Annotated in this window: 58 protein-coding genes and 1 other RNA gene (2 of these 59 running past the window's edge); 39 read left to right on the top strand and 20 right to left on the bottom strand. The window is 51.5% G+C overall.

Annotated elements, in window-relative coordinates; genetic code table 11:
* The 3 genes from speA to speB all read left to right on the top strand — a co-directional run.
* On the top strand, positions 1-704 hold the final stretch of the coding sequence (gene speA, locus ACJHXB_RS01685) for a biosynthetic arginine decarboxylase (protein WP_001604835.1). Its footprint begins 1,273 nt before the window's first position; the window shows 704 of its 1,977 coding nt (coding positions 1,274-1,977); the start codon falls outside the window, past its left edge; the stop codon is at positions 702-704.
* Positions 705-849: 145 nt separating this feature from the next.
* Positions 850-1,581, top strand: coding sequence for a hypothetical protein (locus ACJHXB_RS01680; RefSeq protein ID WP_001604834.1), 732 nt, complete (start codon positions 850-852; stop codon positions 1,579-1,581).
* Positions 1,582-1,716: 135 nt separating this feature from the next.
* On the top strand, positions 1,717-2,637 hold the full coding sequence (speB, locus tag ACJHXB_RS01675) for an agmatinase (RefSeq protein ID WP_000105566.1): 921 nt from the start codon (positions 1,717-1,719) through the stop codon (positions 2,635-2,637).
* A 47-nt stretch (positions 2,638-2,684) separates the two neighbouring features.
* Here the strand turns inward: speB and loiP are convergent, their stop codons facing one another.
* Entirely contained in the window at positions 2,685-3,443 is a 759-nt protein-coding gene (loiP, locus tag ACJHXB_RS01670) for a metalloprotease LoiP (RefSeq protein WP_001297457.1), read from the bottom strand.
* A 277-nt stretch (positions 3,444-3,720) separates the two neighbouring features.
* Here loiP and tkt point away from each other — a divergent pair, with 277 nt between their 5' ends.
* Entirely contained in the window at positions 3,721-5,712 is a 1,992-nt protein-coding gene (gene tkt, locus ACJHXB_RS01665) for a transketolase (protein ID WP_000098633.1), read from the top strand.
* A 219-nt stretch (positions 5,713-5,931) separates the two neighbouring features.
* Here tkt and ACJHXB_RS01660 read toward each other — a convergent pair whose 3' ends face one another.
* Entirely contained in the window at positions 5,932-6,840 is a 909-nt protein-coding gene (locus tag ACJHXB_RS01660; protein WP_000646928.1) for a prohibitin family protein, read from the bottom strand.
* 377 nt (positions 6,841-7,217) lie between these two features.
* Between ACJHXB_RS01660 and cmtB the strand changes: the two genes are divergently transcribed.
* The 13 genes from cmtB (at position 7,218) to srsR (ending at position 20,105) form a co-directional block, all read left to right on the top strand.
* Entirely contained in the window at positions 7,218-7,661 is a 444-nt protein-coding gene (gene cmtB, locus ACJHXB_RS01655) for a PTS mannitol transporter subunit IIA (protein ID WP_410233454.1), read from the top strand.
* A 27-nt stretch (positions 7,662-7,688) separates the two neighbouring features.
* Positions 7,689-9,077: a PTS mannitol transporter subunit IICB gene (gene cmtA, locus ACJHXB_RS01650; protein ID WP_410233453.1), complete on the top strand. Its 1,389-nt coding sequence runs from the start codon at positions 7,689-7,691 to the stop codon at positions 9,075-9,077.
* 14 nt (positions 9,078-9,091) lie between these two features.
* Entirely contained in the window at positions 9,092-10,369 is a 1,278-nt protein-coding gene (locus tag ACJHXB_RS01645) for a zinc-binding dehydrogenase (protein WP_001604829.1), read from the top strand.
* Complete coding sequence (glpX, locus tag ACJHXB_RS01640; protein WP_001604827.1) at positions 10,366-11,331, top strand: class II fructose-bisphosphatase; 966 nt, start codon at positions 10,366-10,368, stop codon at positions 11,329-11,331. Before ACJHXB_RS01645 ends, glpX begins: the two co-directional genes overlap by 4 nt.
* 21 nt (positions 11,332-11,352) lie before the next feature.
* On the top strand, positions 11,353-11,862 hold the full coding sequence (gene fumE / locus ACJHXB_RS01635; protein ID WP_000224133.1) for a fumarase E: 510 nt from the start codon (positions 11,353-11,355) through the stop codon (positions 11,860-11,862).
* Positions 11,859-12,572 carry a nucleoside/nucleotide kinase family protein gene (locus tag ACJHXB_RS01630; protein ID WP_001604826.1) on the top strand — a complete coding sequence of 238 codons (714 nt, stop codon included), beginning with the start codon at positions 11,859-11,861 and terminating at the stop codon, positions 12,570-12,572. Before fumE ends, ACJHXB_RS01630 begins: the two co-directional genes overlap by 4 nt.
* 284 nt (positions 12,573-12,856) lie before the next feature.
* Positions 12,857-13,876 (top strand): erythrose-4-phosphate dehydrogenase, encoded by a 1,020-nt coding sequence (gene epd, locus ACJHXB_RS01625; protein WP_000218480.1) that lies wholly within the window; start codon positions 12,857-12,859, stop codon positions 13,874-13,876.
* 49 nt (positions 13,877-13,925) lie between these two features.
* Positions 13,926-15,089, top strand: coding sequence for a phosphoglycerate kinase (gene pgk / locus ACJHXB_RS01620; protein WP_000111269.1), 1,164 nt, complete (start codon positions 13,926-13,928; stop codon positions 15,087-15,089).
* A 214-nt stretch (positions 15,090-15,303) separates the two neighbouring features.
* Positions 15,304-16,383: a class II fructose-bisphosphate aldolase gene (gene fbaA / locus ACJHXB_RS01615; RefSeq protein ID WP_000034372.1), complete on the top strand. Its 1,080-nt coding sequence runs from the start codon at positions 15,304-15,306 to the stop codon at positions 16,381-16,383.
* 190 nt (positions 16,384-16,573) lie between these two features.
* A complete protein-coding gene (gene mscS, locus ACJHXB_RS01610; RefSeq protein ID WP_410233452.1) occupies positions 16,574-17,434 on the top strand; it encodes a small-conductance mechanosensitive channel MscS in 861 nt (286 codons plus the stop codon).
* 138 nt (positions 17,435-17,572) lie between these two features.
* Positions 17,573-18,208, top strand: coding sequence for an arginine exporter ArgO (gene argO / locus ACJHXB_RS01605; protein WP_001604824.1), 636 nt, complete (start codon positions 17,573-17,575; stop codon positions 18,206-18,208).
* A 92-nt stretch (positions 18,209-18,300) separates the two neighbouring features.
* Positions 18,301-19,041 (top strand): oxidative stress defense protein, encoded by a 741-nt coding sequence (locus ACJHXB_RS01600; protein ID WP_000669834.1) that lies wholly within the window; start codon positions 18,301-18,303, stop codon positions 19,039-19,041.
* 167 nt (positions 19,042-19,208) lie between these two features.
* A complete protein-coding gene (gene srsR / locus ACJHXB_RS01595) occupies positions 19,209-20,105 on the top strand; it encodes a LysR family transcriptional regulator SrsR (RefSeq protein ID WP_000350807.1) in 897 nt (298 codons plus the stop codon).
* Here srsR and scpC read toward each other — a convergent pair.
* From scpC to ACJHXB_RS01555, 8 genes are all read right to left on the bottom strand, one after another.
* On the bottom strand, positions 20,102-21,580 hold the full coding sequence (gene scpC, locus ACJHXB_RS01590) for a propionyl-CoA:succinate CoA transferase (RefSeq protein WP_001559765.1): 1,479 nt from the start codon (positions 21,578-21,580) through the stop codon (positions 20,102-20,104). The two genes, srsR and scpC, sit on opposite strands and share 4 nt — an antisense overlap.
* A 23-nt stretch (positions 21,581-21,603) precedes the next feature.
* On the bottom strand, positions 21,604-22,389 hold the full coding sequence (gene scpB, locus ACJHXB_RS01585) for a methylmalonyl-CoA decarboxylase (protein ID WP_001604823.1): 786 nt from the start codon (positions 22,387-22,389) through the stop codon (positions 21,604-21,606).
* 10 nt (positions 22,390-22,399) lie between these two features.
* The gene (gene meaB, locus ACJHXB_RS01580; RefSeq protein WP_001598603.1) at positions 22,400-23,395 is read right to left on the bottom strand and encodes a methylmalonyl Co-A mutase-associated GTPase MeaB; all 996 of its coding nucleotides are present in this window, start codon (positions 23,393-23,395) and stop codon (positions 22,400-22,402) included.
* Positions 23,388-25,532 carry a methylmalonyl-CoA mutase gene (gene scpA / locus ACJHXB_RS01575; protein WP_001604822.1) on the bottom strand — a complete coding sequence of 715 codons (2,145 nt, stop codon included), beginning with the start codon at positions 25,530-25,532 and terminating at the stop codon, positions 23,388-23,390. The genes meaB and scpA overlap by 8 nt, the downstream gene beginning before the upstream one ends.
* 203 nt (positions 25,533-25,735) lie before the next feature.
* Positions 25,736-26,629, bottom strand: a complete 894-nt coding sequence (argP, locus tag ACJHXB_RS01570) for a DNA-binding transcriptional regulator ArgP (RefSeq protein WP_000828351.1) — start codon at positions 26,627-26,629, stop codon at positions 25,736-25,738.
* A 70-nt stretch (positions 26,630-26,699) separates the two neighbouring features.
* Positions 26,700-28,025, bottom strand: coding sequence for a ferric reductase-like transmembrane domain-containing protein (locus ACJHXB_RS01565; RefSeq protein ID WP_001604821.1), 1,326 nt, complete (start codon positions 28,023-28,025; stop codon positions 26,700-26,702).
* A gap of 61 nt (positions 28,026-28,086) precedes the next feature.
* Entirely contained in the window at positions 28,087-28,347 is a 261-nt protein-coding gene (locus ACJHXB_RS01560) for a DUF1471 domain-containing protein (protein WP_001604819.1), read from the bottom strand.
* 16 nt (positions 28,348-28,363) lie between these two features.
* Positions 28,364-28,993 carry an FMN-dependent NADH-azoreductase gene (locus ACJHXB_RS01555; protein ID WP_000697439.1) on the bottom strand — a complete coding sequence of 210 codons (630 nt, stop codon included), beginning with the start codon at positions 28,991-28,993 and terminating at the stop codon, positions 28,364-28,366.
* Between the two features lie 100 nt (positions 28,994-29,093).
* Here ACJHXB_RS01555 and ACJHXB_RS01550 point away from each other — a divergent pair, with 100 nt between their 5' ends.
* The 4 genes from ACJHXB_RS01550 (at position 29,094) to ibsC (ending at position 32,481) form a co-directional block, all read left to right on the top strand.
* Positions 29,094-29,990 carry a LysR family transcriptional regulator gene (locus tag ACJHXB_RS01550; RefSeq protein WP_001604818.1) on the top strand — a complete coding sequence of 299 codons (897 nt, stop codon included), beginning with the start codon at positions 29,094-29,096 and terminating at the stop codon, positions 29,988-29,990.
* A gap of 55 nt (positions 29,991-30,045) precedes the next feature.
* Positions 30,046-30,705 carry a ribose-5-phosphate isomerase RpiA gene (gene rpiA / locus ACJHXB_RS01545; protein ID WP_000189743.1) on the top strand — a complete coding sequence of 220 codons (660 nt, stop codon included), beginning with the start codon at positions 30,046-30,048 and terminating at the stop codon, positions 30,703-30,705.
* Positions 30,706-30,960: 255 nt separating this feature from the next.
* Positions 30,961-32,193, top strand: a complete 1,233-nt coding sequence (gene serA / locus ACJHXB_RS01540; RefSeq protein WP_001151604.1) for a phosphoglycerate dehydrogenase — start codon at positions 30,961-30,963, stop codon at positions 32,191-32,193.
* Between the two features lie 228 nt (positions 32,194-32,421).
* A complete protein-coding gene (ibsC, locus tag ACJHXB_RS01535) occupies positions 32,422-32,481 on the top strand; it encodes a type I toxin-antitoxin system toxin IbsC (protein WP_071525914.1) in 60 nt (19 codons plus the stop codon).
* Positions 32,482-32,581: 100 nt separating this feature from the next.
* Here ibsC and ACJHXB_RS01530 read toward each other — a convergent pair whose 3' ends face one another.
* The 3 genes from ACJHXB_RS01530 to zapA form a co-directional block, all read right to left on the bottom strand.
* On the bottom strand, positions 32,582-33,184 hold the full coding sequence (locus ACJHXB_RS01530) for a 5-formyltetrahydrofolate cyclo-ligase (protein ID WP_001604817.1): 603 nt from the start codon (positions 33,182-33,184) through the stop codon (positions 32,582-32,584).
* A 20-nt stretch (positions 33,185-33,204) separates the two neighbouring features.
* A non-coding RNA gene (ssrS, locus tag ACJHXB_RS01525) (6S RNA) lies at positions 33,205-33,388 on the bottom strand.
* Between the two features lie 41 nt (positions 33,389-33,429).
* Positions 33,430-33,759, bottom strand: coding sequence for a cell division protein ZapA (gene zapA / locus ACJHXB_RS01520; protein WP_001276008.1), 330 nt, complete (start codon positions 33,757-33,759; stop codon positions 33,430-33,432).
* Positions 33,760-33,926: 167 nt separating this feature from the next.
* Here zapA and ygfB point away from each other — a divergent pair, with 167 nt between their 5' ends.
* Genes ygfB through ubiI form a run of 4 tightly spaced genes read left to right on the top strand, consistent with a single transcriptional unit; the run spans position 33,927 to position 38,256 of the window.
* A complete protein-coding gene (gene ygfB, locus ACJHXB_RS01515) occupies positions 33,927-34,505 on the top strand; it encodes a UPF0149 family protein YgfB (RefSeq protein ID WP_001295378.1) in 579 nt (192 codons plus the stop codon).
* Between the two features lie 25 nt (positions 34,506-34,530).
* Entirely contained in the window at positions 34,531-35,856 is a 1,326-nt protein-coding gene (gene pepP, locus ACJHXB_RS01510) for a Xaa-Pro aminopeptidase (RefSeq protein WP_001290105.1), read from the top strand.
* Complete coding sequence (gene ubiH, locus ACJHXB_RS01505) at positions 35,853-37,031, top strand: 2-octaprenyl-6-methoxyphenyl hydroxylase (protein WP_000111168.1); 1,179 nt, start codon at positions 35,853-35,855, stop codon at positions 37,029-37,031. Before pepP ends, ubiH begins: the two co-directional genes overlap by 4 nt.
* Before the next feature lie 22 nt (positions 37,032-37,053).
* Positions 37,054-38,256 carry an FAD-dependent 2-octaprenylphenol hydroxylase gene (gene ubiI, locus ACJHXB_RS01500; RefSeq protein ID WP_001192188.1) on the top strand — a complete coding sequence of 401 codons (1,203 nt, stop codon included), beginning with the start codon at positions 37,054-37,056 and terminating at the stop codon, positions 38,254-38,256.
* Between the two features lie 73 nt (positions 38,257-38,329).
* Here the strand turns inward: ubiI and ACJHXB_RS01495 are convergent, their stop codons facing one another.
* Entirely contained in the window at positions 38,330-38,413 is an 84-nt protein-coding gene (locus ACJHXB_RS01495) for a hypothetical protein (protein ID WP_122545169.1), read from the bottom strand.
* A gap of 290 nt (positions 38,414-38,703) precedes the next feature.
* Here ACJHXB_RS01495 and gcvT point away from each other — a divergent pair, with 290 nt between their 5' ends.
* From gcvT to ACJHXB_RS01475, 4 genes are all read left to right on the top strand, one after another.
* On the top strand, positions 38,704-39,798 hold the full coding sequence (gene gcvT, locus ACJHXB_RS01490) for a glycine cleavage system aminomethyltransferase GcvT (protein ID WP_000068701.1): 1,095 nt from the start codon (positions 38,704-38,706) through the stop codon (positions 39,796-39,798).
* 23 nt (positions 39,799-39,821) lie between these two features.
* The gene (gene gcvH / locus ACJHXB_RS01485; protein ID WP_001295377.1) at positions 39,822-40,211 is read left to right on the top strand and encodes a glycine cleavage system protein GcvH; all 390 of its coding nucleotides are present in this window, start codon (positions 39,822-39,824) and stop codon (positions 40,209-40,211) included.
* 118 nt (positions 40,212-40,329) lie between these two features.
* Positions 40,330-43,203, top strand: a complete 2,874-nt coding sequence (gene gcvP / locus ACJHXB_RS01480) for an aminomethyl-transferring glycine dehydrogenase (RefSeq protein WP_000195038.1) — start codon at positions 40,330-40,332, stop codon at positions 43,201-43,203.
* Positions 43,204-43,469: 266 nt separating this feature from the next.
* On the top strand, positions 43,470-44,213 hold the full coding sequence (locus ACJHXB_RS01475) for an SDR family oxidoreductase (protein WP_001366570.1): 744 nt from the start codon (positions 43,470-43,472) through the stop codon (positions 44,211-44,213).
* A gap of 61 nt (positions 44,214-44,274) precedes the next feature.
* Here the strand turns inward: ACJHXB_RS01475 and bglA are convergent, their stop codons facing one another.
* A complete protein-coding gene (gene bglA / locus ACJHXB_RS01470; RefSeq protein WP_001604813.1) occupies positions 44,275-45,708 on the bottom strand; it encodes a 6-phospho-beta-glucosidase BglA in 1,434 nt (477 codons plus the stop codon).
* 44 nt (positions 45,709-45,752) lie between these two features.
* Here bglA and yqfB point away from each other — a divergent pair, with 44 nt between their 5' ends.
* Positions 45,753-46,064 carry a N(4)-acetylcytidine aminohydrolase gene (gene yqfB, locus ACJHXB_RS01465; protein ID WP_001604811.1) on the top strand — a complete coding sequence of 104 codons (312 nt, stop codon included), beginning with the start codon at positions 45,753-45,755 and terminating at the stop codon, positions 46,062-46,064.
* A gap of 163 nt (positions 46,065-46,227) precedes the next feature.
* A complete protein-coding gene (trhA, locus tag ACJHXB_RS01460; RefSeq protein WP_000250269.1) occupies positions 46,228-46,887 on the top strand; it encodes a PAQR family membrane homeostasis protein TrhA in 660 nt (219 codons plus the stop codon).
* Between the two features lie 76 nt (positions 46,888-46,963).
* On the opposite strand, the gene ygfZ is transcribed toward trhA, so the two are convergent.
* A complete protein-coding gene (ygfZ, locus tag ACJHXB_RS01455; RefSeq protein WP_001604809.1) occupies positions 46,964-47,944 on the bottom strand; it encodes a tRNA-modifying protein YgfZ in 981 nt (326 codons plus the stop codon).
* Between the two features lie 242 nt (positions 47,945-48,186).
* Between ygfZ and sdhE the strand changes: the two genes are divergently transcribed.
* Together sdhE and ACJHXB_RS01445 are read left to right on the top strand one after the other, a co-directional pair.
* Positions 48,187-48,453 (top strand): FAD assembly factor SdhE, encoded by a 267-nt coding sequence (gene sdhE, locus ACJHXB_RS01450; RefSeq protein ID WP_001604807.1) that lies wholly within the window; start codon positions 48,187-48,189, stop codon positions 48,451-48,453.
* Positions 48,434-48,841, top strand: a complete 408-nt coding sequence (locus ACJHXB_RS01445) for a protein YgfX (RefSeq protein WP_000244777.1) — start codon at positions 48,434-48,436, stop codon at positions 48,839-48,841. The genes sdhE and ACJHXB_RS01445 overlap by 20 nt, the downstream gene beginning before the upstream one ends.
* 39 nt (positions 48,842-48,880) lie before the next feature.
* Here the strand turns inward: ACJHXB_RS01445 and fldB are convergent, their stop codons facing one another.
* Positions 48,881-49,402 carry a flavodoxin FldB gene (fldB, locus tag ACJHXB_RS01440; RefSeq protein ID WP_001055874.1) on the bottom strand — a complete coding sequence of 174 codons (522 nt, stop codon included), beginning with the start codon at positions 49,400-49,402 and terminating at the stop codon, positions 48,881-48,883.
* 111 nt (positions 49,403-49,513) lie between these two features.
* Here fldB and xerD point away from each other — a divergent pair, with 111 nt between their 5' ends.
* The 5 genes from xerD to lysS all read left to right on the top strand — a co-directional run bounded on the left by xerD (position 49,514) and on the right by lysS (position 55,600).
* Positions 49,514-50,410 (top strand): site-specific tyrosine recombinase XerD, encoded by an 897-nt coding sequence (xerD, locus tag ACJHXB_RS01435; protein ID WP_000806650.1) that lies wholly within the window; start codon positions 49,514-49,516, stop codon positions 50,408-50,410.
* 24 nt (positions 50,411-50,434) lie between these two features.
* Positions 50,435-51,145: a bifunctional protein-disulfide isomerase/oxidoreductase DsbC gene (gene dsbC, locus ACJHXB_RS01430; protein ID WP_000715210.1), complete on the top strand. Its 711-nt coding sequence runs from the start codon at positions 50,435-50,437 to the stop codon at positions 51,143-51,145.
* A gap of 5 nt (positions 51,146-51,150) precedes the next feature.
* A complete protein-coding gene (gene recJ, locus ACJHXB_RS01425; RefSeq protein WP_000813188.1) occupies positions 51,151-52,884 on the top strand; it encodes a single-stranded-DNA-specific exonuclease RecJ in 1,734 nt (577 codons plus the stop codon).
* A 90-nt stretch (positions 52,885-52,974) separates the two neighbouring features.
* Positions 52,975-54,073, top strand: a protein-coding gene (prfB, locus tag ACJHXB_RS01420; RefSeq protein WP_001701073.1) for a peptide chain release factor 2 whose coding sequence is annotated in 2 segments (ribosomal slippage) — positions 52,975-53,049 and positions 53,051-54,073 — 1,098 coding nt in all. Because the reading frame shifts where the segments join, the coding sequence is not laid out codon by codon here.
* A 9-nt stretch (positions 54,074-54,082) separates the two neighbouring features.
* The gene (lysS, locus tag ACJHXB_RS01415; protein WP_000003071.1) at positions 54,083-55,600 is read left to right on the top strand and encodes a lysine--tRNA ligase; all 1,518 of its coding nucleotides are present in this window, start codon (positions 54,083-54,085) and stop codon (positions 55,598-55,600) included.
* A gap of 42 nt (positions 55,601-55,642) precedes the next feature.
* Here the strand turns inward: lysS and idi are convergent, their stop codons facing one another.
* Positions 55,643-56,191 carry an isopentenyl-diphosphate Delta-isomerase gene (idi, locus tag ACJHXB_RS01410; RefSeq protein ID WP_001192788.1) on the bottom strand — a complete coding sequence of 183 codons (549 nt, stop codon included), beginning with the start codon at positions 56,189-56,191 and terminating at the stop codon, positions 55,643-55,645.
* Between the two features lie 54 nt (positions 56,192-56,245).
* Here idi and ACJHXB_RS01405 point away from each other — a divergent pair, with 54 nt between their 5' ends.
* Complete coding sequence (locus tag ACJHXB_RS01405) at positions 56,246-56,338, top strand: hypothetical protein (RefSeq protein ID WP_223344823.1); 93 nt, start codon at positions 56,246-56,248, stop codon at positions 56,336-56,338.
* Here the strand turns inward: ACJHXB_RS01405 and yqfG are convergent.
* Positions 56,313-56,438 (bottom strand): protein YqfG, encoded by a 126-nt coding sequence (yqfG, locus tag ACJHXB_RS01400; protein ID WP_001050745.1) that lies wholly within the window; start codon positions 56,436-56,438, stop codon positions 56,313-56,315. The two genes, ACJHXB_RS01405 and yqfG, sit on opposite strands and share 26 nt — an antisense overlap.
* A gap of 1 nt (position 56,439) precedes the next feature.
* A protein-coding gene (gene uacT / locus ACJHXB_RS01395; RefSeq protein ID WP_001295374.1) for a urate/proton symporter UacT crosses the window boundary here: on the bottom strand, positions 56,440-57,671 show its 3' portion. The gene runs 217 nt beyond the window's last position; 1,232 of the gene's 1,449 nt are visible here — the last part of the coding sequence; its start codon lies beyond the right edge, outside the window — the gene reads right to left on this strand; its stop codon occupies positions 56,440-56,442.

The raw sequence follows: 57,671 nt of genomic DNA, 5'->3' as shown, positions 1-57,671 counted from the left end.
AGATGGATCTGCACGATATTCATATCGGCTACTCTTCCGGCACCTTTAGCCTGCAAGAACGTGCATGGGCAGAACAACTCTATCTGAGCATGTGCCATGAAGTGCAGAAGCAACTGGATCCGCAAAACCGTGCGCATCGTCCGATTATCGACGAACTGCAGGAACGTATGGCTGACAAAATGTACGTCAACTTCTCGCTGTTCCAGTCGATGCCGGACGCATGGGGGATCGACCAGTTGTTCCCGGTTCTGCCGCTGGAAGGGTTGGAGCAAGTGCCGGAACGCCGCGCTGTGCTGCTGGATATTACCTGTGACTCTGACGGTGCTATTGATCACTACATCGATGGTGATGGTATTGCCACGACAATGCCAATGCCGGAGTACGATCCAGAGAATCCGCCGATGCTCGGTTTCTTCATGGTCGGCGCATATCAGGAGATCCTCGGCAATATGCACAACCTGTTCGGTGATACCGAAGCGGTTGACGTGTTCGTCTTCCCTGACGGTAGCGTAGAAGTAGAACTGTCTGACGAAGGCGATACCGTGGCGGACATGCTGCAATATGTACAGCTCGATCCGAAAACGCTGTTAACCCAGTTCCGCGATCAAGTGAAGAAAACCGATCTTGATGCTGAACTGCAACAACAGTTCCTTGAAGAGTTCGAGGCAGGTTTGTACGGTTATACCTATCTTGAAGATGAATAATTAAGATTATTCCGCTGGCGGGTCGATTTATTTACGTAAATCGGCCCGCTTTCTTTTTATATATTCTTAAAAATAATTTAGTTGCTTTTCTTATTAAATAATCTCCCTACAATCGCTGCATTAATTAAATGCAGAGGGAACGGTTATGAAAAAATGGAAAGTACGTAGCGCGTTGATAGCATTAGCCGTGCTGCTGGCCGGTTGTTCCAGTAATGCGCAGTATAATAGCAGTGCATCAGGCAATGTCGGCACCGCCTGGGGTGGGGATGTACACTCATCGGTTCAGGGCGTATCTGCTGAACGAGTCTGGCGCGATCCGGCAGAGATGATCGTTATTAGTTATTCGACTAATGTTCCTTCCGGCTACGACCGCGTTTATAGCATTCGTATTAACGAACTGGAATATGCTATTCGCGATGGTAATTTTAATTCTCTACCTATTACGCGGGTTTATGATTCATCAAATAATGAACCACGCTATATTATCCATGCCAGAGTAGGAATGAATTATCAATTATATGTCCGCAATTACAGTCGTAACACCAACTACGAGATCGTTGCTACGGTTGATGGCCTGGATGTGCTGAACGGCAAGCAAGGTTCGCTGAATAACAAAGGCTATATTGTGAATGCCGGAGATTCGTTAGCGATTAAAGGATTCCGCAAAGATAAACATACTGAAGCGGCTTTTCAGTTCGCCAACGTTGCTGATTCCTACGCAGCCAATTCGGCGCAAGGGGATGTGCGTAATACCGGGGTAATCGGCTTTGCCGCCTTTGAATTACAAGGCCCGGCGCAAAACGCGATGCCGCCGTGCTCTGGACAAGCCTTTCCGGCAGATAACAATGGCTATGCGCCGCCACCGTGTCGGAAATAGCAACCTCGCTTGATGCCTCGTCCATTTAAGGCGATAATTAGCACAAACTTGTGTTTCGCAAATCCAACCCTTCCTCGTCGGGCCTAACGACGCGGAAGGGTTTTTTTATATCGACTTTGTAATAGGAGTCCATCCATGAGCACCTTAGGTCATCAATACGATAACTCACTGGTTTCCAACGCCTTTGGTTTTTTACGCCTGCCGATGAACTTCCAGCCATATGACAGCGATGCTGACTGGGTGATTACTGGCGTGCCGTTCGATATGGCCACTTCTGGTCGTGCGGGGGGACGCCACGGTCCGGCAGCGATCCGTCAGGTTTCGACGAATCTGGCCTGGGAACACAATCGCTTCCCGTGGAATTTCGACATGCGTGAGCGCCTGAACGTCGTGGACTGCGGCGATCTGGTATATGCCTTCGGAGATGCCCGTGAGATGAGCGAGAAGCTGCAGGCGCACGCCGAGAAGCTGCTGGCTGCCGGTAAGCGTATGCTCTCCTTCGGTGGTGACCACTTTGTTACGCTGCCGCTGCTGCGTGCTCATGCGAAGCATTTCGGTAAAATGGCGCTGGTACACTTTGACGCCCACACCGACACCTATGCGAACGGTTGTGAATTTGACCACGGCACCATGTTCTATACCGCGCCGAAAGAAGGTCTGATCGACCCGAATCATTCCGTGCAGATTGGTATTCGTACTGAGTTCGATAAAGACAACGGCTTTACCGTGCTGGACGCCTGCCAGGTGAACGATCGCAGCGTGGATGACGTTATCGCCCAAGTGAAACAGATTGTGGGTGATATGCCGGTTTACCTGACCTTTGATATCGACTGCCTGGATCCTGCTTTCGCGCCGGGAACCGGTACGCCAGTAATTGGCGGCCTGACCTCCGATCGCGCTATTAAACTGGTACGCGGCCTGAAAGATCTCAACATTGTTGGGATGGACGTAGTGGAAGTGGCTCCGGCATACGATCAGTCGGAAATCACCGCTCTGGCTGCGGCGACGCTGGCGCTGGAGATGCTGTATATCCAGGCGGCGAAAAAGGGCGAGTAAGCGCCGGATAAGATGCGTTATGCGTCAAATCCGGCGTAATAAAATGCTTACTTAACTCCATCCGCGCTCATACGATCGCGAATATGCTGGGCGCGTTCGGCGGATGCTGGATGGTCGTCAAACATTGAGCTTTGACGGCCTTCTTCCAGCTTCGCCAGTTTTTCAAAGCTGGTGGCAAGACCTGCCGGGCTGATGCCGCGTTGGCGCAGAAGATCGTAAGAATAATCATCGGCTTCTGCTTCCTGGCGCTGGGAGAATTGCGAATTAACTAATTTCTCGCCCAGATCACCGAGTTGTGATTGAGATAAACTGCCGACAATCCCGCCCGCAGAGGCCGCAGCTACTCGCACGGCATTTGTACCAAGTGCCACCTGCATCCCTTTCTTCACATGGCCTAACGCCACGTGCCCCATTTCGTGACCGATCACCGCTTCGACTTCGTTATCCGTCATCATATCCATCAGCCCGCTATAGACGCGGATACAGCCGTTAGCCATTGCAAAGGCGTTCACATCCTTCGCCATATACACTTTGTAATTCACCGGCTGACCGTTGATATTGTTGCCTAGCGCATTGGCAATAGTTGTCAGACGTTTAGCGTATTCGCTATTGGCTGGCGCAATCGTCGCCTTGCTGTCCATCTCCTGACATGCCTGATCGCTCAGGGTTTTCACCTGCGCATCACTCAAACTGTAAGCCTGAAAAGCTTCCGCTCCTGATGAGAGCAGTCCGTTGGAGTCCATATTCTGGCAACCGGTCAGTACCGTTGCCACGCTCATTGCTACCAATAAGGCGCGAATTTTCATGTTTTCTCTTCCGCACAAGGTCAGGATTATTCTAAAAATGCGCCGTTTGCAGGTGAATCGACGCTTAGTCTCAGTATAAGGAAAAGCGCAGCGGACGGGCGAGCAGATTGCGCAACATGCGAGCATGATCCAGAGATTTCTGAAGCGGCAAAAGGATGTTCCATGTACATGACGCGCGGCTTGCGGTAAATTGTTGGCAAATTTTCCGGCGTAGCCCAAAACGCGCTGTCGTCAAGTCGTTAAGGGCGTGCCCTTCATCATCCGATCTGGAGTCAAAATGTCCTCACGTAAAGAGCTTGCCAATGCTATTCGTGCGCTGAGCATGGACGCAGTACAGAAAGCCAAATCCGGTCACCCGGGTGCCCCTATGGGTATGGCTGACATTGCCGAAGTCCTGTGGCGTGATTTCCTGAAACACAACCCGCAGAATCCGTCCTGGGCTGACCGTGACCGCTTCGTGCTGTCCAACGGCCACGGCTCCATGCTGATCTACAGCCTGCTGCACCTCACCGGTTACGATCTGCCGATGGAAGAACTGAAAAACTTCCGTCAGCTGCACTCTAAAACTCCGGGCCACCCGGAAGTGGGTTACACCGCTGGCGTGGAAACCACTACAGGTCCGCTGGGTCAGGGTATTGCCAACGCAGTCGGTATGGCGATTGCAGAAAAAACGCTGGCGGCGCAGTTTAACCGTCCGGGCCACGACATCGTCGACCACTACACCTACGCCTTCATGGGCGACGGCTGCATGATGGAAGGCATCTCCCACGAAGTTTGTTCTCTGGCGGGTACGCTGAAGCTGGGTAAACTGATTGCGTTCTACGATGACAACGGTATCTCTATCGATGGTCACGTTGAAGGCTGGTTCACCGACGACACCGCAATGCGTTTCGAAGCCTACGGCTGGCACGTTATTCGCGGCATCGACGGTCATGACGCGGCATCCATCAAACGCGCAGTAGAAGAAGCGCGCGCAGTGACTGACAAACCGTCCCTGCTGATGTGCAAAACCATCATCGGTTTCGGTTCACCGAACAAAGCCGGTACGCACGACTCCCACGGTGCGCCGCTGGGCGACGCTGAAATCGCCCTGACCCGCGAACAGCTGGGCTGGAAATATGCACCGTTCGAAATCCCGTCTGAAATCTATGCTCAGTGGGATGCGAAAGAAGCAGGCCAGGCGAAAGAATCCGCATGGAACGAGAAATTCGCTGCTTACGCGAAAGCTTATCCGCAGGAAGCCGCTGAATTTACCCGCCGTATGAAAGGCGAAATGCCGTCTGACTTCGACGCCAAAGCGAAAGAGTTCATCGCTAAACTGCAGGCTAATCCGGCGAAAATCGCCAGCCGTAAAGCGTCTCAGAATGCGATTGAAGCTTTCGGTCCGCTGTTGCCGGAATTCCTCGGCGGCTCTGCTGACCTGGCACCGTCTAACCTGACCCTGTGGTCTGGTTCTAAAGCAATCAACGAAGATGCTGCGGGTAACTACATCCACTACGGTGTTCGCGAGTTCGGTATGACCGCGATTGCTAACGGTATCTCCCTGCACGGTGGTTTCCTGCCGTACACCTCCACCTTCCTGATGTTCGTGGAATACGCACGTAACGCCGTACGTATGGCTGCGCTGATGAAACAGCGTCAGGTGATGGTTTACACCCACGACTCCATCGGTCTGGGCGAAGATGGCCCGACTCACCAGCCGGTTGAGCAGGTCGCTTCACTGCGCGTGACCCCGAACATGTCCACATGGCGTCCGTGTGACCAGGTTGAATCCGCGGTCGCGTGGAAATACGGCGTTGAGCGTCAGGACGGCCCGACTGCGCTTATCCTCTCCCGTCAGAACCTGGCGCAGCAGGAGCGTACTGAAGAGCAGCTGGCAAACATCGCGCGCGGTGGTTATGTGCTGAAAGACTGTGCCGGTCAGCCGGAACTGATCTTCATCGCGACCGGTTCGGAAGTTGAACTGGCTGTTGCCGCCTACGAAAAACTGACAGCCGAAGGCGTGAAGGCGCGCGTGGTTTCCATGCCGTCTACCGACGCGTTCGACAAGCAGGATGCGGCTTACCGTGAATCCGTCCTGCCGAAAGCGGTTACTGCACGCGTTGCGGTAGAAGCGGGTATTGCTGACTACTGGTACAAGTATGTTGGCCTGAACGGTGCTATCGTCGGCATGACCACCTTCGGTGAATCTGCTCCGGCAGAGCAACTGTTTGAAGAGTTTGGTTTCACCGTTGACAACGTTGTTGCGAAAGCCAAAGCGCTGCTGTAATCAGTAAGACGTTTTGTGAGAAGGGCCGCGAAAGCGGCCCTTCAGATTATTGGCAAAGTGCGCGTTGTTCATGTCGGATGCGGCGTGAACGCCTTATCCGACCTACAAGATCGTGCAAATTCAATATATTGCAGGAAGTATGTAGGCCTGATAAGCGTAGCGCATCAGGCAGTTTTGCCTTTGCCATCAGTCTCAAGGGCCGCGAAAGCGGCCCTTTTTTTACTTAGTAGAGATAAACGGAACTGTACTGCCGGGGATCATGGTATCGGGTAGCTTACCGTCCCAACGCTCAGCAGTGGTGAGGGCAACAAGTCCGGGATTATCCCGCAGAGCTTCACCGCGCAGGCGGATCGCTTCTGCTTCAGCCGCACTTTTTAAACGAATAGTTTCAGCCTCTGCCGCGCCTCTTACGCGAATAGTCTCAGCTTCTGCTTTGGCTGCCGCCAGTTTACTATCTGCTTCTGCCTGGGCCTGAGTTACCGCTATTTGCGCCTGGATTTTCTCTGTTTCCAGATTTTGCTTACGTGTGGCAATGGCGACTTCTGCTTTCATTCGATCTTCAATCGATTTTTCATAAGCGTCAGAAAAATCAATATTTTCAATCTGAACACCATCAATCACCACCGGGCCAACAACGGCTTTACGCATCGCGTTTTGCAGATCCTGCACCAGTTTCGTACGATCTTGTACCGCGCTAATGGCGGTATATTGCCCGAAAACATTCTCCAGTTGGGTTGGCAGCTGGCGGACGATCAGACGCTCTTTTAAAGATTCAATGGTGTTGTAGGTTGTATAAACTGCGCCAGCTTCTGAAGGTTTAATGTGGAAGCTGACTGATACTGTCATTTGTGCCGGTTGCTGGTCGCGGCTGTAGGCCTGTAATCCCTGATAAACCACAGCCTGATTACGCGTGGAAATTTTCTCCACGCTTTCCATAAAAGGGATCTTAAAACCCAGACCCGGCTCGGCAACTTTTACGATTTTTCCGTAGCGCAGCAAAATGCCGCGTTCACCTTCATTAACGGTGTAATACGAGAGAAATGGCAGCACAACCACGGCAAGCACGCCAATGACGATAGCAATAGATTTTTGTGGGCGAAATGAGGTTATTGAAACAGGTGCTTTCATGACAATCTTCCTTGAGTTAAGTGTGGGAATATGTCACATGAGGTGAGGAGAAAACAGCCGACAGGTGAGAATTCAGAATCTATAAAGGGGTATAGCGAAAAAACATTGCATTAGAAAAGTATGCTTTCGGACATTCAATAAATAAATAGAGACATGCATCACAAATACAATAACAAACAAAATGTTGATTTTGTGATAAACATAACAAATACAAAGTTGACTTTGTAAGTATTTATTTCATGTTGTTGTTATTTAAAGTTTTATTATTTTTGTTCATGGGGTTTTTCTTCTCGCGTACCCAATTGCTTTCATTAAACTGCACGAGTATTTTATTTTTACCGCCGGACGGCACCCTAAAAATAAAATAAGGATAATTTATGCGGCTTATTAATTATTTTCCAGAATTATCAATTTCAGTTATACATTCAGCAAAAGACTGGCAGGAAGCTATCGATTTCTCGATGGCATCATTGCGGGATAAAAACTATATCAGCGAGAATTACATTCAGTCTATTAAAGACTCCACCATCAGCAATGGTCCTTATTATATTCTCGCACCAGGCGTGGCAATGCCTCATGCTCGACCGGAATGTGGGGCGCTTAAAACCGGGATGTCTTTAACGTTACTTAAACAAGGTGTTTATTTTCCGGGGAATGACGAACCGATAAAATTACTCATCGGCCTTTCTGCTGCCGATGCCGATTCGCACATTGGCGCTATTCAGGCGTTAAGTGAATTATTGTGTGAAGAAGAAATACTCAACCAATTATTAACAGCAGCATCAGAAAAACAATTAGCGGACATAATCAGCCGCGGATAATTACTCTCTCCTCTACAGGATAATATTATGGAAAACAAGTCTGCTCGTGCAAAGGTCCAGGCTTTTGGGGGCTTTTTGACTGCAATGGTCATCCCCAATATCGGCGCTTTTATAGCCTGGGGTTTTATAACGGCGTTATTTATTCCCACCGGCTGGCTGCCGAATGAGCATTTCGCCAAAATTGTCGGTCCGATGATTACCTATTTATTACCCGTGATGATTGGTTCTACTGGTGGTCATCTGATCGGCGGCAAACGCGGCGCGGTCATGGGCGGAATTGGTACGATTGGTGTGATCGTCGGCGCTGAAATCCCGATGTTCCTTGGCTCGATGATTATGGGGCCGCTCGGTGGTCTGGTGATTAAATATATCGATAAGGCACTGGAAAAACGCATACCTGCCGGTTTTGAGATGGTTATCAATAACTTCTCATTAGGTATCGCGGGGATGCTCCTTTGTCTGCTGGGTTTTGAAGTGATCGGCCCTGCGGTGTTAATTGCCAATACTTTCGTCAAAGAGTGTATTGAGGCGCTGGTACATGCGGGTTATCTGCCTTTGCTGTCAGTCATCAATGAACCGGCGAAAGTGCTTTTCCTTAATAATGCGATCGATCAGGGCGTCTATTATCCGCTGGGAATGCAACAGGCATCAGTTAACGGCAAATCCATCTTCTTTATGGTGGCATCCAATCCAGGGCCTGGCTTAGGACTGTTGCTGGCATTCACTCTGTTTGGTAAAGGGATGAGTAAGCGCTCTGCACCTGGTGCGATGATTATTCACTTCCTCGGCGGTATCCACGAACTGTATTTCCCATATGTGCTGATGAAGCCGCTGACCATTATTGCCATGATTGCGGGCGGTATGTCTGGCACCTGGATATTTAACTTACTGGACGGTGGTCTGGTGGCTGGCCCAAGTCCGGGGTCTATCTTTGCTTACCTGGCACTGACGCCGAAAGGCTCGTTCCTGGCGACAATTGCCGGTGTTACGGTAGGTACCCTGGTGTCCTTTGCTATCACTTCGCTGATACTGAAGATGGAAAAAACGGTGGAAACGGAGAGCGAAGATGAGTTTGCTCAGTCAGCCAATGCGGTTAAGGCGATGAAACAAGAGGGTGCATTCTCGTTAAGCCGGGTTAAGCGTATCGCCTTTGTTTGCGATGCGGGGATGGGCTCCAGCGCGATGGGCGCAACCACCTTCCGTAAATGTCTGGAAAAAGCGGGGGTGGCAATTGAAGTAAAACATTACGCGATAGAAAACGTGCCTGCGGATGCGGATATCGTTGTTACTCATTCCAGTCTGGAAGGGCGCGTGAAACATGTGACGGATAAACCGCTGATACTGATTAATAACTATATTGGCGATCCAAAACTCGACACTTTATTTAATCAATTAACCGCCGAACATAAACACTGATTACAGAGGTAAAAATGAAAACCAAAGTTGCTGCTATTTATGGCAAGCGGGATGTCCGTCTGCGCGAATTTGAACTGCCAGAAATTACCGATAATGAACTGTTAGTGAGTGTGATTTCTGACAGCGTCTGTTTATCGACCTGGAAAGCGGCGTTACTCGGTAGTGAACATAAACGCGTACCCGACGATTTAGAAAATCATCCGGTCATTACCGGGCATGAATGTGCCGGGGTTATTGTTGAAGTGGGTAAAAATCTCACCGACAAATATAAAAAAGGCCAGCGTTTTGTATTGCAACCGGCGATGGGGTTACCAAGCGGATATTCAGCGGGCTACAGCTACGAATATTTTGGCGGTAACGCCACCTATATGATTATTCCCGAAATCGCCATTAATTTGGGCTGCGTATTACCGTATCACGGCTCTTATTTTGCTGCGGCGTCGCTGGCAGAGCCTATGTGCTGCATTATTGGCGCTTATCATGCCAATTATCACACCACGCAATATGTTTATGAGCATCGCATGGGCGTTAAACCTGGCGGCAATATTGCGCTGCTGGCGTGTGCAGGTCCGATGGGCATTGGCGCTATCGATTATGCTATTAACGGCGGCATACAACCGTCGCGGGTGGTGGTGGTCGATATCGACGACAAACGCCTGGCGCAGGTACAAAAGCTGCTGCCGGTGGAACTGGCGGCCAGTAAAGGCATTGAGCTGGTGTATGTGAATACCAAAGGGATGAGCGATCCGGTCCAGACGCTGCGGGCGCTGACGGATGATGCCGGATTTGATGACGTATTTGTCTATGCAGCGGTGCCTTCAGTCGTCGAGATGGCTGATGAATTACTGGCGGAAGATGGCTGCCTGAACTTCTTTGCCGGGCCGACGGATAAAAACTTCAAAGTGCCGTTTAATTTCTACAACGTCCATTACAACAGCACGCATGTCGTCGGTACATCCGGCGGTTCAACGGACGACATGAAAGAGGCGATTGTGCTTAGCGCCACGGGGCAGTTACAGCCGTCGTTTATGGTGACCCATATCGGTGGCCTGGATACAGTGCCAGAAACCGTGCTCAATCTGCCGGATATCCCCGGCGGTAAAAAACTCATTTATAACGGCGTGACCATGCCGCTGACTGCCATTGCCGATTTTGCCGAAAAAGGCAAAACCGATCCGCTGTTTAAAGAACTGGCGCGGCTGGTTGAGGAAACGCATGGCATCTGGAATGAGCAGGCCGAGAAATATCTGCTGGCGCAATTTGGCGTTGATATTGGGGAGGCCGCGCAATGATGTCCCTGGCGTGGCCATTATTTCGCGTTACGGAACAGGCAGCGTTGGCTGCCTGGCCGCAAACCGGATGTGGCGACAAAAATAAAATTGATGGCCTGGCGGTCACCGCGATGCGCCAGGCATTAAACGACGTCGCTTTTCGTGGGCGAGTGGTTATCGGCGAGGGAGAGATTGACCATGCGCCGATGCTGTGGATTGGCGAAGAGGTGGGCAAAGGCGATGGGCCAGAAGTCGATATCGCGGTTGACCCGATTGAAGGCACCCGGATGGTGGCGATGGGGCAGAGCAATGCGCTGGCGGTCATGGCTTTCGCCCCTCGAGATAGCCTGTTACACGCGCCCGATATGTATATGAAAAAACTGGTTGTTAATCGGCTGGCGGCGGGCGCGATTGATCTGTCCATGCCTCTGGCGGACAACTTGCGCAACGTGGCGAAAGCGTTAGGCAAACCGCTGGACAAGCTGCGTATGGTTACGCTGGATAAACCGCGCCTGAGTGCCGCAATTGAGGAAGCAACACAGCTGGGCGTGAAGGTTTTTGCCCTGCCGGATGGCGATGTCGCCGCCAGCGTGCTGACCTGCTGGCAGGATAATCCTTTCGATGTGATGTACACCATCGGCGGTGCGCCAGAAGGCGTGATTTCTGCCTGTGCCGTTAAAGCATTAGGCGGGGATATGCAGGCCGAGCTGATTGACTTTTGTCAGGCTAAAGGGGATTACACGGAAAATCGGCAGATTGCAGAGCAGGAGCGCAAGCGTTGCAAGGAAATGGGCGTTGACGTTAACCGTGTGTACTCGCTCGATGAACTGGTGAGGGGGAACGATATCCTCTTTAGCGCTACGGGCGTGACGGGCGGCGAGTTGGTGAACGGAATCCAACAGACGGCGAATGGGGTGCGGACGCAGACATTACTGATCGGCGGCGCGGACCAAACGTGTAATATAATAGACTCCCTGCATTGATGGTGATCTATCGGAAGACCAATGGCGACGCTGACAGAAGATGATGTGCTTGAGCAACTGGATGCACAGGACAATTTATTTTCATTTATGAAAACTGCGCATTCTATTTTGCTCCAGGGGATACGCCAGTTTCTGCCGTCGCTGTTTGTCGATAATGATGAAGAGATCGTCGAATATGCAGTGAAGCCGTTACTCGCCCAAAGCGGCCCGCTTGACGATATTGATGTTGCACTGCGTTTGATTTATGCGCTGGGGAAAATGGATAAATGGCTGTACGCCGATATCACGCATTTTTCCCAGTTCTGGCATTACCTGAACGAACAGAATGAAATGCCCGGATTTGCCGATGACATGACCTGGGATTTTATTAGCAACGTCAATAGCATAACCCGCAATGCGACGCTCTATGACGCGTTGAAAGCGATGAAGTTCGCCGATTTCGCCGTCTGGTCAGAGGCGCGTTTTAGCGGGATGGTCAAAACGGCGCTGACGCTGGCAGTAACGACCACCTTAAAGGAATTAACGCCGTGAAAATTGAATTAACGGTGAATGGTCTGAAGGTATCAGCACAGTACCATGTTGATGAGATAGAAAATGTACATAAACCGTTGCTGCGCATGTTGGCGGCCTTACAGACGGTAAATCCGCAGCGGCGTACGGTGGTTTTTCTTTGCGCTCCGCCGGGGACGGGTAAATCTACCCTAACCACCTTCTGGGAATATCTCGCGCAACAAGACCCGGAACTGCCCGCTATTCAGACGCTGCCGATGGATGGTTTTCATCATTACAATAGCTGGCTGGATGCGCATCAATTGCGCCCCTTCAAAGGCGCACCAGAGACATTTGACGTTGCGAAACTGGCGGAAAATCTGCGCCAGGTCGTGGAAGGGGATTGTACGTGGCCGCAGTACGATCGACAAAAGCATGATCCTGTTGAAGATGCGTTGCACGTTACCGCACCACTCGTCATCGTCGAAGGAAACTGGCTATTACTGGATGATGAAAAGTGGCAGGAGTTGGCATCTTTCTGCGATTTTTCTATTTTTATTCATGCACCTGCTCAAATTCTGCGGGAGCGCTTGATTAGTCGTAAAATTGCGGGAGGATTATCGCGGCAAGAAGCCGAAGCTTTTTATGCCCGAACCGATGGTCCCAATGTCGAGCGTGTGCTGGTGAATAGTCGTCAGGCCAATCTGATAGTAGAGATGACCGAAGAAGGCAGATATCACTTCAAAAGCTGACAATTTATTCCAGTTATTGCAGGGGTATTATTACGCCAGCCTGGAATAAAGCCCCCTACAAAAGGGGATAAAAGTGTGATGTAAGTCAGATAAATGTCTTCTTCGGCTGGACAATCATTCCTTTTATTCCACGTTTCGCTTATCCTAGCTGAAGCGTTTCAGTCGATTAAATGTTCGACAATTAACCAATCAGTCGCAGTTTGCGACAGGTAAGGTTTCCCCGGACGATTTGCTGGATTACTCTGTCTGGCAAATTTGCTCAGGGAAAACCTTGCAGGAGATCTATGACCGTACGCGTAGCGATAAATGGCTTCGGTCGCATCGGGCGTAATGTGGTTCGTGCCTTGTATGAATCCGGACGCCGGGCGGAAATTACCGTGGTGGCAATCAACGAACTGGCGGATGCTGCGGGCATGGCGCATTTGTTGAAATATGACACCAGCCATGGCCGTTTTGCATGGGAAGTACGACAGGAACGTGATCAACTTTTTGTTGGTGATGACGCCATCCGCGTATTGCATGAACGTTCACTGCAATCGCTCCCCTGGCGTGAACTTGGCGTTGATGTAGTCCTCGACTGCACCGGCGTATATGGCTCCCGCGAGCATGGTGAAGCACACATTGCCGCCGGGGCTAAAAAAGTGCTCTTTTCACATCCTGGCAGTAACGATCTCGACGCGACCGTTGTTTATGGCGTCAATCAGGATCAACTTCGTGCGGAACACCGCATCGTTTCTAACGCTTCCTGTACCACGAATTGCATAATTCCCGTCATCAAATTGTTAGATGATGCGTACGGTATTGAGTCTGGCACTGTGACCACAATTCACTCCGCCATGCATGATCAACAGGTTATTGATGCATACCATCCTGACCTGCGTCGCACTCGGGCAGCCAGTCAGTCGATCATTCCGGTCGATACCAAACTGGCCGCCGGTATCACACGTTTTTTTCCGCAATTTAACGATCGCTTTGAAGCGATTGCGGTACGTGTACCAACCATAAATGTGACGGCAATCGATTTAAGCGTGACGGTGAAGAAACCTGTAAAAGCCAATGAAGTCAACCTGTTGCTGCAAAAAGCAGCACAAGGTGCATTTCATGGTATAGTTGACTATACGGAATTGCCGTTGGTCTCTGTAGATTTTAACCACGATCCGCACAGTGCCATTGTCGATGGCACCCAAACCCGGGTTAGTGGCGCACACCTGATCAAAACGTTGGTCTGGTGCGATAACGAATGGGGCTTTGCTAACCGAATGCTCGACACGACGTTAGCTATGGCTACTGTTGCTTTCAGGTAAGACGCAAGCAGCGTCTGCAAAACTTTTAGAATCAACGAGAGGATTCACCATGTCTGTAATTAAGATGACCGATCTGGATCTTGCTGGGAAACGTGTATTTATCCGTGCGGATCTGAACGTACCAGTAAAAGACGGGAAAGTAACCAGCGATGCGCGTATCCGTGCTTCTCTGCCGACCATCGAACTGGCCCTGAAACAAGGCGCAAAAGTGATGGTAACTTCCCACCTGGGTCGTCCTACCGAAGGCGAGTACAACGAAGAATTCTCTCTGCTGCCGGTTGTTAACTACCTGAAAGACAAACTGTCTAACCCGGTTCGTCTGGTTAAAGATTACCTCGACGGCGTTGACGTTGCTGAAGGTGAACTGGTTGTTCTGGAAAACGTTCGCTTCAACAAAGGCGAGAAGAAAGACGACGAAACCCTGTCCAAAAAATACGCTGCACTGTGTGACGTGTTCGTAATGGACGCATTCGGTACTGCTCACCGCGCGCAGGCTTCTACTCACGGTATCGGTAAATTCGCTGACGTTGCGTGCGCAGGCCCGCTGCTGGCAGCTGAACTGGACGCGCTGGGTAAAGCACTGAAAGAACCTGCTCGCCCGATGGTGGCTATCGTTGGTGGTTCTAAAGTATCTACCAAACTGACCGTTCTGGATTCCCTGTCTAAAATCGCTGACCAGCTGATTGTTGGCGGTGGTATCGCTAACACCTTTATCGCGGCACAAGGCCACGATGTGGGTAAATCCCTGTACGAAGCTGATCTGGTTGACGAAGCAAAACGTCTGCTGACCACCTGCAACATCCCGGTTCCGTCTGATGTTCGCGTAGCAACTGAGTTCTCTGAAACTGCACCGGCTACCCTGAAATCTGTTAACGATGTGAAAGCTGACGAGCAGATCCTGGATATCGGTGATGCTTCCGCTCAGGAACTGGCTGAAATCCTGAAGAATGCAAAAACCATTCTGTGGAACGGTCCGGTTGGCGTGTTCGAATTCCCGAACTTCCGCAAAGGTACTGAAATCGTGGCTAACGCTATCGCAGACAGCGAAGCGTTCTCCATCGCTGGCGGCGGCGACACTCTGGCAGCAATCGACCTGTTCGGCATTGCTGACAAAATCTCCTACATCTCCACTGGCGGCGGCGCATTCCTCGAATTCGTGGAAGGTAAAGTACTGCCTGCAGTAGCGATGCTCGAAGAGCGCGCTAAGAAGTAAAAAATCACAGGGCAGGGAAACCTGCCCTTGTTTCAGCGCGCTTTTAAAGCACGCACTTTTTCATACTCTAAATAATTCGAGTTGCAGGAAGGCGACAAGAGAGTGAATCCCCAGGAGCTTACATAAGTAAGTGACTGGGGTGAGCGAACGCAGACGCAGCACATGCAACTTGAAGTATGACGAGTATAAGGCCCGACGATACAGGACAAGAGACATGTCTAAGATTTTTGATTTCGTAAAACCTGGCGTAATCACTGGTGATGACGTACAGAAAGTTTTCCAGGTAGCAAAAGAAAACAACTTCGCACTGCCAGCAGTAAACTGCGTCGGTACTGACTCCATCAACGCCGTGCTGGAAACCGCTGCTAAAGTTAAAGCGCCGGTTATCGTTCAGTTCTCCAACGGTGGTGCTTCCTTTATCGCTGGTAAAGGCGTGAAATCTGACGTTCCGCAGGGTGCTGCTATCCTGGGCGCGATCTCTGGTGCGCATCACGTTCACCAGATGGCTGAACATTATGGTGTTCCGGTTATCCTGCATACCGACCACTGCGCGAAGAAACTGCTGCCGTGGATCGACGGTCTGCTGGACGCGGGTGAGAAACACTTCGCTGCTACCGGTAAGCCGCTATTCTCTTCTCACATGATCGACCTGTCAGAAGAATCTCTGCAAGAGAACATCGAAATCTGCTCTAAATACCTGGAGCGCATGTCCAAAATCGGCATGACTCTGGAAATCGAACTGGGTTGCACCGGTGGTGAAGAAGACGGCGTAGACAACAGCCACATGGACGCTTCTGCACTGTACACCCAGCCGGAAGACGTTGATTACGCATACACCGAGCTGAGCAAAATCAGCCCACGTTTCACCATCGCAGCGTCCTTCGGTAACGTACACGGTGTTTACAAGCCGGGTAACGTGGTTCTGACTCCGACCATCCTGCGTGATTCTCAGGAATATGTTTCTAAGAAACACAACCTGCCGCACAACAGCCTGAACTTCGTATTCCACGGTGGTTCCGGTTCTACTGCTCAGGAAATCAAAGACTCCGTAAGCTACGGCGTAGTGAAAATGAACATCGATACCGATACCCAATGGGCAACCTGGGAAGGCGTTCTGAACTACTACAAAGCGAACGAAGCTTACCTGCAGGGTCAGCTGGGTAACCCGAAAGGCGAAGATCAGCCGAACAAGAAATACTACGATCCGCGCGTATGGCTGCGTGCCGGTCAGACTTCTATGATCGCTCGTCTGGAAAAAGCATTCCAGGAACTGAACGCGATCGACGTTCTGTAAGTCATTCCTTTCTGCTTATCTCAAGGCCCGCTCTGCGGGTCTTTTTTTCGCCAAAAGCAAGGTGATGCAGATGAGAAATCTGTGATCTATTTGGCAAAATTATGCTTTATTGTTTACCCTTGTCAGACTGCCCGTCATAAGGCGGCGGAGTGTATTTCTCCATTTTGAGTCAGTTGAAAAGGAATATTGAATGGAAGATTTGAATGTTGTCGATAGCATAAACGGCGCGGGAAGCTGGCTGGTGGCTAACCAGGCGCTGCTGCTAAGTTATGCAGTAAACATCGTGGCGGCACTCGCGATCATCATCGTTGGTTTGATTATCGCGCGGATGATTTCCAACGCGGTGAATCGCCTGATGATCTCCCGTAAAATCGATGCCACTGTTGCTGATTTTCTTTCTGCATTAGTCCGTTACGGAATTATCGCCTTTGCGCTAATCGCTGCACTGGGACGCGTGGGCGTACAAACAGCGTCAGTCATTGCTGTACTCGGTGCCGCAGGCTTAGCGGTTGGTCTGGCTTTGCAGGGGTCACTGTCTAACCTGGCCGCTGGCGTGTTACTTGTCATGTTCCGCCCGTTCCGTGCCGGAGAATATGTTGACCTCGGCGGCGTAGCCGGTACTGTGCTGAGTGTGCAGATTTTCTCCACCACCATGCGTACTGCAGACGGTAAAATTATCGTTATTCCGAACGGTAAAATTATTGCCGGAAATATTATTAACTTCTCCCGCGAGCCAGCTCGCCGTAACGAGTTTATTATTGGCGTGGCGTATGATTCCGATATCGATCAGGTTAAGCAGATCCTGACCAATATTATCCAGTCTGAAGATCGCATTTTGAAAGATCGCGAAATGACTGTGCGCCTGAATGAACTTGGCGCATCGTCGATTAATTTCGTGGTCCGCGTCTGGAGCAACAGCGGCGATCTGCAAAACGTGTACTGGGATGTGCTGGAGCGTATTAAACGTGAATTTGATGCCGCCGGTATCAGCTTCCCGTACCCGCAAATGGATGTGAACTTTAAGCGGGTGAAAGAAGACAAAGCTGCATAATCAACGCTGAGGCCAGATAATACTCTCTGGCCTCTCTCTTATTAGTTTTTCTGATTGCCAATTAATATTATCAATTTCCGCTAATAACAATCCCGCGATATAGTCTCTGCATCAGATACTTAATTCGGAATATCCAACGTGTTTTCTTATTACTTTCAAGGCCTTGCCCTTGGGGCAGCTATGATTCTGCCGCTCGGCCCACAAAATGCTTTAGTGATGAATCAGGGCATTCGTCGTCAGTACCACATTATGATTGCCTTACTTTGCGCTATCAGCGATTTGGTCCTGATTTGCGCCGGGATTTTTGGTGGCAGCGCGTTATTGATGCAGTCGCCGTGGTTGCTGGCGCTGGTCACCTGGGGCGGCGTAGCCTTCTTGCTGTGGTATGGTTTTGGCGCTTTTAAAACAGCGATGAGCAGTAATATTGAGTTAGCCAGTGCCGAAGTCCTGAAGCAAGGCAGATGGAAAATTATCGCCACCATGTTGGCAGTGACCTGGCTGAATCCGCATGTTTACCTGGATACTTTTGTTGTACTGGGCAGCCTTGGCGGGCAACTTGATGTGGAACCAAAACGTTGGTTTGCGCTCGGGACTATTAGCGCCTCTTTCCTGTGGTTCTTTGGTCTGGCTATTCTCGCAGCCTGGCTGGCACCGCGCCTGCGCACGGCAAAATCACAACGCATTATCAATCTGGTTGTGGGATGTGTTATGTGGTTTATTGCCTTGCAGCTGGCGAGAGACGGTATTGCTCATGCACAAGCCTTGTTCAGTTAGGCGCTATCTGATGGAAAAATAAAACAGAGGCGCTAAGCTTGCCTCCAGAGGTCCTGAATTTTAGGCAAGTCAATTAACACGGAGAGACTAACGTGAAGTTCAAAGTTATCGCCCTGGCGGCATTAATGGGTATTAGCGGGATGGCAGCGCAGGCTAACGAATTGCCGGATGGACCGCATATTGTCACCTCCGGTACGGCAAGCGTGGATGCGGTGCCAGACATTGCCACTCTTGCGATTGAAGTCAACGTGGCCGCGAAGGATGCCGCTACTGCCAAGAAACAGGCGGATGAGCGCGTCGCACAATACATTTCCTTCCTTGAACTCAATCAGATCGCGAAAAAAGATATCAGCTCAGCGAACTTACGCACCCAGCCAGATTATGATTATCAGGATGGTAAAAGTATCCTGAAAGGCTACCGTGCTGTGAGAACGGTGGAAGTCACGCTCCGTCAGTTAGACAAACTGAATTCCTTGCTGGACGGCGCGCTGAAGGCGGGTCTTAACGAAATTCGTTCTGTGTCGCTGGGCGTGGCGCAGCCGGATGCCTATAAAGACAAAGCGCGTAAGGCAGCGATTGATAACGCGATTCATCAGGCGCAGGAACTGGCGAACGGCTTTCATCGTAAACTGGGGCCGGTATATAGCGTGCGCTACCATGTTTCCAACTATCAGCCCAGCCCAATGGTGCGGATGATGAAAGCCGATGCCGCGCCGGTGTCCGCCCAGGAAACTTACGAGCAGGCCGCTATTCAGTTTGATGATCAGGTCGATGTGGTCTTCCAGTTAGAACCTGTGGATCAACAACCCGCTAAAACACCTGCAGCACAATAATATTTGTAGCCCGACGTATTCGTCGGGCTAATGCCTTTACCCGATATTGCCTCCTTTTTCTGTAATTTTCTGTAAAACCATGACGTAATCACCTATCTTTGCTCGCGGTTTCATCAAGGATAGGCTGACTGAAACGGTTAAGCGGACAAGGATGCGGGGGAGGGGGTATGGACATTTTTATTTCGAAAAAGATGCGCAATTTCATTTTATTAGCGCAAACCAATAATATTGCCCGGGCGGCAGAAAAAATCCATATGACGGCTTCGCCATTTGGTAAAAGCATTGCCGCGCTGGAAGAACAAATTGGCTATACGCTATTTACCCGCAAAGATAATAATATCAGCCTCAATAAAGCCGGACAGGAACTGTATCAAAAACTGTTCCCGGTTTATCAACGACTTTCTGCGATTGATAATGAAATCCATAACTCAGGGCGTCGTTCACGAGAAATTGTGATTGGCATAGATAATACTTATCCGACCATTATTTTTGATCAGTTGATTAGTCTCGGAGATAAGTACGAAGGCGTGACCGCCCAGCCAGTTGAGTTCAGCGAAAACGGCGTTATCGATAATCTTTTTGACCGTCAGTTAGATTTTATAATCTCCCCACAGCATGTATCTGCACGAGTTCAGGAACTGGAAAACCTGACTATCAGTGAACTACCACCGCTGCGATTGGGCTTTCTCGTTTCTCGCCGTTATGAAGAGCGACAAGAGCAAGAGCTGCTTCAGGAGCTACCCTGGCTGCAAATGCGCTTTCAGAACCGGGCCAACTTCGAAGCAATGATTGATGCGAATATGCGACCTTGTGGGATCAATCCCACCATTATTTATCGACCCTACAGTTTTATGGCCAAAATCAGCGCCGTGGAGCGCGGACATTTTCTGACGGTGATCCCGCATTTTGCCTGGCGACTGGTGAATCCGGCAACGCTGAAATATTTTGATGCGCCGCACAGGCCGATGTATATGCAGGAATATCTTTATTCAATCAGAAATCATCGTTATACCGCCACGATGCTTCAGCATATTGCTGAAGATCGTGACGGGACGAGTCATTAACCCAGCATCGAGCCGGTTGCAATTAAATTACGGTGTAAATCGAAGACGTGGCTAAGATCGTGGTGAATATGTCCGCCGGGCGCATTTTCCAGATAGCGATGCAGATAATCCCGATACATAGGATGTGCACAATTATCAATGATGGTGCGGGCGCGTTGAAGCGGGGAAAGACCACGCAGATCGGCGATCCCTTGTTCGGTGATGATCACTTTGACGCTGTGTTCGCTGTGATCAACATGGCTGCACATTGGCACGACGGTTGAGATCTTGCCTTCTTTAGCAATCGACGGGGCCATAAAGATCGACAGATACGCGTTGCGTTCAAAATCACCGCTGCCACCGATGCCGTTCATCAGATCGACCCCGGCTACGTGCGTTGAGTTGGCATGCCCGTAAATATCAAACTCCAGGCCGACGTTCAGAGCGATGACGCCCAGACGACGGATGATTTCCGGGTTATTGGAAATCTCCTGCGGACGCAACACAATGCGGCTGGCAAAGTAATCCATATTGTCGTAAATCTTGCGCAGGGAATCGGCCGAGATTGTCAGGCTGGAGGCGCTGGCCCCGCTGATTTTGCCGGTTTCCAGTAAATGCACCACCGATTCCTGTAGCACTTCCGAATACATCATAAACGGAGGAATTTCCGGGTTTTCCCCCAGACGCGCCATTACCGCATTATTGATATTGCCCACGCCACTTTGCAGCGGCAGAAATTCCGGTGGAATACGCCCATGCGCCATTTCCTGCAATAAGAACGTGACCACGTTATCGGCAATCTGCTGGCACATGGGATTTTGCTTATCCAGCATATTACCGGCGTCGGGCAAGTTGGTTTCCACGACGGCGACAATCTTTTTCGGATCGATTTGCACATAGCGGGTACCGACGCGATCCATTGCATGGAAGATCGACACGCTATTGCGCCGCGGTGGCGCGCCAGGAATCACAATATCCGCCAGTTCTGCAACGCGCGGATCGTGATAGTGATTGAGTTCAATGATCACTTTCTTCGCTCGCAGCAGCCAGGTCGGCGCATTACCGATCCCGCTGGTTAACCAGACTCGACCATCCGGTGCCAGTGCCGATGCTTCAATGACGGCAACATCAATTTCGCCGAAGAAACCGTAATTGACCATTTGCGCCACTTCGCTCAAATGCAGGTCAACGAAACTCACCGCGCCCTGATTGATCTTTTTACGTAAACCGGACGATGTTTGATATGGCGCACGCCAGGAAACAGCATCGGCGTCAGAAAGTACATCGTCAGCGGCGGCGCTGATTGACGCCCCCGTCAGCAGGCGGATTTGATACGGCTTTTGGGCCTCATGCTGTTCGTTAGCTCTGCGGGCAATGGCGGTGGGAAGGGCTTTCGGCGAACCCGCCGGGGTAAAGCCGCTAAATGCCACCATGTCGTTATGCTGGATAATTTCTGCCGCTTCATCGGCGGTCATCCTTGTCCACTGAGTTTCCATTTTTACTCCTTCGTTCGCAGGGATTAATGACCAACGAAATTAGGTTTACGTTTTTCGAGGAAAGCGTTCATCCCTTCCTGGTAATCTTCGCTGTCATAAACGGCGCGGCGCATCCCCTGAATACGTTCAAATTCATCGGAGTTCATGGTGTGCGCTTCGCCCAGTACACGCAGCTCTTCTTTGATAACGGCAATGGCTAACGGCGCTTTCTCAGAGATGTGGTGCGCCATTTGTAAGGTGAAATCTTCCAGTTCTTCCACTTCCACAACATGGTTGAGAATGCCGACAGCCAGCGCGCGCTGGGCTGTGATTGGCGAAGCGGTAAAAATCAGCTCTTTGACAATGTGGAAGCCCGCGTCGCGGGTCAGGTTGTGAATGCCGACCAGGTTATACGGGACGCCGAGGTTTACAGGTGTCATTGAGAAGGTTGAGGTACTGGCGGCGATGATCAGATCGGAACTCATGATCATTTCAAATGCGCCACCCCAGACACTACCTTCCACCATCGAAATGATCGGTTTCGGGAATTTTTGGATCATGCGGGTGATTTGACGCAACGGATCATCATAGGAGAGCGGATCGCGACCGCCAGACGGTAGTTCGTGAATATCGTGACCTGCGGAGAAGACTTTGGATCTACTCGGCGCGCGCAAAATGATACAGCGAATTTCCGGCCGGTTGAGATCGCTTAATGCCTGCATAAGATCATCAATAAAGACTTTACTTAAGGCATTAAGTTTTCGGCCATAGTTAAACTCAATGACCGCCACTTTGTTGATAGTGACAACGTTCACATACTGATAAGACATAAAAATTCCTTTAATCAAAATATTGCGTCTGGATAAATTCACTGAGCTGCCGCAGACCGGTGCGCGGTGAGAGCGTATTGTTTTTGACCGCTAAAAGCGTCTGGCGGTAATAGCGATCGAAATCTTCATTCGCGAACAGGTGATTCAGTACTTCTTCTTCGGTTTGTTTACGCAGCCATTCCACCGATTGTTGTTGCCGCACTTGTTGCAAACGACCACTGGCAGTTAGCGCGGTTTTGAAGTCGATGATGGCGTGCCAGATCTCATTGATTCCACGTTTTTCCAGTGCGCTACAAGTCAGAACCCGTGGCTGCCATTCGTCGTATTTACGTCGCAGAATATGCAGGGCACTCTCGTACATATGCCGGGCAATGGCGACATTGGTATGGTTATCGCCATCGTCTTTGTTGATAACGATCAGATCTGCCACTTCCATCAGCCCCTTTTTAATGCCCTGCAGATCATCGCCGCCACCGGCAATTTGCAACGAGATAAAACAGTCCACCATGCGGGCGACTTCCGTTTCTGACTGCCCGACGCCAACCGTTTCGACAATCACTACGTCATAACCCGCCGCTTCGCATAACAGCATTAATTCCCGCGCTCGCTGACTGGCACCGCCCAGATGGCCGGAGGAGGGTACCGGGCGAATAAACGCCGCCTCGGCACGCGCCAGGTCATTCATGCGGGTTTTATCCCCGAGAATGCTACCGCCAGTGACCGGGCTGCTGGGATCGACCGCAATAACCGCAACCTTTAATCCCTCACGAATCAACAACATGCCAAAGGCTTCAAGAAAGGTACTTTTCCCCGCGCCGGGTGTGCCGGTAACGCCCAGTCGCAGGGCGTTACCACAGAACGGCATAATGGCGTCAAGCAGCTGTGTACTTAGCGCCTGATGACGCGGGTGACGGCTTTCCACCAACGTCATGGCCTGGGCGAGCGTGGCACGCTCACCCTGACGTAAGCGGCGAATACTTTCTGCCAGCGTGGCTTCATTAATCATGATGCTGGCTTATCAGATTCAGTACGTCGCGCACGCTGTCGAGCATAGGTGTACCTGGACCATAAATCGCCGCCACGCCGCGCTCTTGCAGGAAGGCGTAATCCTGCGGCGGAATGACGCCACCGGCGACTACGCAGATATCTTCGCGTCCCCATTTTTTCAGCGCTTCGACCAGTTCCGGGATCAGCGTTTTATGACCGGCAGCCAGTGAGGATGCGCCCACTACGTGAACGTCGTTTTCTACGGCCAGGCGGGCGATCTCTTCAGGTGTAGAGAACATCGGGCTTAAATCTACGTCGAAACCGAGATCGGAATAGGCGCTGGCGATCACTTTCGCGCCGCGATCGTGCCCATCCTGGCCCATTTTAGCGATCAGAATGCGCGGGCGACGACCATTGTCGGCAAGGAACTGCTCCGTTTGCGCAACAATGGCATCGAACTCGGAGGCCGATTTCTCAGACTGATGATAGCTTTGCGCAATCACGCCGGTAACACACTGGCTTGGCACCAGATAACGGTCGAAAGCGGCTTCCAGCGCATCGGAAATTTCACCCAGGGTGGCGCGAACGCGAGCAGCATTAACAGCGGCAGCCAGCAGGTTTTCGTTATGCTGTGCGGCGTGAGTCAGGGCGTTCAACGCGGCGGTTACGGCGGCATCATCACGGGTGGCGCGAATGCGTTCCAGCGAAGCAATTTGCTCGTTACGCACCATCACGTTGTCGATCTCAAGTACATCGGTTTCGTCTTCGTGATCCAGTTTGTACTTGTTGACACCAACGATGACACGCTTGCCCTGGTCGATCAGCGACTGTTCGCGCGCTGAGGCCTCTTCGATCATTCGTTTTGGCAGACCTGCTTCGATCGCTTTCGCCATGCCACCGGCTTCGTCGATCTGTTGGATAATGGCTCTGGCTTGTTTGACGATTTGATCGGTCAGCGATTCAACGTAATAGGATCCGGCCAGTGGATCGACGGTGCGGCAGAGTTCTGATTCTTCCTGAATGATGATCTGGGTGTTGCGGGCAATGCGTGCTGAGAAATCGGTAGGCAAACCAAGCGCTTCGTCAAAAGCGTTGGTATGCAGTGACTGAGTACCGCCCAGCGTCGCAGCCAGTGCTTCAATGGTGGTGCGGATAACGTTGTTATACGGATCCTGTTCAGTCAGGCTCCAGCCTGAGGTCTGGCAGTGGGTACGCAGCGCCAGTGATTTCGGATCCTGTGCGCCAAATCCACTGACCGCTTCGCTCCATAAATAACGTGCCGCACGCAACATGGCGACGTTCATAAACAGATCCATGCCAATGCCGAAGAAGAACGACAGGCGAGGAGCGAAGTCATCAATTTTCAGCCCGGCGGAGATTGCTGCTTTGATGTACTCAATCCCATCAGCGAGCGTAAATGCTACCTGCTGCACGCAGTTGGCACCCGCTTCACCCATATGGTAACCGCTGATACTGATGGTATTAAATCGCGGCATGTTGCCGGAACACCAGGCGATGATGTCTGCGATAATACGCATTGACGGTTTTGGCGGGTAAATATAGGTGTTGCGGCAAAGATACTCTTTGAGGATATCGTTTTGAATGGTGCCGGTCAGTTTATCAGGTGTAACACCTTGCTCTTCTGCGGCGACAATATAAAACGCCAGTACTGGTAGTACTGCGCCATTCATGGTCATCGAAACCGACATTTTATCCAGCGGGATCTGGTCGAACAGGACTTTCATATCTTCCACGGTGTCGATAGCAACGCCCGCTTTGCCGACGTCGCCCGCCACGCGCGGGTTATCGGAGTCGTAGCCTCGGTGGGTGGCAAGGTCAAACGCAACGGAAAGACCTTTTTGCCCGGCGGCCAGGTTACGGCGATAAAAAGCGTTGGACTCTTTTGCTGTTGAAAAACCAGCATACTGACGGATGGTCCACGGTTGGGCGGTATACATAGTGGCACGCGGGCCACGAACGTAGGGGGGCAAACCAGGAAGGGTACCTGTCACCTCCAGATTATCGAGATCGGCTTCGGTATACAGCGGCTTGATGGCGATCCCTTCCGCGGTTTGCTGAACCAGCGAGTCGACAGTTTTCTCCCGACGGCTCAATTCCTTGTTGGCAAGCTGTTGCCACTCCTGCACGTTAGACATTATTTGCTCCGTAAAACGCAATCAAAATGAGGGTATTTGCGCCTACGGTGAGCTTTTTACGTGGGTTTGTCGCCAGCAAAAAAAATGCATTCAGACGTCGTTTTTTGCCGCCTGAGATTTGTCTATTTTGTGATGTGATTCAAGGAATACAAAAAGAAGTGAGGATAACGCCTGATATGTGCTATCAGGCATTATTTGATGGATTAATCCTGACGAAGGACTTTGTGACCATAATCGAGCAACGCATCAGTGACTTTACGCATCATGCGGCTTTCAGGAGCAAAGCGGTGCCAGTAGAGCATCCGGCGTTGAAATAGCCCTGGCGTTAAGTCAATCAGTTCACCGCTGGCCAGTTCTTTCTCGATTTGCAGGTGCGGGATCATACAGCAGGTGGTGCCCTGGCGAGCAAGTTGCACGAACGCTTCTGAAGAATTAACGATATGGCACGGTACGCTGCCTGGGGGCAGATCGAAGTTTTGCTGCAAAAAGGCCTGGTGCATATCGTCAAGATGGTCAAAGGCGACCACAGGTGCTTTCAATAATGCCGAACGCGTTACGCCGTTAGGGAAATATTTTTCGGCAAACGGTTTTGAGCTGACGAACAGATAGTCAAGCGCACCGAGCTTATCGACAAGACAACTCGGCAGCGCCTGATGTTGAATACTCACCGCGCCGACCACTTCGCCGCGGCGCAGACGTTCCTGAGTGCGGGTTTCATCTTCTACCTGCAAGTTGAGGCGGATAGGCGAATCAGCCAACACAGGAGCCAGCGCCGGAAGCAACCACGTCGCCAGACTGTCGGCGTTGACCGCCAGTGAAAGCAGCAGCGGAGTCGAACCGGTTTGTTCATCGCCCAGCCACTCTTCTTCCAGCAACTCCACCTGGCGTAGCAGTGCCAGCAGTTTTTGCCCTTGTTCTGTCGGGCGCGGCGGTACGGTACGCACCAACAGCGGCTGCCCGAACATATTTTCCAGTTGCTTAATGCGCTGTGAGACGGCTGATTGTGTAATGCACAGCTTTTGTGCCGCGCGCTCAAATCCTCGTTCACGTATCACCGCATCCAGTGCCTGTAATGTTCTGTAGTCCGGGCGTTTCATTGCTGTTGTCTGCTCCTGGTAAATGCTTTTTCCTGCACTATGACACAATTTTGCGTTGGGTACAGAGCATTTAACGCATACAAAAACGGTCGAAATGGAAGTTTTGGCTGGCAATCCCATTTTCATATAACCCTTTGCTGAGCGCTTTGGCAAAACTCTGTGGGCCGCAAAACCAGAAATGGGTGTCACCTTTATTTGCTATTTTATCAGTAAGATAGTGCACCTGTAGGCGCTCACCTTTATGCGCATCAAGCAGATGCAGTGTGACCCTGGCCTGGGCACAAAGTGAGGTCAGTTTATCAATATACCAGGCATCCTCGCTTCGGCTGACGCAATACCAGAGATCCACAGGAACAAAGGACGCGCCATGATGTTTACGATACTCAAGCTGGGCGATAAAGGGGGTAATGCCGATGCCTCCTGCTATCCAGACCTGGTGGGAGCAAGGGAGAGTAAAATCAAACTTTCCCCATGGCCCTTCAACGAAGGCGGACTGGCCGATTTTTATCGAGGATGCCAGAGTCGAGGTATAATCCCCTAAATGTTTGATCGCAAAGCGCAACGTGTTCTTCTCTTTGGTATATGAAGCGATAGTAAAAGGGTGAGATTCTTTACTGTGTGCGAACGTTAAGAATGCAAACTGCCCCGGAGAATAGTCGATGGCATGTTCCAGCTCAAGGGTGACTTCGGTAATTTGTCCCGGATGGTTAACAATGTTTTTAATGGTAGCCTGATGCTTGTTTTTACTATCGTTTAATTTCAGCAGCGAAATGAAAGCCGCAAAGACGCCCGGAATAGTAATTAAAATTAATAAATACGCAGCAGGAGTTTCCCACCAGTATGATTTAAACAAAGCAGTAAACACATGAAAGGCAATTGCCAGATAAAAGACGGGGAACAAACGGTGAACAAGATGAAATAAATGATAGGGAACTTTTTTGCTAAGAGACACGAAAATCATCGCTATCATAATAAACATTGCACATTCACCCGCTAACAGTCCCGCATGGAGCCAATTTTCTTGTACTGGCGTCAGGTTAATATCAACGATTTTACCAGGGTGAGTAATCCAGCCAAAGGCGACGAATAACTGGGGTAATTTTTCATCCAGCCAGTGGGCGAAAGCAAACGCTATAGCGCATATTCCTGCCCACTTATGTAATCGCCATGCTTTATCCAGACCGCCCAGCACTTTGTTAAGCCATGATGAACGCAACGATAAACACATCGTCAGCGTCATCAGACACCACGCAAGGGTTCCCGTAAAAAAGAGTATGTTTTGTCGAAGGAACCATATTAGCGCGATTGGCTTTTCACGAAAAATATCACCGGACGACAAAAAAATAAGGCATGCGACAAAGCAAACCAACGTACCTGTAAGATTAGCTTTTTTCATTTTTTATTTCATTTTGGCAGCGGAGCATAGAACAGTTCCATGCTCCCGTTAAACAGAGTGATTATTTATAGAAAATCACAGTGGCGTGGATATAATTTTTACCGGAGAAAGAACTGATGTAGTAATCGCTGGCTTGTAACTCTTCCGCTTTCTCTTTGATTTGGCTTTCAACGCCCGCTGGATTGCTATTGTGTGTGGACATGCTCACTTTTGATAACTGTTCAAGATTATTGTCCGGTTTGTGTATCTCGGTTGCTGCAAATGCGTGTCCTGTGAGAGTGCAAAGAAATAATGCGGCAAATAAATTTTGCTTAATAGACATAATAACTCCTTTTATATTAAAGATAATGATTAAATACGTGTGTTATGAGATCAGGGATTTGCGCTAATGCATTTTGCTCGGCGAGTTCGCGTCCCGGTTGGGTTTTGTCGACGCCTTCCGCACGTAAAATATGTGTATTGGTAATGCCCATTAATTTCAGCGTGGCTTGCAGATAACTTTCCTGATGATCCAGCGCCAGATGTGCTTCATCGCAATAGATACCGCCGCGCGTCGAGACAATAAACGTCGGTTTATCCGTCAGTAACCCAACGGCACCAGCGGAAGTAAAACGAAACGTTAAACCAGCCTGACAGACCTGATCTATCCAGGTTTTGAGGCCAGATGAAACGCTGTGATTAATCATCGGCGCGCCAATAATGAGCACATCGCACGATGCCAGTTCATCAATAGCAGCGTGGATATCATTCACCTCCTGCTGAATTTGTGCGTTCTCGCACTCCGCTTTACCGCAAAGCGCCAGAAAGGTTTCTTCACGCAAATGGGGTGGGGGCGTCAGGCCAACGTCGCGATGAATAATTGTGGCTTGCGCGAAACGTTGGCAAAGCGCTTCTACCAGCGCCTGGCTTAATTTCCGCGAACTTGAATGCTTAAGCATTGGACTGCTATCGATATGGAGAATTTTCATGGGTTTGCTCTCATTTCTGCGATGAGAGAAGTTTAATTGTTGTTGATATGGTGATTAAATAGACATAATTGAACTTCATTGTTGTTAAAATAGAACAATCATGATCGACTGGAATGATTACAACTACTTTGCCCTGATTGCCGATGAAGGCAGCTACAGCCAGGCGGCGCTGCGTGCGGGTGTGTCGAAATCGGTATTAAGCCGTCGAATGGCAGCGCTGGAAGAGCGCCTCGGCGTGAGGCTTATTCAGCGAACTACGCGGCGTCTGGCCCTGACGGCGGCAGGGGAACAGTTTGCTGTCGAGTGTCGGGCGCTGGTGGCTCAGGGGGAACGGGCCAGAGCGGTGGTGATGGCCGCCCAGGAAAGCCCACAGGGAATGCTGCGCGTCAGCGCGCCGGTATTTATGGCTGAAACATGGTTTGGTGAGTTCGTCAGTGAATTTATCGCCCGCTGGCCCCTGGCGAAGGTGCAACTGCTGGCAATTAATCGCCCGGTGGATATGGTCGCTGAAGGCATTGATATTGCGCTGGTTACGGCTTCCGGCGCGCTTGCGGACTCGACGCTGCATTATAAAAAATTACATACCCAGGCTGATATTTTAGTTGCCAGTTCGCAGTGGCTGGCCCGCCATCCGCAGGTGAAGGCCATTGACGATCTTAACCGCGTCGACGGGATCCTCCGCCTGACGAACAATGGCGGGAGCCAGTGGCAGTTAATGAATGGCGACCAGGAGATTACGCTGCATCCCGAGGCGCGTTTGCAGACAAATAACATTCGCGTCATGTTGCAGGCAGTGCTTGGCGGGAATGGCGTGGCGTTATTGCCTCAATTTGCCTGTAAACAGGGGCTTGCCAACGGTGAACTGGTGCGCCTGTTCGCACCGTGGAGCGGCATACCCAGACCGTTGTATGCTTTATTTGCCGGGCGAAAGGGGATGCCCGCCATTGCGCGATATTTTATGGATGAGTTAACCACGCGGCTTGCCAACGGGGTCTGAATCGCTTTTTTTGTATATAATGCGTGTGAAATTTCATACCACAGGCGAAACGATCATGACGCAGGATGAATTGAAAAAAGCAGTAGGATGGGCGGCACTTCAGTATGTTCAGCCCGGCACCATTGTTGGTGTAGGTACAGGTTCCACCGCCGCACACTTTATTGACGCGCTCGGCACGATGAAAGGCCAGATTGAAGGGGCCGTTTCCAGTTCGGATGCTTCCACTGAAAAACTGAAAAGCCTCGGCATTCACGTTTTTGATCTCAACGAAGTCGACAGCCTTGGCATCTACGTTGATGGCGCAGATGAAATCAACGGCCACATGCAAATGATCAAAGGCGGCGGCGCGGCGCTGACCCGTGAAAAAATCATTGCTTCGGTTGCGGAAAAATTTATCTGTATTGCCGACGCCTCCAAGCAGGTTGATATTCTGGGCAAATTCCCGCTGCCAGTAGAAGTTATCCCGATGGCACGTAGTGCAGTGGCGCGCCAGCTGGTGAAACTGGGCGGTCGTCCGGAATACCGTCAGGGCGTGGTGACTGATAACGGCAACGTGATCCTCGACGTCCACGGCATGGAAATCCTTGACCCGATAGCGATGGAAAACGCCATAAATGCGATTCCTGGCGTGGTGACTGTTGGCTTGTTTGCTAACCGTGGCGCGGACGTTGCGCTGATTGGCACACCTGACGGTGTCAAAACCATTGTGAAATGATCTGACGGGGGAACCTCCCCCGTTAAAAAAATTCTCTTCATTAAATTTGGTGACATGTGTCACGTTTTTACCTGGCTATTGTCGATTGCTCTAAATAAACCCTTTAAACCAGCATATTCATCCAAGAAATACCTTTGCGTGATATATCCTCAACATCGCGACGCAAACGTTCATATTGCCGCAATATTATTTTTTGATATGTTGAAAGGCGGATGCAAATCCGCACACAACATTTCAAAAGACAGGATTGGGTAAATGGCAAAGGTATCGCTGGAGAAAGACAAGATTAAGTTTCTGCTGGTAGAAGGCGTGCACCAAAAGGCGCTTGAAAGCCTTCGTGCAGCGGGTTACACCAACATCGAATTTCACAAAGGCGCGCTGGATGATGAACAATTAAAAGAATCCATCCGCGATGCCCACTTCATCGGCCTGCGATCCCGTACCCATCTGACTGAAGACGTGATCAACGCCGCAGAAAAACTGGTCGCTATTGGCTGTTTCTGTATCGGAACAAACCAGGTTGATCTGGATGCGGCGGCAAAACGCGGGATCCCGGTATTTAACGCACCGTTCTCAAATACGCGCTCTGTTGCGGAGCTGGTGATTGGCGAACTGCTGCTGCTATTGCGCGGCGTGCCGGAAGCCAATGCTAAAGCGCACCGTGGCGTGTGGAACAAACTGGCGGCGGGTTCTTTTGAAGCGCGCGGCAAAAAGCTGGGTATCATTGGCTACGGTCATATTGGTACGCAATTGGGCATTCTGGCTGAATCGCTGGGAATGTATGTTTACTTTTATGATATTGAAAACAAACTGCCGCTGGGCAACGCCACTCAGGTACAGCATCTTTCTGACCTGCTGAATATGAGCGATGTGGTGAGTCTGCATGTACCAGAGAATCCGTCCACCAAAAATATGATGGGTGCGAAAGAGATTTCACTAATGAAGCCCGGCTCGCTGCTGATTAATGCTTCGCGCGGTACTGTGGTGGATATTCCGGCGCTGTGTGACGCGCTGGCGAGCAAACATCTGGCGGGGGCGGCAATCGACGTATTTCCGACGGAACCGGCAACCAATAGCGATCCATTTACCTCTCCGCTGTGTGAATTCGACAACGTCCTTCTGACGCCACACATTGGCGGTTCGACTCAGGAAGCGCAGGAGAATATCGGCCTGGAAGTTGCGGGTAAATTGATCAAGTATTCTGACAATGGCTCAACGCTCTCTGCGGTGAACTTCCCGGAAGTCTCGCTGCCACTGCACGGTGGGCGTCGTCTGATGCACATCCACGAAAACCGTCCGGGCGTGCTAACTGCGCTGAACAAAATCTTCGCCGAGCAGGGTGTCAACATCGCCGCGCAATATCTGCAAACTTCCGCCCAGATGGGTTATGTAGTTATTGATATTGAAGCCGACGAAGACGTTGCCGAAAAGGCGCTGCAGGCAATGAAAGCTATTCCGGGTACCATTCGCGCCCGTCTGCTGTACTAATTCCCCTTCTCTGAAAATCAACGGGCAGGTCACTGACTTGCCCGTTTTTTTATCGCTTCTCCACACCGTTGCCGCGTTGTGCATTCTGCTTTGCGAGTCTGCTCCAGAAAATAAATCAAAGTCAGATCAATGCGTTGTGTTTATTTAATGGGGATTTACGATGGCAGGGCAGCATGGGGCTGTAACGGTAAAGCCCTCACCGAAGCGAGGGCTTGAAGGAGAAGGGTTATGATGCGACTTGTCATCATACTGATTGTACTGTTACTCATAAGTTTCCCAGCTTATTAACAGTCAGTCTCAGGGGAGGAGTCATCCTCCCTTACCCTTACTCACTAAATTAGGTTAAAGAATCAACGATGTCAATCAGGGCGATGCAGGTGTGTCGCCCTTACCACTCCCAGACTTTCGACGGTGTAACCACCGCAGGAAGTGGGATATCCCACTCTTCAACGGGGAGTTTTTCCACCAACTGACAATCATGCGCATAACCCACCGGTTGCATTTGATAGCGCTGCCAGTTTTGTAAGGTCCGATCATAAAAACCACCGCCCATTCCCAGGCGCTGACCGTATTCATCAAAGGCGACCAGCGGTGTGATCAACACGTCTAATCGGGAAAGGGGTAGCACGTCACGCACATCCAGTTTTGGCTCATGGATCTTCAACCTGTTCATCACCAGTTCGCTTTGCGGATGGTAATTCAGGAACAGCAAATTACCGGCACTAAAGGGATGCAAAACTGGAAGATATACGCGCTTACCGGCGCGCCAGAGTTGTTCTATGAGTGGCTGGGTGTCGAGTTCGCCATCAAAAGAGAGGAATACAGCAACCGTATGTGCCATCACCACAGGGGGATACGTCATCATCCGGGTAGCGGCTTGTTGACCCATTTCCTGCTGTTGTTCCGGCGTTAACGCACGACGACGTTGCCGAATCATTTTGCGGATTTCTTGTCGGGATAATGTCAGTGGGAGTTCTGGTAGTTGCGTCATGGCTGGTGCCAGATAAGAAGGGAATCTCCGAGATGCCGCCGCAGGCTGTAACCCTTGAACCCTTGGTTCAAGGTGAATGTGTCGTCGCAGTTTTAAGGCTTCTCGGACGGACCGAGCATGCTCACCAACCGCGGAGCGCCACATTCTTGTGGTATGAAATATCGGCTCAGGGGACTGGCCCGCTTGCGAACATCTCAGAGAAATTTTGTCTTCACGGTTACTCTACCACAGTAAACCGAAAAGTGTCATTCAAAGTTTTGGTTAGTTTTTTCGGTGATGCGACCTTGTTCAAGTAACGCTTGTTCTATGGTCTGCTGCAGCATCCGAATACGCTGTTCCATACTTGCCGCGTAGTCACGAGTCTTCGCTTTTTCTTGCGCTAACTCATAGCTGATATTCAATGCGGCAATGAAGACCAACTGTTCAGTATTTGTGACTCTAGTGCGTTCTTTCAGATCTTGCAACCGTTGGTTCAGATCGTCCGCTGCCTGATTCAACGCATCCCTTTGGTCAGGCGGGCAGTTCACACGCAGTGAACGGCCAAAAATTTGGATATCGACGGGTTGTGCAGACATGCCACCTTCCTGCTGATTGACTGCGCTGCCTTCGTCTTTAGACCCATGGTCTGCGAAGGGGCGACACTATAGCTACCCTGATGAGAAGAGACAAGCCCTTTTCTGGTCCACCAGGGCCCAAAGTGGTAGCATATCATGAATATTCCTCCCTTTGACGACGAATGCTTATGTCTATACAGAACGAAATGCCTGGTTACAACGAAATGAACCAGTATCTGAACCAACAAGGGACGGGTCTGACCCCTGCTGAGATGCATGGTTTAATCAGTGGGATGATATGTGGCGGTAACGATGACAGCTCATGGCTGCCGCTACTTCACGACCTGACGAACGAAGGCATGGCTTTCGGTCATGAGCTGGCACAGGCACTGCGTAAAATGCACTCTGCCACCAGCGATGCCCTGCAGGATGACGGCTTCCTTTTTCAGCTTTATCTGCCTGATGGCGATGATGTCAGCGTTTTCGATCGGGCTGATGCGCTGGCAGGTTGGGTTAATCACTTCCTGCTTGGTCTTGGCGTTACGCAACCGAAGCTGGACAAAGTGACCGGCGAAACCGGTGAAGCCATCGACGATCTGCGTAACATCGCGCAGCTGGGCTACGACGAAGACGAAGATCAGGAAGAGCTTGAAATGTCGCTTGAAGAGATCATCGAATACGTTCGTGTTGCCGCGCTGTTATGCCATGACACCTTTACTCATCCGCAACCGACCGCGCCAGAAGTACAAAAACCGACTCTACACTAAAAACAAAAAACGTAAGGAGAGTGTTATGAGTGAGATATCCCGGCAAGAGTTTCAGCGTCGCCGTCAGGCCCTGGTGGAGCAAATGCAACCCGGCAGCGCCGCGCTGATTTTTGCTGCACCAGAAGTAACACGTAGCGCCGACAGCGAATACCCCTATCGTCAGAACAGTGACTTCTGGTACTTCACCGGCTTTAACGAACCGGAAGCGGTGCTGGTGCTGATTAAAAGCGATGACACTCATAACCACAGCGTTCTGTTTAACCGCGTTCGCGACCTGACGGCGGAGATCTGGTTTGGCCGTCGTTTAGGTCAGGATGCCGCGCCAGAGAAACTGGGCGTTGACCGCGCACTGGCATTCAGCGAAATTAATCAGCAACTTTATCAACTACTTAATGGTCTGGATGTGGTTTACCACGCCCAGGGCGAATATGCATATGCTGATGAAATCGTGAACAGCGCGCTGGAAAAGCTGCGTAAAGGCTCGCGACAAAATCTCACCGCGCCAGCAACGATGATCGACTGGCGTCCCATTGTTCATGAAATGCGCCTGTTCAAATCACCAGAAGAGATTGCCGTACTTCGCCGCGCGGGAGAAATCACCGCCCTGGCGCATACCCGGGCGATGGAAAAATGCCGTCCGGGAATGTTCGAGTACCATCTGGAAGGCGAAATTCACCACGAATTTAACCGCCACGGTGCGCGCTATCCTTCCTACAACACCATTGTCGGCAGCGGTGAAAACGGCTGTATTCTGCACTACACCGAAAACGAGTGTGAACTGCGTGACGGTGACCTGGTGTTGATTGACGCGGGCTGTGAATACAAAGGTTATGCGGGCGATATTACCCGTACCTTCCCGGTCAACGGCAAATTCACCCAGGCCCAGCGTGAAATCTACGACATTGTGCTGGAGTCTCTTGAAACCAGCCTGCGCCTGTATCGTCCGGGAACCTCCATTCTGGAAGTCACCAGTGAAGTGGTGCGTATCATGGTTAGCGGCCTGGTAAAACTCGGCATCCTGAAAGGTGATGTTGATGAACTGATCGCTCAGAACGCCCATCGTCCTTTCTTTATGCATGGCCTTAGCCACTGGTTAGGACTGGATGTCCATGACGTTGGCGTTTATGGTCAGGATCGCTCGCGCATTCTGGAACCGGGGATGGTACTGACCGTAGAGCCTGGTCTGTATATCGCGCCGGATGCGGATGTGCCAGAACAATATCGCGGTATCGGCATTCGTATTGAAGACGACATTGTGATTACCGAAACCGGCAACGAAAACCTCACCGCCAGCGTGGTGAAAAAGCCGGAAGAAATCGAAGCGTTGATGGCTGCTGCGAGAAAGCAATGAGCGTAATCATCGTCGGTGGCGGCATGGCGGGCGCGACGCTGGCGCTGGCTATTTCCCGGTTAAGTCACGGGGCGCTGCCGGTACATTTGATTGAAGCGACTGCGCCAGAGTCACATGCTCATCCGGGCTTTGATGGACGAGCGATAGCGCTGGCGGCGGGTACCTGTCAGCAACTGGCGCGCATCGGCGTCTGGCAATCTCTGGCTGATTGCGCAACCGCCATCACCAGCGTGCATGTCAGCGATCGTGGTCATGCCGGATTCGTCACCCTCGCCGCAGAAGATTACCAACTGGCGGCGCTGGGGCAGGTTGTCGAATTGCATAATGTCGGGCAACGGCTGTTTGCATTGCTGCGCAAATCACCTGGCGTAACGCTGCATTGCCCGGATCGCGTGGCTAACGTTGCCCGTACTCAGAGTCATGTTGAAGTGACGCTGGAGTGTGGCGAAACGCTGACGGGCCGCGTGCTGGTAGCCGCTGATGGCACCCATTCAGCGTTAGCCACTGTGTGCGGCGTTGACTGGCAGCAGGAGCCTTACGAACAACTGGCTGTGATTGCCAACGTTGCGACTTCCGTTGCGCACGAAGGGCGCGCTTTTGAACGCTTTACGCAACATGGCCCGCTGGCGATGTTGCCGATGTCTGACGGACGCTGTTCGCTGGTCTGGTGTCATCCACTGGAACGGCGCGAAGAGGTACTGTCTTGGAGCGACGAGAAGTTTTGCCGTGAACTCCAGTCGGCCTTTGGTTGGCGACTTGGGAAAATTACCCACGCTGGTAAACGCAGTGCTTATCCGCTGGCGTTAACCCGCGCCGCCAGACCTATTACCCATCGTACCGTGCTGGTGGGCAATGCGGCGCAAACTCTGCACCCGATTGCCGGGCAAGGGTTCAACCTCGGTATGCGAGATGTTATGAGCCTTGCGGAAACCCTGACTCAGGCGCAGGAGCGCGGAGAAGACATGGGTGATTACGGCGTATTGTGCCGTTATCAGCAGCGTCGACAGCGCGATCGCGAAGCAACCATCGGCGTCACGGACAGCCTTGTACATCTTTTTGCCAACCGTTGGGGGCCGCTGGTTGTCGGGCGCAACATCGGGCTGATGGCAATGGAATTATTCACCCCGGCACGCGATGTGCTGGCGCAGCGCACCCTCGGTTGGGTGGCGCGTTGAAGGCGGTTTTAAGGAATAAACAATGCAAAGTGTTGATGTAGCCATTGTTGGCGGCGGCATGGTGGGGCTGGCGGTTGCCTGCGGCTTACAGGGGAGCGGCTTACGCGTTGCCGTACTGGAGCAGCGCGTACCGGAACCTCTGGCGGCGGATGCACCACCACAACTGCGCGTTTCGGCTATCAATGCCGCCAGCGAAAAATTACTCACCCGTCTTGGCGTCTGGCAGGACATTCTCTCTCGTAGGGCCAGCTGTTATCACGGCATGGAAGTGTGGGATAAAGACAGCTTTGGTCACATTTCGTTTGACGATCAAAGCATGGGCTATAGCCATCTTGGGCATATCGTTGAAAATTCAGTGATTCACTACGCGCTGTGGAACAAAGCGCAGCAGTCGTCAGATATCACTCTGTTGGCCCCCGCAGAATTACAGCAGGTCGCCTGGGGAGAAAATGAAACCTTCCTGACGTTGAAAGATGGCAGTATGTTAACGGCGCGTCTGGTGATTGGCGCGGACGGCGCTAATTCCTGGTTGCGCAACAAAGCCGATATTCCGCTGACTTTCTGGGATTATCAGCATCACGCGCTGGTAGCGACCATTCGCACGGAAGAACCGCATGATGCGGTGGCGCGGCAGGTTTTCCATGGCGAAGGCATTCTGGCCTTTTTACCGCTTAGCGATCCGCATCTTTGCTCGATTGTCTGGTCACTGTCGCCAGAGGAAGCGCAGCGGATGCAGCAGGCAAGTGAAGACGAATTTAATCGCGCGTTAAATATCGCTTTTGATAATCGCCTGGGCTTATGTAAGGTTGAGAGTGAGCGCCTTGTGTTCCCACTGACGGGGCGTTATGCGCGCCAATTTGCCGCGCACCGTCTGGCGTTGGTGGGCGACGCCGCGCATACCATTCACCCGCTGGCGGGGCAGGGGGTAAATCTCGGCTTTATGGATGCTGCAGAGCTGGTTGCTGAACTGAAACGGTTGCATCGTCAGGGGAAAGACATCGGGCAGTACATTTATCTGCGTCGCTATGAGCGTAGCCGCAAGCACAGTGCGGCGCTGATGCTGGCTGGTATGCAGGGGTTTCGCGATCTGTTTTCCGGTACCAATCCGGCGAAAAAACTGCTGCGTGATATTGGTTTAAAACTGGCCGACACGCTTCCTGGCGTTAAACCACAACTTATCCGCCAGGCAATGGGATTAAACGATTTGCCTGAATGGCTGCGTTAAAAATTTCTCTTCTGCTGTTTATTTGATACCCATCACACTTTCATCTCCCGGTTTTTTCGCCGGGAGATTTTCCTCATTTGAAATAAACTAATTTCACCTCCGTTTTCGCATTATATTTTCTAATGCCGCGAATTTTTGATTTAGTGTTTTTTGACATTTTTTCAGCTCTTAATATTGCCTTATTCAAATTAATTTCCTCATCGCATCATCTTTCTATAGAAATTGGTGTGTTTTTTGGTTTTTTATTCTGTTGCGATTTTGGCGTTTTTTAACCATAAGCTAATGTGATGATCAATTTTACCTTATGGTTAACAGTCTGTTTCGGTGGTAAGTTCAGGCAAAAGAGAACGATTGCGTTGGGGACCGGGAGTGGCTCCGATGCTGGGTTTCGTGGTGATAATTTCGCCATGGAAAAGTTGTCAGCCCCGCTTATTCAATGAGGACAAGATGGCACAACAGACTCCTTTGTACGAACAACACACGCTTTGCGGCGCTCGCATGGTGGATTTCCACGGCTGGATGATGCCGCTGCATTACGGTTCGCAAATCGACGAACATCATGCGGTACGTACCGATGCCGGAATGTTTGATGTGTCACATATGACCATCGTCGATCTTCGCGGCAGCCGCACCCGGGAGTTTTTGCGTTATCTGCTGGCGAACGATGTGGCGAAGCTCACCAAAAGCGGCAAAGCCCTTTACTCGGGGATGTTGAATGCCTCTGGCGGTGTGATAGATGATCTCATCGTCTACTACTTTACTGAAGATTTCTTCCGCCTCGTTGTTAACTCCGCCACCCGCGAAAAAGACCTCTCCTGGATTACCCAACACGCTGAACCTTTCGGCATCGAAATTACCGTTCGTGATGACCTTTCCATGATTGCCGTGCAAGGGCCGAATGCGCAGGCAAAAGCTGCCACACTGTTTAATGACGCTCAGCGTCAGGCGGTGGAAGGGATGAAACCGTTCTTTGGCGTGCAGGCGGGCGATCTGTTTATTGCCACCACTGGTTATACCGGTGAAGCGGGCTATGAAATTGCGCTGCCCAATGAAAAAGCGGCCGATTTCTGGCGTGCGCTGGTGGAAGCGGGCGTTAAGCCATGCGGCCTGGGCGCGCGTGACACGCTGCGTCTGGAAGCGGGTATGAATCTTTATGGTCAGGAGATGGACGAAACCATCTCTCCGTTAGCCGCCAACATGGGCTGGACTATCGCCTGGGAACCGGCAGATCGTGACTTTATCGGTCGTGAAGCCCTGGAAGTGCAGCGTGAGCATGGCACAGAAAAACTGGTTGGTCTGGTGATGACCGAAAAAGGCGTGCTGCGTAATGAACTGCCGGTACGCTTTACCGATGCGCAGGGCAACCAGCATGAAGGCATTATCACCAGCGGTACTTTCTCCCCGACGCTGGGTTACAGCATTGCGCTGGCGCGCGTGCCGGAAGGTATTGGTGAAACAGCGATTGTGCAAATTCGCAACCGTGAAATGCCGGTTAAAGTGACGAAACCTGTTTTTGTGCGTAACGGTAAAGCCGTCGCGTGATTTACTTTTTTGGAGATTGATTGATGAGCAACGTACCAGCAGAACTGAAATACAGCAAAGAACACGAATGGCTGCGTAAAGAAGCCGACGGCACTTACACCGTTGGTATCACCGAACATGCCCAGGAGCTGTTAGGCGATATGGTGTTTGTTGACCTGCCGGAAGTGGGCGCAACGGTTAGCGCGGGCGATGACTGCGCGGTTGCCGAATCAGTAAAAGCGGCGTCAGATATTTATGCGCCAGTAAGCGGTGAAATCGTGGCGGTAAACGACGCACTGAGCGATTCCCCGGAACTGGTGAACAGCGAACCGTATGCAGGCGGCTGGATCTTTAAAATCAAAGCCAGCGATGAAAGCGAACTGGAATCACTGCTGGATGCGACCGCATACGAAGCATTGTTAGAAGACGAGTAACGGCTTTATTCCTCTTCTGCGGGAGAGGATCAGGGTGAGGAACTTTTACGCCTCACCCTCACTCTCTTCGCAAGGAGAGAGGTTCACAATTCACTGCACGTTTCAGGAACCATCGCTCATGACACAGACGTTAAGCCAGCTTGAAAACAGCGGCGCTTTTATTGAACGCCATATCGGACCGGACGCCGCGCAACAGCAAGAAATGCTGAATGCCGTTGGCGCACAATCGTTAAACGCGCTGACCGGCCAGATTGTGCCGAAAGATATTCAGCTTGCGACCCCGCCGCAGGTTGGCGCACCGGCGACCGAATACGCCGCGCTGGCGGAACTCAAGGCTATTGCCAGTCGCAATAAACGCTTCACGTCTTACATCGGCATGGGTTACACCGCCGTGCAGCTACCGCCGGTTATTCTGCGTAACATGCTGGAAAATCCGGGCTGGTATACCGCGTATACTCCGTATCAACCTGAAGTCTCCCAGGGCCGCCTTGAAGCACTGCTCAACTTCCAGCAGGTAACGCTGGATTTGACCGGGCTGGATATGGCCTCTGCTTCTCTTCTGGACGAGGCCACTGCTGCCGCCGAAGCAATGGCGATGGCGAAACGCGTCAGCAAACTGAAAAATGCCAACCGCTTCTTCGTTGCTTCTGACGTCCATCCGCAAACGTTGGATGTGGTACGTACTCGTGCCGAAACCTTTGGTTTTGAAGTGATTGTCGATGACGCGCAAAAAGTGCTCGACCATCAGGACGTCTTCGGCGTGCTGTTACAGCAGGTTGGCACAACCGGTGAAATCCACGACTACACTGCGCTCATCAGCGAACTGAAATCACGCAAAATTGTGGTCAGTGTCGCCGCCGATATTATGGCGCTGGTGCTGTTAACTGCGCCGGGTAAACAGGGCGCGGATATTGTCTTTGGTTCGGCGCAACGCTTCGGTGTGCCGATGGGCTACGGTGGCCCACACGCAGCATTCTTTGCGGCGAAAGACGAATACAAACGCTCAATGCCGGGCCGTATTATCGGTGTATCGAAAGATGCAGCTGGCAACACCGCTCTGCGCATGGCGATGCAGACTCGCGAGCAACATATTCGTCGTGAGAAAGCGAACTCCAACATTTGTACTTCCCAGGTGCTGCTGGCAAACATCGCCAGCCTGTATGCCGTTTATCACGGCCCGGTTGGCCTGAAACGTATCGCTAACCGCATCCACCGTCTGACCGATATCCTGGCGGCGGGCCTGCAACAAAAAGGTCTGAAGCTGCGCCATGCGCACTATTTCGATACTTTGTGTGTGGAAGTGGCCGACAAAGCGGGCGTGCTGGCGCGTGCCGAAGCGGCTGAAATCAACCTGCGTAGCGATATTCTGAACGCGGTTGGGATCACCCTTGATGAAACCACCACGCGTGAAAACGTGATGCAGCTTTTCAGCGTGCTGTTGGGCGATAACCACGGGCTGGACATCGACACGCTGGACAAAGACGTGGCTCACGACAGTCGCTCTATTCAGCCTGCGATGCTGCGCGACGACGAAATCCTCACCCATCCGGTGTTTAATCGCTACCACAGCGAAACCGAAATGATGCGCTATATGCACTCGCTGGAGCGTAAAGATCTGGCGCTGAATCAGGCGATGATCCCGCTGGGTTCCTGCACCATGAAACTGAACGCCGCCGCCGAGATGATCCCCATCACCTGGCCGGAATTTGCCGAACTGCACCCGTTCTGCCCGCCAGAACAGGCCGAAGGTTATCAGCAGATGATTGCGCAGCTGGCTGATTGGCTGGTGAAACTGACTGGTTACGACGCCGTTTGTATGCAGCCGAACTCCGGCGCACAGGGCGAATACGCGGGCCTGCTGGCGATTCGTCATTATCATGAAAGCCGCAACGAAGGGCATCGCGATATCTGCCTGATCCCGGCTTCTGCGCACGGAACTAACCCCGCTTCTGCACATATGGCAGGAATGCAGGTGGTGGTTGTGGCGTGTGATAAAAACGGCAACATCGATCTGGCTGATCTGCGCGCGAAAGCGGAACAAGCGGGCGATAACCTCTCCTGTATCATGGTGACCTATCCTTCCACCCACGGCGTGTATGAAGAAACGATCCGTGAAGTGTGTGAAGTCGTGCATCAGTTCGGCGGTCAGGTTTACCTTGATGGCGCGAACATGAACGCCCAGGTCGGCATCACCTCACCGGGCTTTATTGGCGCGGACGTCTCGCACCTTAACCTGCATAAAACTTTCTGCATTCCGCACGGTGGCGGCGGCCCAGGTATGGGACCGATCGGCGTGAAAGCGCATCTGGCACCGTTTGTGCCAGGTCATAGCGTGGTACAAATAGAAGGCATGTTAACCCGTCAGGGCGCGGTTTCTGCGGCACCGTTCGGTAGTGCCTCTATCCTGCCAATCAGCTGGATGTACATCCGCATGATGGGCGCAGAAGGGCTGAAAAAAGCAAGCCAGGTGGCAATTCTTAACGCCAACTATATTGCCAGCCGCCTGCAGGATGCTTTCCCGGTGCTGTATACCGGTCGCGACGGTCGCGTGGCGCACGAATGTATTCTTGATATTCGTCCGCTGAAAGAAGAAACCGGCATCAGCGAACTGGATATTGCCAAGCGTCTGATCGACTACGGTTTCCACGCGCCGACCATGTCATTCCCGGTGGCGGGTACGCTGATGGTTGAACCGACCGAATCCGAAAGCAAAGTGGAACTGGATCGCTTTATCGACGCGATGCTGGCTATCCGCGCAGAAATTGACCAGGTGAAAGCCGGTGTCTGGCCGCTGGAAGATAACCCGCTGGTGAACGCGCCGCACATTCAGAGCGAACTGGTCGCCGAGTGGGCGCATCCGTACAGCCGTGAAGTTGCGGTATTCCCGGCAGGCGTGGCAGACAAATACTGGCCGACAGTGAAACGTCTGGATGATGTTTACGGCGACCGTAACCTGTTCTGCTCCTGCGTACCGATTAGCGAATACCAGTAATTCACTGATTCGACTATTTTCTAAAGGCGCTTCGGCGCCTTTTTAGTCAGATGACAAAGTACAAAAGTGCTCAGACAGTCCCCTCGCCCCTTTGGGGAGAGGGTTAGGGTGAGGGGAACAGGCCGGCACTGGCGCGAATATTTACCCTCACCCCGGCCCTCTCCCTGAAAGGGCGAGGGGGAAAAGCGTGCCAACATTGAAGATTGAGCCAGTTTGTTAGCAATCTAAAAGATACGTCAACGAATTAATTTTTCCAGGAAAAACAATTGGCTATAGCACTTGTGACCGGTGGCAGTCGCGGCATCGGGCGGGCAACTGCATTACTGTTGGCGCAAGAAGGGTATACGGTGGCGGTTAATTATCAGCAAAACCTCCACGCGGCGCAGGAAGTGGTGAACTTAATCACGCAAGCCGGTGGCAAGGCATTCGTGCTCCAGGCGGATATCAGCGACGAAAATCAGGTCGTCGAGATGTTTACCGCAATCGATCTGCACGATGAACCGCTAGCCGCACTGGTCAATAACGCCGGGATCTTGTTTACCCAGTGCACCGTAGAAAACCTTACCGCAGAGCGAATCAACCGGGTACTTTCCACCAATGTGACGGGACATTTTCTCTGTTGCCGCGAGGCGGTAAAACGCATGGCGCTGAAAAATGGCGGTAATGGCGGTGCTATCGTCAACGTCTCTTCAGTGGCCTCACGGCTGGGATCTCCGGGGGAATACGTTGATTATGCGGCATCGAAAGGGGCGATTGATACGTTAACCACAGGGCTGTCGCTGGAAGTCGCTGCGCAAGGAATTCGCGTTAATGGCGTGCGGCCCGGTTTTATCTATACCGGAATGCACGCCAGCGGTGGCGAACCTGGACGCGTTGATCGCGTTAAGTCGAACATCCCCATGCAGCGCGGTGGGCAGGCGGAAGAGGTCGCGCAGGCCATCGTCTGGCTGTTAAGTGATAAAGCCTCTTATGTCACGGGAAGTTTTATCGATTTGGCGGGCGGAAAATAAGATGGGAAAGTTATCTGACCGGATGCAACACAATTGGCGTTGCATCCGGCACATCAGATAATCACAGATTCTCGCCGTTGCTGGCAATCACCTCTTTGTACCAGTCAAAGCTCTTCTTACGTGAACGCGACATATCGCCAGTACCGTCGTCATGTTTATTCACATAGATAAAGCCGTAGCGTTTGCTGTACTGCCCGGTGGTAAACGACACGCAGTCGATGCAGCCCCACGGTGTGTAGCCCATCAGATCCACGCCATCGTAAGTCACCGCTTTTTTCATCTCTTCAATATGGGCGCGCAGGTAGTCAATGCGGTAGTCATCGTTGATGCTGCCATCTTCTTCCACTTTGTCATAAGCGCCAAAACCGTTTTCGACAATAAACAGCGGCTTCTGATAACGCTCATACAGTTCGCAAAGTGCATAGCGCAGACCTACTGGATCAATCTGCCAGCCCCAGTCAGACGCTTTAACATACGGGTTCGGTACGCTGCCTTCGAAACCAGAGATCGCATCGCCGGTGCCGCCTTCGGCCTTCACTGCGTTGGTCATGTAATAGCTGAAACCAAGATAATCGCAGGTGCCTTCGCGCAGCACATCGAGATCGCCGTCTTCCATTTTGATGTTAAATCCGCGACGCTCCCACTCGTGCAACACATAGGACGGGTAATAGCCACGCAGTTGCACATCGGTAAAGACGTAGCGTTCGCGCATCGACTCCTGGGCGAACATCACATCGTCCGGATTACAGGAGTAAGGGTAAAGCGGCACCATCGCCAGCATACAGCCGACTTTCATTTCCGGGTTAATGCGACGCGCGGCTTTCACCGCCAGGGCGCTGGCGACAAACTGGTGATGCAGCACCTGGTACATCGTCTCTTCCGGGTTTTCATGCTCGGTATACACCACGCCGGAGCAGCAGTAACCGAACAGCGGTGCACGCCAGTTACGCTGGTTGTTAATTTCGTTGAAGGTCATCCAGTATTTGACTTTATGCTTATAGCGTTCAAATACCACTTCTGCGAAACGGACAAAGAAATCAACCACTTTACGGTTGGTCCAGCTACCGTATTGCTGCACCAGATGCAGCGGCATTTCAAAGTGGGATAGGGTGATCACCGGTTCGATGTTGTATTTCAGCAATTCATCGAACAGAGAGTCGTAAAACTTCAGCCCTTCTTCGTTTGGCTGAGCTTCATCGCCTTTTGGAAAAATGCGCGTCCAGGCGATGGAAGTCCGAAAACATTTGAAGCCCATTTCGGCAAATAGCTTGATGTCTTCTTTGTAGTGACCATAAAAATCAACGGCTTCATGGTTTGGATAGTATTTGCCTGGCAAGACTTCTTTGGTGATTTCGCGCGGCACGCCGTGTGCGCCACCGGTCAGAACGTCACAAATGCTCGGCCCTTTGCCGCCTTTGTTCCAGCCGCCTTCGACCTGATGAGCGGCAACTGCGCCGCCCCATAAGAAATCTTTCGGTAAGGTGAGTTTTTTCACTATCATAGGCTCCAGATGAGTCAATTCTTACAGGAAATAGTACCATGCAGCCAAACGACATCACTTTTTTTCAACGTTTCCAGGATGACATTCTGGCTGGGCGTAAAACCATCACCATCCGCGACGAGTCTGAATCGCACTTCAAAACGGGTGATGTGCTTCGTGTCGGACGTTTTGAAGATGACGGTTATTTTTGCACGATTGAAGTCACTGCAACCTCAACCGTAACGCTGGATACGCTGACGGAAAAACATGCAGAGCAGGAGAATATGACCCTGCCAGAACTGAAAAAGATCATTGCCGACATCTATCCCGGCCAGACACAGTTTTATGTGATTGAATTTAAATGCCTTTAAATTGAACTCACGCCTGTTAGTTGAAATTTCGCATTTAATTTCATGATTTTTCGGAGATTAATCTCAAATCAGAATTTATTTTAGCTAACAGGTGTTCACTGGAACTATTCTCAGTTACGCTGGAGAGGTATACATGTGCGTGTACGTTTCTCCGGAGTAAGTTATGGTTCAGAAGCCCCTCATTAAGCAGGGATATTCGCTGGCAGAGGAAATTGCCAACAGCGTCAGTCACGGCATTGGGCTGGTGTTTGGTATCGTTGGGCTGGTGTTGCTACTGGTTCAGGCGGTGGATCTCAATGCCAGCGCCACAGCGATAACCAGTTACAGCCTCTATGGCGGCAGTATGATCCTGCTGTTCCTCGCTTCGACGCTCTATCACGCCATTCCTCATCAACGGGCAAAAATGTGGCTGAAGAAATTTGACCACTGCGCTATTTATCTGTTGATTGCCGGAACCTACACGCCGTTTTTGCTGGTGGGGCTGGATTCTCCGTTAGCGCGTGGGTTGATGATTGTTATCTGGAGCCTGGCGCTGCTGGGGATTCTGTTCAAACTGACCATCGCGCACCGATTCAAAATTTTATCTCTGGTGACCTATCTGGCGATGGGCTGGCTGTCGCTGGTGGTGATTTATGAAATGGCAATTAAGCTTGCGGCGGGCAGCGTTACCTTACTGGCTGTAGGCGGCGTGGTTTACTCGCTCGGGGTGATTTTCTACGTCTGCAAACGCATTCCCTACAACCATGCCATCTGGCACGGCTTTGTGCTCGGCGGCAGCGTGTGCCACTTTCTGGCGATCTATTTATATATTGGGCAGGCGTAATGGGTGTGCCTTTGTAGGCCTGAAAAGACACACCCTTGTCGCATCAGGCGATAAATGCATGATGCGACACAGAGATTTACTCTTCGAGTGAATACGGCAGCGGCTCGATATGCAATGTATTCGCATCGTCACGCACGCGGAAGATGCTGTCCGGTTCCATATCGTTATTCATGACGATCTGTACCACGACCTGACCATCTTCCAGTTTTACCGCAGCCAGCACGGTTCCGGTACGACGCCAGTTCTCGCCCATTTTCAGCTCTAAGTCTTCACCGGCTTCCGGCAGTCGGCTGGCGCTACCCGTCAGCAACCAGAGCGCGCGTTTGTTGGCACCACGGAATTTAGCTCGCGCCACCATCTCTTGTCCGGTATAGCAGCCTTTTTTAAAGCTAATGCCGCCCAGCGCCTGGAGGTTGGTCGCCTGTGGGATAAACTGCCCGCTGTTGGCGGCATCAATCACCGGGAAACCCGCTTCAATGTTTAATGCCAGCCACTGTTGGCTATTGTTCAGTTCCGCTTCACCGCGCAGTTTATCGGTCAGCATATTGGCAGTGGCTTCATCGGTTACGATCAGGAAACGTTCTGCAGGGTGTTCAAACCATAGCAAAGTGGTCGCGCCTTCTTTAACTACCTGTTTTTCTTTCGAAGGCAGTTCACTAAAGATATTTGCCAGCGCGGCGCGCGCCTGAAAACCGGCAACACCAAGCAGCACACGCTCATCGTCCGGCGCGATGGTCACTTTAGAGAACACCGCATATTTTTTCAGTTCAGTCAGCTGCGGTTCACGCACACTGCGCCGTTCAATCCATGCAAAGCCATCGCCGTCGCGGAACAGACGTAAATTGCTCCACATTTTACCTTTGGCGTCGCAATGGGCGGCGAGCAGATGCTGATTTTCTGTCATCTGGCTGACATCTGCTGTCACCTGACCCTGCATATATTTTTCGCTGTCCGCGCCAGTAATGGTGGCAAGCGCCCAGTCATCAAGCGTTATCAGCGTCAGCGGTAAACGGGCAGACGCCGTAGGCTGACGGGGAGGAAAAGGTGTAAAAGCCATAATAGAGTCCTGAGTTGCTTAACGGCGTATTAATGACTAATGGTAAAAGAGCTATGAGGCAATGCAAGTGCTTTCACTACGCGATCTGTGCCTTCTGCGAGGCGACTTCCAAAAAAATGAAGCCCTTGAATTGTTGTGAATTAATTTCGCGATCGCGATTGTGTTTACTGATATTCCCGCAAAAGAAGTCGAAAAACACGTTACAATAGCCAGGTACTGGATTTTCGTGAGACAGGAAGAAGATGTACATTAACAACAAAGCCCGCATTCATTGGGCATGCCGCCGTGGTATGCGCGAACTCGATATTTCAATCATGCCGTTTTTCGAACATGAGTACGACAGCTTAAGCGATGACGAAAAACGCATCTTTATTCGTCTGCTGGAGTGTGACGATCCGGACCTGTTTAACTGGCTGATGAACCACGGTAAACCGGCCGATGCAGAACTGGAAATGATGGTCCGACTCATCCAGACACGGAACCGGGAACGTGGTCCTGTGGCAATCTGATTTGCGCGTCTCCTGGCGCGCACAGTGGCTTTCCTTGCTGATTCATGGGCTGGTTGCCGCTGTTATTTTACTCATGCCCTGGCCGCTCAGTTACACCCCGTTATGGATGGTGTTACTTTCGCTGGTGGTGTTTGATTGCGTTCGCAGCCAGCGGCGTATTAATGCTCGCCAGGGGGAAATTCGTCTGTTGATGGACGGGCGTTTGCGTTGGCAAGGGCAGGAGTGGAGCATCGTCAAAGCGCCGTGGATGATTAAGAGCGGCATGATGCTGCGTTTACGTTCTGATGGCGGTAAACGGCAACATTTATGGCTGGCAGCCGACAGCATGGACGAAGCCGAATGGCGGGATTTACGGCGGATTTTGTTGCAACAAGAGACGCAAAGATAAAGATGACGGCAAAGCATATGCGCTAAGCCGTCAGTGACATCAGGCGTAATGCTCTGCCATTTCGTTGAGGATTTGTTCACACCAGCTCTGAATACGCTCGTCGCTAAGGTCATACTGGTTAGTTTCGTCCAGCGCCAGCCCCACGAACAGTTGCCCGTCAGCAATCACCGGTTTCGGGCTGGTAAATTCATACCCTTCCGTTGGCCAGTAGCCGACGAACTTCACGCCTTTGGTCGAGAGTTTGTCATGCAGCATACCGAGCGCATCGAGGAACCACTCGCCGTATCCCAGTTGATCGCCAAGCCCATACAGCGCAACAATTTTACCTTCAAGGTTCAGGTCGTCGAGCTGATCCCAGACGGCTTCCCAGTCTTCCTGGATTTCGCCAAAATCCCAGGTCGGGATACCCAGAATGAGCACATCGTACTGCTCCATTAATTTCGGGGAGTCGTCCTTGAGGTTATGTAAGGTCACCAGTTCTGGGCCGATAATATCGCGGATTTTTTCTGCCGCCATTTCGGTGTAACAGGTGCTGGAACCGTAAAAAAGACCCATATTCATAACGTAAGCTTCTCGATTCTGCTGTGGCTTTTGCGGCTAGTGTATCAGAATCGCTTTAGTCACGGCACAATAAGGCATAATGGATCAAATGAGTGACCATAAGGGGCGCAAGTGAAACAGGATCTGGCACGCATCGAGCAGTTTCTTGATGCTCTGTGGCTGGAAAAAAATCTGGCTGAAAATACGTTGAACGCATACCGTCGCGATCTGTCAATGATGGTGGAGTGGTTGCATCACCGCGGGTTGACGCTGGCGACGGTGCAAAGTGACGATTTGCAGGCATTACTGGCAGAAAGGCTGGAGGGCGGGTATAAAGCCACCAGCTCAGCGCGTTTGCTGAGTGCAGTGCGCCGATTGTTCCAGTATCTTTATCGCGAAAAGTTTCGTGAAGACGATCCCAGTGCGCATCTCGCTTCACCGAAATTGCCACAGCGTTTGCCAAAAGATTTAAGCGAAGCGCAGGTCGAACGTTTATTACAGGCACCATTAATTGATCAGCCACTGGAGCTACGCGATAAAGCCATGCTTGAAGTGTTGTATGCTACAGGGCTGCGTGTCTCTGAACTGGTCGGGCTGACAATGAGTGATATCAGCCTGCGTCAGGGCGTAGTGCGGGTCATTGGTAAAGGCAACAAAGAGCGCCTGGTACCGTTAGGTGAAGAGGCGGTTTACTGGCTGGAAACGTATCTCGAGCATGGGCGACCGTGGTTGTTGAACGGTGTCTCTATTGATGTGTTGTTCCCCAGCCAGCGTGCGCAGCAGATGACGCGACAGACCTTCTGGCACCGCATTAAACATTATGCCGTGCTGGCGGGTATCGACAGCGAAAAGCTGTCACCGCATGTGTTGCGTCACGCTTTTGCCACTCACTTATTAAATCATGGTGCGGATTTACGCGTGGTGCAGATGCTACTGGGCCACAGCGATCTCTCCACCACGCAAATTTATACGCATGTCGCTACCGAGCGTCTGCGGCAACTTCATCAACAGCATCACCCGCGGGCGTGATGTCTGAAAAGAACGGGAAGATTTATGAAGAAAGGTTTTATGTTGTTTACTTTGTTGGCGGCGTTTTCAGGCTTTGCTCAGGCTGATGACGCGGCAATTCAACAAACGTTAGCCAAAATGGGCATCAAAAGCAGCGATATTCAGCCTGCGCCCGTAGCTGGCATGAAGACAGTTCTGACTAACAGCGGTGTGTTGTACATCACCGATGATGGTAAACATATCATTCAGGGGCCAATGTATGACGTTAGCGGCACGGCTCCGGTCAATGTCACCAATAAGATGTTGCTAAAGCAGTTGAATGCGCTTGAAAAAGAGATGATCGTTTATAAAGCGCCGCAGGAAAAACACGTCATCACCGTGTTTACTGATATTACCTGTGGTTACTGCCACAAACTGCATGAGCAAATGGCAGACTACAACGCACTGGGGATCACCGTGCGTTATCTTGCTTTCCCGCGCCAGGGGCTGGACAGCGATGCAGAGAAAGAAATGAAAGCTATCTGGTGTGCGAAAGATAAAAACAAAGCGTTTGATGATGTGATGGCCGGTAAAAGCGTCGCACCAGCCAGTTGCGACGTGGATATTGCCGATCATTACGCACTTGGCGTCCAGCTTGGCGTTAGCGGTACTCCGGCAATTGTGCTGAGCAATGGCACACTTGTTCCGGGTTACCAGCCGCCGAAAGAGATGAAAGAATTCCTCGACGAACACCAAAAAATGACCAGCGGTAAATAATTCGCGTGAAACAACAGATACAACTTCGTCGCCGTGAAGTCGATGAAACGGCAGACTTGCCCGCTGAATTGCCTCCCTTGCTGCGCCGTTTATACGCCAGCCGGGGAGTACGCAGTGCGCAAGAACTGGAACGCAGTGTTAAAGGTATGTTGCCCTGGCAGCAACTGAGCGGCGTCGAAAAGGCCGTTGAGATCCTTTACAACGCTTTTCGCGAAGGAACGCGGATTATTGTGGTCGGTGATTTCGACGCCGACGGCGCGACCAGCACGGCTCTAAGCGTGCTGGCGATGCGCTCGCTTGGTTGCAGCAATATCGACTACCTGGTACCAAACCGTTTCGAAGACGGTTACGGCTTAAGCCCGGAAGTGGTCGATCAGGCTCATGCCCGTGGCGCGCAGTTAATTGTCACGGTGGATAACGGTATTTCCTCCCATGCGGGGGTTGAACACGCTCGTTCGTTGGGCATTCCGGTTATTGTTACCGATCACCATTTGCCAGGCGACACATTACCCGCAGCGGAAGCGATCATTAACCCTAACTTGCGCGACTGTAATTTCCCGTCGAAATCACTGGCAGGCGTGGGTGTGGCGTTTTATCTGATGCTGGCGCTGCGCACCTTTTTGCGCGATCAGGGCTGGTTTGATGAGCGCGGCATCGCAATTCCTAATCTGGCAGAACTGCTGGATCTGGTCGCGCTGGGAACAGTGGCGGACGTGGTGCCGCTGGACGCCAATAACCGCATCCTCACCTGGCAGGGAATGAGTCGCATCCGTGCCGGAAAGTGCCGTCCAGGGATTAAAGCGCTGCTTGAAGTGGCCAACCGTGATGCTCAAAAACTCGCCGCCAGCGATTTAGGTTTTGCGCTGGGGCCACGTCTCAATGCTGCCGGGCGACTGGATGATATGTCCGTTGGTGTGGCGCTGTTGCTGTGCGACAACATCGGTGAAGCGCGCGTGCTGGCAAATGAACTCGATGCGCTAAACCAGACGCGAAAAGAGATCGAACAAGGAATGCAGGTTGAAGCCCTGACCCTGTGCGAGAAACTGGAGCGCAGCCGTGACACGCTACCCGGCGGGCTGGCAATGTATCACCCCGAATGGCATCAGGGCGTTGTCGGTATTCTGGCTTCGCGTATCAAAGAGCGTTTTCACCGTCCGGTTATCGCCTTTGCGCCAGCAGGTGATGGTACGCTGAAAGGTTCCGGTCGCTCCATTCAGGGTCTGCATATGCGTGATGCGCTGGAGCGATTAGACACACTCTACCCTGGCATGATGCTCAAGTTTGGCGGTCATGCGATGGCGGCGGGTTTGTCGCTGGAAGAGGATAAATTCGAACTCTTTCAACAACGGTTTGGCGAACTGGTTACTGAGTGGCTGGACCCTTCGCTATTGCAAGGCGAAGTGGTGTCGGACGGTCCGTTAAGTCCGGCCGAAATGACCATGGAAGTGGCGCAGCTGTTGCGCGATGCTGGCCCGTGGGGGCAGATGTTCCCGGAGCCGCTGTTTGACGGTCATTTCCGTCTGCTGCAACAGCGACTGGTGGGCGAACGTCATTTGAAGGTGATGGTCGAGCCGGTCGGCGGCGGTCCGCTGCTGGATGGTATTGCTTTTAATGTCGATACCGCCCTCTGGCCGGATAACGGCGTGCGCGAAGTGCAACTGGCTTACAAGCTCGATATCAACGAGTTTCGCGGCAATCGCAGCCTGCAAATTATCATCGACAATATCTGGCCAATTTAGCGTCATCTTCTCTATAAAAAAGAGTGTGGATTGGGTACAATCCCGCTCTTATCACCGCATTTTGACTAGCTCAAGAAAAGAAATCAGACCATGTTTGAAATTAATCCGGTAAATAATCGCATTCAGGACCTCACGGAACGCTCCGACGTTCTTAGGGGGTATCTTTGACTATGACGCCAAGAAAGAGCGTCTGGAAGAAGTAAACGCCGAGCTGGAACAGCCGGATGTCTGGAACGAACCCGAACGCGCACAGGCGCTGGGTAAAGAGCGTTCCTCCCTCGAAGCCGTTGTCGACACCCTTGACCAAATGAAACAGGGGCTGGAAGATGTTTCTGGTCTGCTGGAACTGGCTGTAGAAGCTGACGACGAAGAAACCTTTAACGAAGCCGTTGCTGAACTCGACGCTCTGGAAGAAAAACTGGCGCAGCTTGAGTTCCGCCGTATGTTCTCTGGCGAATATGACAGCGCCGACTGCTACCTCGATATTCAGGCGGGGTCTGGCGGTACGGAAGCACAGGACTGGGCGAGCATGCTTGAGCGTATGTATCTGCGCTGGGCAGAATCGCGTGGTTTCAAAACTGAAATCATCGAAGAGTCGGAAGGTGAAGTGGCGGGTATTAAATCCGTGACGATCAAAATCTCCGGCGATTACGCTTACGGCTGGCTGCGTACAGAAACTGGCGTTCACCGCCTGGTGCGTAAGAGCCCGTTTGACTCCGGCGGTCGTCGCCACACGTCGTTCAGCTCCGCGTTTGTTTACCCGGAAGTTGATGACGATATCGATATCGAAATCAATCCGGCGGATCTGCGCATCGACGTTTATCGCGCGTCCGGCGCGGGCGGTCAGCACGTTAACCGTACCGAATCTGCGGTGCGTATTACTCACATCCCGACCGGGATCGTGACCCAGTGCCAGAACGACCGTTCCCAGCACAAGAACAAAGACCAGGCCATGAAGCAGATGAAAGCGAAGCTTTATGAACTGGAGATGCAGAAGAAAAATGCCGAGAAACAGGCGATGGAAGATAACAAATCTGATATCGGCTGGGGCAGCCAGATTCGTTCTTATGTCCTTGATGACTCCCGCATTAAAGATCTGCGTACCGGGGTAGAAACCCGCAACACGCAGGCCGTGCTGGACGGCAGCCTGGATCAATTTATCGAAGCAAGTTTGAAAGCAGGGTTATGAGGAACCAACATGTCTGAACAACACGCACAGGGCGCTGACGCGGTAGTCGATCTTAACAATGAACTGAAAACGCGTCGTGAGAAGCTGGCGAACCTGCGCGAGCAGGGGATTGCCTTCCCGAACGATTTCCGTCGCGATCATACCTCTGACCAATTGCACGCAGAATTCGACGGTAAAGAGAACGAAGAACTGGAAGCGCTGAACATCGAAGTCGCCGTTGCTGGGCGCATGATGACCCGCCGTATTATGGGTAAAGCGTCTTTCGTTACCCTGCAGGATGTGGGTGGCCGCATTCAGCTGTACGTTGCCCGTGACGATCTGCCGGAAGGCGTTTACAACGAGCAGTTCAAAAAATGGGACCTCGGCGACATCCTCGGCGCGAAAGGTAAACTGTTCAAAACCAAAACTGGCGAACTGTCTATCCACTGCACCGAGCTGCGTCTGCTGACCAAAGCACTGCGTCCGCTGCCGGACAAATTCCACGGCTTGCAGGACCAGGAAGCGCGCTATCGTCAGCGTTATCTGGATCTCATCTCTAACGATGAATCCCGCAACACCTTTAAAGTGCGCTCGCAGATCCTCTCTGGCATTCGCCAGTTCATGGTGAATCGCGGCTTTATGGAAGTTGAAACGCCGATGATGCAGGTGATCCCAGGCGGTGCGGCTGCGCGTCCGTTCATCACCCACCATAATGCGCTGGATCTCGACATGTACCTGCGTATCGCGCCGGAACTGTACCTCAAGCGTCTGGTGGTCGGTGGCTTCGAGCGTGTATTCGAAATCAACCGTAACTTCCGTAACGAAGGTATCTCGGTACGTCATAACCCAGAGTTCACCATGATGGAACTCTATATGGCTTACGCAGATTACAAAGATCTGATCGAGCTGACCGAATCGCTGTTCCGTACTCTGGCACAGGATATTCTCGGTAAGACGGAAGTGACCTACGGCGACGTAACGCTGGACTTCGGTAAACCGTTCGAAAAACTGACCATGCGTGAAGCGATCAAGAAATATCGCCCGGAAACCGACATGGCAGATCTGGACAACTTCGACTCTGCGAAAGCGATTGCTGAATCTATCGGCATCCACGTTGAGAAGAGCTGGGGTCTGGGCCGTATCGTTACCGAGATCTTCGAAGAAGTGGCAGAAGCACATCTGATTCAGCCGACCTTCATTACTGAATATCCGGCAGAAGTTTCTCCGCTGGCGCGTCGTAACGACGTTAACCCGGAAATCACAGACCGCTTTGAGTTCTTTATCGGTGGTCGTGAAATCGGTAACGGCTTTAGCGAGCTGAATGACGCGGAAGATCAGGCGCAGCGCTTCCTGGATCAGGTTGCCGCGAAAGACGCAGGCGACGACGAAGCGATGTTCTACGACGAAGATTATGTCACCGCACTGGAACACGGCTTACCGCCGACAGCAGGTCTGGGAATTGGTATCGACCGTATGGTAATGCTGTTCACCAACAGCCATACCATCCGCGACGTTATTCTGTTCCCGGCGATGCGTCCGGTGAAATAAGCATTACGTTATGCTCACAACCCCGGCAAATGTCGGGGTTTTTTATTTAAGCTGGGTAAATGCAGATAATCGTTTTCTGGCTTCGCGATTTGTCGCCTGCATCACCATCCACGGACTGAACGCCCACGGTGTGGCATCAATACCGTGTAATACATCTGCTAAATCACACCATTGATAATCCATCACTTCATCATCGTTGATCTGTAACGCACTGGTCGTGCGTGCGGCAAATACCGGACACACTTCATTTTCCACAATGCCATTCGGATCGGTGGCGCGGTAGCGAAAGTCAGGATAGACCGGTTCTGGTGCTGTTATTTCCACACCCAGTTCAAAGCGGCAACGGCGGATCACCGCGTCTTCGTTGCTTTCTCCCAGTTGTGGGTGCCCACAAACCGAGTTAGTCCACACGCCAGGCCATGCTTTTTTGCTCAGTGCGCGGCGGGTAACTAATAATTGCCCCTTGGCATTAAACAGCCAACTGGAGAACGCGAGATGTAAGAGGGTGTCTGCCGTGTGTGCGGCATACTTTTCCAGCGTACCCGTGGGAACTCCCTGTGCATTCAATAAAATGACGTGTTCCGTTTGCATAATTTCTCACATGTAATTCTAATCACTCATCATTATAGATAATTGAAGAGTGAAATGATTAACCAAGTGAGCGTTTATCGACAACCGCCCGTTTTGAGCGGATGTCGACAGGTAAAACCATTTAAAAAAGCAGCATCATATATTTGAAGCGACTTTCAATGGCCATTGCAACACAGTCAGAAATGACAGGAATAGAGAGAGTAAAAAGCAACAACAGACTGAATATAGCGCGCATTAAAAGATTCATATTATTCTCCATGCTCATTTTTCTTCAGCTTGCGCATCAGAAGCCACATACGTACTGTCCTGACTTTTAAATCTTTATCAGAGACGGATTCCTTCACCAGATCAGCATGATGCTGATAGCCATTAAAGAAGACGTTCAGCACAACGGCGCTAAGGGTTGCGAGCATAATGCCGCTATGCAGCAACGGTTGCAGTACGGCCGGTAACTTAGAAAAGAAATCGTGAGAGAGCGTCGGAGTCATGCCAACGCCGAGACTGATCGCCACAATATAGAGGTTGTAACGGTTGGTGGTGTAGTTACAGCGCGACAGAATTCGAATTCCTGTCGCCAGTACCATGCCGAACATCACCAGCCCAGCACCGCCCAGCACAAATTGCGGAATGGAGGCGACCAGCACCGCCATTTTTGGCACCATGCCAAACAGGATTAATATAATTCCCGAAGAAATACACACCCAGCGGCTATGAACGCGCGTCACGCTAACCAGGCCAACGTTTTGAGAAAATGACGTGTGGGGGAAGCTGTTAAACGTTCCGCCTATCATTGTCCCTACGCCATCGACACGCAGCCCGCGAATAATATCGTGTGAAGAGAGTTTACGACCGACTATTTCACCCAGTGCCAGGAACATCCCCATCGACTCGATAAACACGATGATTAACACGGCAGTCATGGTCAGAATGGAAACGGGATCGAAAATCGGCATACCAAATGACATCGGCGTGACAATCGCAAACCACGAGGCATCATGTAGCCCTGATAAATTGACTTCATTCATCATCCACGAAAGTAAAAAGCCAAATACAATCCCCAGTAATACGGCGACGTTGGACATAAATCCTTTCGCATAGCGAGTAATGAGCAAGATAAAAATTAAGACGGCAAAGGAGATACCTAAATAAACGGGATTACCATATTGCGGATTCCCTTTACCTCCTGCGGCCCAGTCAATACCCACCTGAATGATGCTAAGTCCGATAGAAGTAATAACCACACCGGTAACCAGTGGCGGGAATAAAGGCATCAAGCGACCGATAAGTGGCGCTAATAATGTGGTGATAAAACCCGCGGCGATAGTGGCACCGAATATCCCCAGCAGGCCGATATCCGGGTTCATGCCAATGGCTATCATTGGTGTTACAGCGGCGAAGGTCACCGACATAATCACCGGCAGGCGGATCCCCATAAAGCGGCCGATACCGATACATTGCAATAATGTGACGATCCCGCAGC

This window comes from Escherichia sp. WS3227_2 (assembly GCF_046486495.1).
GTDB classification, from domain to species: domain Bacteria; phylum Pseudomonadota; class Gammaproteobacteria; order Enterobacterales; family Enterobacteriaceae; genus Escherichia; species Escherichia coli.
This window is presented reverse-complemented; position numbering and strand designations above follow the sequence as displayed.

Coding starts and splice junctions, on each gene's coding strand:
- ACJHXB_RS01560 (WP_001604819.1), bottom strand. CDS start 28,347: ATGTCTATTAAGCAAAATTTATTTGCCGCATTATTTCTTTGCACTCTC.
- epd (WP_000218480.1), top strand. CDS start 12,857: ATGACCGTACGCGTAGCGATAAATGGCTTCGGTCGCATCGGGCGTAAT.
- gcvH (WP_001295377.1), top strand. CDS start 39,822: ATGAGCAACGTACCAGCAGAACTGAAATACAGCAAAGAACACGAATGG.
- ACJHXB_RS01530 (WP_001604817.1), bottom strand. CDS start 33,184: ATGACGCAACTACCAGAACTCCCACTGACATTATCCCGACAAGAAATC.
- cmtA (WP_410233453.1), top strand. CDS start 7,689: ATGGAAAACAAGTCTGCTCGTGCAAAGGTCCAGGCTTTTGGGGGCTTT.
- ubiI (WP_001192188.1), top strand. CDS start 37,054: ATGCAAAGTGTTGATGTAGCCATTGTTGGCGGCGGCATGGTGGGGCTG.
- fbaA (WP_000034372.1), top strand. CDS start 15,304: ATGTCTAAGATTTTTGATTTCGTAAAACCTGGCGTAATCACTGGTGAT.
- scpA (WP_001604822.1), bottom strand. CDS start 25,532: ATGTCTAACGTGCAGGAGTGGCAACAGCTTGCCAACAAGGAATTGAGC.
- ubiH (WP_000111168.1), top strand. CDS start 35,853: ATGAGCGTAATCATCGTCGGTGGCGGCATGGCGGGCGCGACGCTGGCG.
- ACJHXB_RS01555 (WP_000697439.1), bottom strand. CDS start 28,993: ATGAAAATTCTCCATATCGATAGCAGTCCAATGCTTAAGCATTCAAGT.
- idi (WP_001192788.1), bottom strand. CDS start 56,191: ATGCAAACGGAACACGTCATTTTATTGAATGCACAGGGAGTTCCCACG.
- meaB (WP_001598603.1), bottom strand. CDS start 23,395: ATGATTAATGAAGCCACGCTGGCAGAAAGTATTCGCCGCTTACGTCAG.
- ygfZ (WP_001604809.1), bottom strand. CDS start 47,944: ATGGCTTTTACACCTTTTCCTCCCCGTCAGCCTACGGCGTCTGCCCGT.
- zapA (WP_001276008.1), bottom strand. CDS start 33,759: ATGTCTGCACAACCCGTCGATATCCAAATTTTTGGCCGTTCACTGCGT.
- ACJHXB_RS01565 (WP_001604821.1), bottom strand. CDS start 28,025: ATGAAAAAAGCTAATCTTACAGGTACGTTGGTTTGCTTTGTCGCATGC.
- loiP (WP_001297457.1), bottom strand. CDS start 3,443: ATGAAAATTCGCGCCTTATTGGTAGCAATGAGCGTGGCAACGGTACTG.
- rpiA (WP_000189743.1), top strand. CDS start 30,046: ATGACGCAGGATGAATTGAAAAAAGCAGTAGGATGGGCGGCACTTCAG.
- yqfB (WP_001604811.1), top strand. CDS start 45,753: ATGCAGCCAAACGACATCACTTTTTTTCAACGTTTCCAGGATGACATT.
- pgk (WP_000111269.1), top strand. CDS start 13,926: ATGTCTGTAATTAAGATGACCGATCTGGATCTTGCTGGGAAACGTGTA.
- ACJHXB_RS01645 (WP_001604829.1), top strand. CDS start 9,092: ATGAAAACCAAAGTTGCTGCTATTTATGGCAAGCGGGATGTCCGTCTG.
- ACJHXB_RS01660 (WP_000646928.1), bottom strand. CDS start 6,840: ATGAAAGCACCTGTTTCAATAACCTCATTTCGCCCACAAAAATCTATT.
- fumE (WP_000224133.1), top strand. CDS start 11,353: ATGGCGACGCTGACAGAAGATGATGTGCTTGAGCAACTGGATGCACAG.
- argP (WP_000828351.1), bottom strand. CDS start 26,629: ATGAAACGCCCGGACTACAGAACATTACAGGCACTGGATGCGGTGATA.
- ygfB (WP_001295378.1), top strand. CDS start 33,927: ATGTCTATACAGAACGAAATGCCTGGTTACAACGAAATGAACCAGTAT.
- gcvP (WP_000195038.1), top strand. CDS start 40,330: ATGACACAGACGTTAAGCCAGCTTGAAAACAGCGGCGCTTTTATTGAA.
- tkt (WP_000098633.1), top strand. CDS start 3,721: ATGTCCTCACGTAAAGAGCTTGCCAATGCTATTCGTGCGCTGAGCATG.
- scpC (WP_001559765.1), bottom strand. CDS start 21,580: ATGGAAACTCAGTGGACAAGGATGACCGCCGATGAAGCGGCAGAAATT.
- pepP (WP_001290105.1), top strand. CDS start 34,531: ATGAGTGAGATATCCCGGCAAGAGTTTCAGCGTCGCCGTCAGGCCCTG.
- dsbC (WP_000715210.1), top strand. CDS start 50,435: ATGAAGAAAGGTTTTATGTTGTTTACTTTGTTGGCGGCGTTTTCAGGC.
- speB (WP_000105566.1), top strand. CDS start 1,717: ATGAGCACCTTAGGTCATCAATACGATAACTCACTGGTTTCCAACGCC.
- ACJHXB_RS01495 (WP_122545169.1), bottom strand. CDS start 38,413: ATGTCAAAAAACACTAAATCAAAAATTCGCGGCATTAGAAAATATAAT.
- gcvT (WP_000068701.1), top strand. CDS start 38,704: ATGGCACAACAGACTCCTTTGTACGAACAACACACGCTTTGCGGCGCT.
- srsR (WP_000350807.1), top strand. CDS start 19,209: ATGGACATTTTTATTTCGAAAAAGATGCGCAATTTCATTTTATTAGCG.
- fldB (WP_001055874.1), bottom strand. CDS start 49,402: ATGAATATGGGTCTTTTTTACGGTTCCAGCACCTGTTACACCGAAATG.
- glpX (WP_001604827.1), top strand. CDS start 10,366: ATGATGTCCCTGGCGTGGCCATTATTTCGCGTTACGGAACAGGCAGCG.
- cmtB (WP_410233454.1), top strand. CDS start 7,218: ATGCGGCTTATTAATTATTTTCCAGAATTATCAATTTCAGTTATACAT.
- serA (WP_001151604.1), top strand. CDS start 30,961: ATGGCAAAGGTATCGCTGGAGAAAGACAAGATTAAGTTTCTGCTGGTA.
- trhA (WP_000250269.1), top strand. CDS start 46,228: ATGGTTCAGAAGCCCCTCATTAAGCAGGGATATTCGCTGGCAGAGGAA.
- ACJHXB_RS01550 (WP_001604818.1), top strand. CDS start 29,094: ATGATCGACTGGAATGATTACAACTACTTTGCCCTGATTGCCGATGAA.
- scpB (WP_001604823.1), bottom strand. CDS start 22,389: ATGTCTTATCAGTATGTGAACGTTGTCACTATCAACAAAGTGGCGGTC.
- sdhE (WP_001604807.1), top strand. CDS start 48,187: ATGTACATTAACAACAAAGCCCGCATTCATTGGGCATGCCGCCGTGGT.
- yqfG (WP_001050745.1), bottom strand. CDS start 56,438: ATGAATCTTTTAATGCGCGCTATATTCAGTCTGTTGTTGCTTTTTACT.
- ACJHXB_RS01405 (WP_223344823.1), top strand. CDS start 56,246: ATGATTAACCAAGTGAGCGTTTATCGACAACCGCCCGTTTTGAGCGGA.
- ACJHXB_RS01680 (WP_001604834.1), top strand. CDS start 850: ATGAAAAAATGGAAAGTACGTAGCGCGTTGATAGCATTAGCCGTGCTG.
- lysS (WP_000003071.1), top strand. CDS start 54,083: ATGTCTGAACAACACGCACAGGGCGCTGACGCGGTAGTCGATCTTAAC.
- mscS (WP_410233452.1), top strand. CDS start 16,574: ATGGAAGATTTGAATGTTGTCGATAGCATAAACGGCGCGGGAAGCTGG.